Genomic DNA, 48,796 nt, shown 5'->3' with positions numbered 1-48,796 from the left:
GCCGCGCGCCTTGCCGGCGGCGGAGCCGACCGCCCGCGCGCAGCAACTGCGGGCGCAGTTGAGCGAGGACATGAACCCGCGCAAGCAGGCCTTGCTGGCGCAACTGAGCCAGGCCGGGCTGATCGTGTTCGACGCCGCCTACCGCGACGAGCCGGAGGCCGGCGGCAAACTGCGCCGCGTCAGCGTAGAACTCAGCGCCGCCGGGCGCTATCCGGAACTGATGGCGGCGCTGGTCGCGCTGAAGGCACAGCCCTTGCTGCGCCTGGAGACGCTGACGCTGGAACGCGCGCAAACCACCAATGTGATGCTGAGCATACGGATGCGGCTCAGCATGTTGGGAGCGGGGCAATGAGGCGGCGGTGCTACGGCTCGCTTCTGGCGTTTGCGCTGGCTTGCGCGGCGCCGTTGCGGGCGGAGGAGATCGTGGACTTGTTTCCCGGCCAGCTCTGGGAGTCGCTGCAACTGCAGGCTGCTTCGACGCAGGGCCAAGCGCTGCCGACCCCCGCGCTGGCCGCTCCTTTGCCGGTGCCGATGCCGGAGGCGGCCCCGGAGCCGTTCACCGCGCTGGGCGAATGGCGTCAGCAGGGACAGCGGGTGCTGGTGTTGCAAGGGCAGAGCGACAGCTATCTGCTGTGCGCGGCCTGCAAGCTGCCCAAGGCGCTGCGGCCGGGCGCGAAGCTGGAGCATTACCTGTTCAAGGCCTTGGAGCGGGACCGCGTGGTGCTGCTCGACGCCGAAGGGCGGGAACACGCGATAACACTATCCCGATTGGTTAACTGAAACGGCGGCGACGGCGCGGCGGAACCCGGCAACGGTCCGCGGCCCGACGCCGCGATTTATCTGGCGATGATGAAATGAAGCACTGCAAACCCACGCTGCTGGCGGTATCACTCAGCTTGATGCTGGGAGGATGCGCGTTGCCCGGGCCAGTCAAAAAGATGTTCGGCTCCAAGCCGCCCGCCAGCGCGGAAGAACAATTGCGCGCCGCGGAGACCGCGCTGCGCCAACAGCCCGGCGATGTGGAACGGCGCAAGAGCGTGGTCGGCAAGAGCACGGTATTGGCGGAGGAAACGCTGCAAGCGGCCAGGGCCAAGATGGAGGCCGGCGACGACGCGGCCGCGCTGGAGGAAGTGAGCCGCTTGCTGGCGCTGGTGCCGGATCATATGCGCGCGCGGCAGTTGCAGCGTCAGCTGCAACGCCGTTTGCGGCTGAAGCCGGAGCTGGACGAAGCCGCCGCCATGGGGCAGCAACGACCGCGCGAGGCCGAGGAGCGGGTCAAGCGCATTCTGCAGGAACAGCCGGGCTATCGGCAGGCGGAAGCGCTGCGCGAGGAATTGCAACACCAGGACGCCGCGCGCACCACGCTGCGCCCGCGCCTGGCCGACGCGCTGCGCCAGCCGGTGACGCTGAATTTCAAGGTCCAGCCCATCGCCAGCATCTTCGACGCGATCTCGCGGCTGGCTGGCATCGACTTCGTGTTCGACCCGGAAGTGGCCATCGCCACCCCGGCCAGCATCATCGCCAGCGACACCACCGCGGAAGACGCCATCAACCTGCTGCTGCGCACCCATCAGCTGGACAAGAAAGTGCTGAGCCAGAACAGCATGCTGATCTACCCGGCGCGCGCGGAAAAAACCAGGGAATACCAGGAACTGGTCACCCGCACCTTCTACCTGGCCCAGGCCAATGCCAGCCATGTGCTGGCGGCGATGCGCCAGATCAGCGCGCCCAAGAACGTGCATCTGGACGAACGCGCCAATGCGGTGATCGTGCGCGACACGCCGGAGGTCATCGCGGTGATCGAGCGCCTGGTGGCCAGCTTGGACATCGCCCAGTCCGAAGTGACCATGGATGTGCAAGTGCTGGAAGTGAACACCAATGATGTGCTCGACGTCGGCATCGACTATCCGCCGGATCTGCGATTTTCGGTGTTGGGCAAGGACGGCGCGGACAAGGTGACGGTGGGCGATCTGCTGCATCTGAACAGTGATCGCATCGGCGTCAGCAGCCGCGGCGACCTGGGGGTGGCGGTCAATCTGCTGCAAAAGAAGGGCAAGACCAAGGTGCTGGCCAATCCCAAGATACGGGTGCGCAATATGGAAAAAGCCAGCATCAAGATAGGCGAAAAAGTACCGGTGGTCACCACCACCAATGCCAACGGCGTGGTGACGGAATCGGTCAACTACCAGGATGTCGGCCTGATCCTGCAAGTGGAGCCGCGGATCAGCCTCAGCGATGAAGTCAGCGTCAAGGTCAGCATGGAGGTCAGCAATCTCAAGGGCGAGGTCAAGACCGCCGGCGGCGGCATTGTCTATCCGATGAGCACCCGCAACGCCGAAACCGTGATGACCGCCCGCGATGGCGAAACCCAGGTGCTGGCTGGCCTGATCAAGCAGCAGCAAGACCGCAGCAGCAACGGCCTGCCCGGCCTCAGCACGCTGGGTTGGCTGGGCAGCCTGTTCGGCGGCCAGAAGCGCAGCGACGAAAACACCGAAATCATCCTGCTGCTGACCCCGCGCATCGAGCGGGCGCTGGAACTGCCGGCCGCCGCCGACAGCTACTTCGTCTCAGGCACCGAGAGCCGTCTCGGTGTGGAGCCGCTGACCACCGCCGCGCCCAAGTCCCCCTCCAAGCCAGCAGCCAAATCCGCCGCGCCGGCGCTGGACAGCCCGCTGGCCGCGCCCTGAGGTGGATATGAAGTCTCAATCCGGCTTCACCCTGATCGAACTGATGGCCGCGCTGACCCTGCTGGCGCTGCTGCTCAGCGCCAGCCTGCCGCTGGCCGATCTGGCCAGGCGGCGCGCTCAGGAGAGCGAACTGCGGCACAGCCTGCGGCAGATCCGCGACGCCATCGACGCCTATCGGCAGGCGGTGACGGACAAGAAAATCACGGTGTCGCCGGAGCAGAGCGGCTATCCGCCCAGCCTCGCCAGCCTGGTCGAGGGGGTGGTGGATAGCAGCGATCCCAATGGCGGCAAGCTTTACTTCCTGCGCCGGCTACCGGCGGACCCGATGTGCGAGCGCTGCGAGGGGCAAAACCCGGCCGAGAGTTGGGACACGCGCAGTTACGACAGCTCGGTGGAGGCGTTTTCCGCCGGTCGCGACGTCTATGACATCCGTTCCAAGAGCGGCGGAAAGGGCATCAATGGCATTCCCTATCAACAATGGTAGGCCGGCGCGCGGCTTCACCCTGATCGAACTATTGGTGGTGATGAGCATCATCGGCGCGCTGATGGCCTTGGTCAGCCCCAGTTATTTCAAGAACAACGACCGCGCGCGCGAAACCGTGCTGCGCCACAATCTGGCGGTGCTGCGCCAGGCCATGGACGATTACCGCGCCGACCACGGCGCCAATCCTTCCGCCTTGCAGGACCTGGTGAGCAACCGCTACCTGCGCGAATTGCCGCTGGACCCTATCTTGGGCCAGCGCGACGGCTGGCAAACCCGGCCGGCGGAAGACGGCGGCATCGGCGAAGTCAGCAGCGGCGCCAAGGGCGCCGGCCTGGACGGCAGTGACTATGGCAGCTGGTAAGCAGCGCGGGCTGGCTTATCTGGGCGTGCTGATGCTGGTATTGGCCATCGGCGTCGCCCTCAGCGCGGCGGCCGGCGCCTGGGCCCGCCAGCTGCAGCGCGAGAAAGAGGCGCAGCTGCTGCATATCGGCCTGCAATTGCAGCGCGCGATCGAATCCTATCACCGCAGCGGCACGGCGCCGGCCTATCCCAAGACCCTGGAGGTCCTGCTCAAGGACGATAGAGTGTCCTTCACCCGCCGCCATCTGCGCCGGCTGTATGCCGACCCGATGAGCGGCAAGCCGGAATGGGGCCTGGTCAAGGGCGCCGATGGCGGCATCGTCGGCGTGTTCAGCTTGGTGGAGGGCAGTCCGCTGAAGCGGCGCGGCTTTGCCGCCGAATTGGGCGATTTCGCCGACAAGGCCAGTTATCAGGAGTGGGTTTTTCTGGCGAGAAGCACGCGCTGACGGGACGGCATTCATCATTTATGTCAATGATATTTGTAATTTATTGATTTAAACCAAATCACTACTAAAACTGAACATTTTCATGGAATAAATAGGACTCATCCTATATCCCCCCGGGCATCGTTACGGAAAAATCGTCCTCGTTTTCGACTCACGGCGGTTGTCCGGCGGCGCTTAACCGTCAAAGGGCAGGCGGCATAAGGGGACCGGCCTGGCCAGGATCCCGGCCGCGTAAGGCCGCCCTCAAGGGCACCCGAATACGATGATTGTTGCAATTTTAGAAGACTGTCCGCTGCAAGTGGCCCGCGTCGTCGAGCTGCTGGAACAGCATGGCCATCAAGCCATCGCCTGCGGCAATGGCGACCATTTCGTCGCCCGTTTCCAGGAACAGAACTGCAATGCGATGCTGCTGGACTGGGAGGTTCCCGGCCGCAGCGGCATAGACGTGCTCAAATGGGCGCGCGCCAAGTTGCCGTCGGGCCTGCCCATCCTGATGGTGACCCAGCGCGACGACGAAGAGGACATTGTGCAGGCCTTGGAGCGTGGCGCCGACGACTATCTGCAAAAGCCGATTCGCGAGCGCGAATTGCTGGCGCGCCTGGCCGCCCAGTTCCGCAAGCAGCAGCGGCTGGGCGAGCCGGACGCGGAGTTTGAGGCCGGCGGCTACCGCTTCAGTCCGGAGGCGCGCAGCGTCAGCTTCAACGGTGAAAAAGTGATGCTGCCGGCGCGTGAGTTCGCGCTGGCCACGCTGCTGTTCCGCAATCTGGGCCGCATCCTGACCAAGGACTTTCTCAGCCTGCGCATCTGGGGGCTGGCGGACCGTAAATACGACGCCAGCCTGGCCACCTATGTCAGCAATCTGCGCTCGGCGCTGGGCTTGCGGCCGCGCAACGGCATCGTGATCTCCACCGTATATAACTACGGCTACCGCCTGGAGCGGGTCTGATGCGGGTTCGGCCGTGCGGACCGGCGTCGACCGGAGCTTCCTCTCGGAGCATGACGCGGCAATGAGGCTGTCGTGCCTGCTTTTCCGCCGCTGGCGCACGCAAGACGCGCTGTTCTTCATCGGTTTCGCGCTGCTGGTGGCGGTGTTCGCCGTGCCCAATCAAGACGCCTTGTTCCGCTCGTTGGACCGGCTGTATTTCGAATTGCTGGCCAGCCAGCAAGCCGAAGACAACCAGCACGATGTGGTGCTGGTCAATATCGACCAGGCGACGCTGGACGTGCTGGGGCAGAAGGGCGTGCGCGCCAATGCCAGCTACGCGGCATTGCTGGAGCAACTGCGGCAGGCCGATAGCGTGGTACTCGGCCTTAATCTGACCGCGAACAGGGATCTGCAACAACTGCTGGACGCGATCAAGCGCCATGGGCGCGTGGTGGTGGCGGCGCCTGCCTATGTCGGTGGCGACGCGCCCGCGCGGATCGCCGCCGCCGCCGCCGGTGTCGGCCAGCGCGAACTGCTGATCGGCGATGGCAATGTGGCCACCGGCATCCTGCCCTATGCTCCACGCGGCAAGGCACTGTTGCCGAACATCGTGCTGGAAGCGTTGCGGGTGGCCGACTATGAGCTGCCGGCGCGCCAAGTCTGGTGCCTGGCGGCACTATGGCAGCGCTGCTCGCCGCAGGAAGACGGCTGGCTGCTGGTGCTGCCGGCCCAGCACCGCCTGCAGCAGTACTCGATGCTGGCGGTGCTGAACGGCGCCGTGCCGCCGTCCGCGTTCGAAAACAAGATCGTCGTCGTCGGCCACCTGGCGATGGACCCGTTCAAGAGCCTGCGCGCCAGTCACAAACCCATGGCGGCCGAAGGCTATACTCGCAGCCAGATCATCGCGCTGCAAATCCAGACCCTGATGGAGTACGGCCCGGTGTCCATGGTGGCCGCCCCGTACAAGCTGCTGATCAATCTGGCCATCATGCTTGGGCTGCTGCTGGTTTGCCTGCTGTCGCCGCCGGCGCGCATGCACGGCCGCGCCTGGTTGTGGCTGGGCACCTGCTTGCTGGCGTCCATCCTGCTGCTGTTGTACGCCCATACCTGGGTGCCGGTCAGCTCGCCCTTGATTGGCGGCTTGCTGATTTACGCCGGCTGCGCCTGGCGCTGGCAGGCCAAGACCCATGCGCTGCTGCGGCAGGAAAGCGCATCCATGCAGTTGAGCCTGCGCGAAGCCGGCATGGCCTTGCCGCTGCGCGGCGGCGTGGAGACCGGCGCCGACGAAATCGAGCGCCTGATGCGGCAAATGCGCGCCTGGCAAGACTCCTACGCCAGCGTGCTCAATCTGCTGCCTTACCCCATTTTCTTCGAGCAGGACGGCAAGATCGTGCTCAGCAATCAGGCCGGGCGCAAGTTGCTCGGCGAGCACGGTGAACAGCGGCGGGCCGAGGACTGGATGCTGGCGCTGACCGCGGGCGCGCGCGCCAAGGCGCAGCGCAGCGGTGGCATCTGCATCGAGCAAGTGCGCGCCGGACCGGGCGAGCACATGCTGCTGGTCACCCCCTGCCCGGAGCTGTGCGCCGGCCGCGCCAGCAATCTGATCAGCCTGGTCGATCTGCCCAGCGTCAAGGAGACAGCGTCCAGCGACCGCCATGCGCTGCGGCAAATGGTGCACGACCTGCGCAATCCGCTCACCGCCATCCTGCTGCTGATAGAGCAGCGCGGCGGCGGCGACGGCCCGCGGCAAGATCAATTCCTCGATGAACTGCGCCGGCAAGTCCATTACAGCCTGCGCGTGGCCCAGGATTTCATGCAGCTGTCGCGCGCCGAGCATCTGAATCCGGCACATTTCCTGCCGGTGTCGCTGCGGGACCTGGCTGAAGAGGCCGTCGACCAGATCCGCGCCGGCGCCGGGCAACAGCGCATCGCCGTGCATGGCCCGGACGCGGCGGAGCCGCTGTGGGTGAACGGCCATTACGACATGCTGCTGCGCGCGGTGGTCAATGTGCTGGACAACGCCATCAAATACTCGCCGCCGGGCAGCGAGGTCACGGTGCGGCTGGCGTGCTGGGGCGAGTTGGCCGGCATCTGCGTGATAGACCAAGGCATAGGCATTCCCGAACATGCGCTGCCGCGGCTGTTCGAGCTGTTCTATCAAGTGGACGAACAGCGTCGCGACGGCGTCGGCCTGGGGCTGCCCTTCGTCAAGGCCGTGCTGCAAGCGCATGGCGGCCGTGTCGAGGTTAAATCCCAGAGCGGGATGGGCAGTGAATTCCAATTGCAAGCGCCAAGGCTGAGGCACCCAGCTTGCCTTCAGCAGGACGAAGAGGATGAGGAAGGCGCTTTCCCGGGCGCTGTTTAGCTTCTTTTGAGATTGATTGGGCAGACGGAACCGGTTTGGAACAATGCGGACAGGCTAGGCGGAGTGAAAACGCCGCCTGGGCCTGATATTCCTCACCCCCTGTTTATCAAGGAATGCTATGTCCGCACCCCGCAAGGCCGGCAGGCTCGCCCTGCCCGCGCTGGCCCTGAGCCAGATCGCCGCCTCCCTGATGCTGCTGGTTCCGGCCGGCGCCGGCGCCCATGGCTCGATGGAAGAGCCTATCAGCCGCATCTATTACTGCCGGAGCTCGGATAGCCCGGAAAACCCTAGAACCGCGGGCTGCCAGGCCGTCAAACAGCTGAACGGCGGACCGCAAGCCATCTATGACTGGAATGGCGTACGGCAAGGCAATGCCGGAGGCAATCACCAGCAAGTGGTGCCCAATGGCAAGCTGTGCGCCGGCGGCGACGGCAAAACGTTTGCCGGGCTGGATGCGGTCAAGGATCAGAACGGCCGTGCTATCGCCTGGCCCGCCACCACCATCAAGCCTGGTCCGGATGGCAAGTACACCATGACCTATCATCAGACCGCCAAGCATGCGACCGCCTATTTCAAATCCTATATCAGCAAGGACTCCTACGACTTCAGCCGTCCGCTGCGCTGGGATGACTTGCAGCCTATCGGCGATTCCGGCGCGCTGCCGCCGGAATCCAAGACCAAGCTGAGCGTCACCATCCCCGCCGGCATGCAGGGCAAGCGTGTGATTTACAATGTCTGGCAGCGCAGCGACAGTCCCGAGGCCTTCTACAGCTGTTCGGACGTCAACATCGTCGCCGACAACGTCGACTTCAAGCCGCTGGGGCCGCTGCTGGCCAGCCCGCACGATGCCAAGGTCAATTCCACCATTACGCTGCGTATTTTCGACAAGGCCCGCGGCACGGATCTTGAAAAGCACACCATCACGGTAGCGGCTGATCAGACTTCGCCGCAAGCATGGGCCTATGCATTGGCTGTCGAAGCCAACGCCATATCCCGCTTGGTCAAAATCGGCCAGTTGCAGAACGGTAAAGTAGTGCCGGTGCAAGATGCCACCGCCAACACGGTATTCGGTTTGGGCAAGGAATACAGCTTTGTGCTGGAGCACGAGGATGGCGGCACCAAGCCGCCGGATGAAATCGCGCCGGGCAAGGTCACGGTCAGCGGTCCGGCCAGCGCAGACAGCGGCGCCAATGTCAGCCTGTCGGCCCAGGCCGCCGTCGGCAGTAATCTGAAATACTTGTGGACGGTGTCGCCCAGCCTCTCTGGGCTGAACTTGAACACCGCCACCCTCAACTTCAAGGCTCCCGCCTTGAAGCAGGATACCGATTACACCTTCAAAGTCACGGTCAGCAATGCCTTGGGCAGCAATAACGCCACCCATAAGCTGAAGGTCAAGGCGGGCGGCACGCCGCCGCCCGCAGAGGGCAACTGGGATGCCCAGAAAACCTATGACAAGAAGTGCACCAAGGTGAGCCACAAGGGCAAGCAATGGATGAACGGCTGGTGGATTCGAGGTCTGGAGCCTGGCTCGGACGGCGCATGGGGGGCGTGGCGTATTGTGGGGTCGAGCAATATGCATAGCGAGTGCAAGGGCAAGTAAGGCCGGCATATTCGTCCGCGCTCCGCTGACTGCTGCTGACGCGCACGGCGGCATTCCGGCCTAGCGCCTGCCTACGATGACTGCGCGATGCAAGCAGGGCGGTGTGTTCGCGCTTGAAACGCTGATGTAGCGGCTGCGCATTGCGTTTTGCTGTCGTCTTCCTCTTGTTTTGCCTAGTCCGCGTGATCGCATAACGCGTTTTTGGAACCAAGCCCGGCAAGCATGCGCTTGCCGGGCTTTTTGCGTGAATGTCTGATTTTTATGTGTAATGAATGCTTTTCAGCTTTCTTTGAGAATGATTGGGTGTCTGGCCAGGGTTTGGAACAATGCGGGCAAGTCGTTCACCAGCCGCTGCGGCTTGGGAATGAGCGGCAACTTAACCCTTAGACCGAGGTTTTTAGAACTATGACCGCATCTCGCAAAACCGGAAAAATCGTGCTGCCGGTATTGGCCCTGAGCCAGATCGCCGCTTCCCTGATGGTGCTTGCCCCGGCCACTGCTTCCGCCCATGGCTCCATGGTGAACCCGCCCAGCCGCGAATACGCCTGCGCCACCTTCGATACCCCGTGGAACAACCCGACTTATGCCAGCTGCGGCAAGATCGCATCGCAAAGCAGCAGCTGGATGTCCAATGTGCAGGGCGGCGTGAAGAGCAATCACAAAGACAAGGTCAAGGACGGCCTGCTGTGCGCTGGCGGCAAGGAAGACTGGAAAGCGCTGGACGCGGCTGATTTCAAGGGGCGCGTCACCACGGTGACCCCGGATGCTCAGGGCAAGGCGGTATTCGAATACAAGCAAACCGCCGGCCATGTCTCCAGCTACTTCAAGACCTATATCAGCAAGGACAGCTATGACCCGAAGAAGGGCCTGCGCTGGGACGACCTGGAAGAAATTGGTAATAGCGGTCCGCTGCCGCTTCCGCCCAACAACAGCATTACCAAGTTGGATGTGAAAATTCCGGCGCATCTGACCGGCAAGCGCGTGGTGTACAGCGTTTGGCAGCGTGATCCCAGCGACAATGCGGAAGCCTTTTACGCCTGCTCCGACGTGGACGTGGTGGCCAACAATATCGAATGGAAAGCCAGCGGCGCGCTGGAAGGCGGCCAGGTCAAGACCGGCGTGACGATGACTCTGCGCGTGTTTGACAAAGTGCGTGGCGGCGACCTGGAAAAGCACAGCATCGTGGTGAAGGCCGGCCAGGAAAAGCCGGAGCAATGGATGCACGCCTTGGCAAGCAAGACTAACCAAAGTTCCAGCGTGGTCAAGGTGGGCAAGCTGATCGGCTCGGACATCACACCGCAATTCAGCGCCACCGAAAACCAGGTATTCGGCCGCAACAAGCAAGTGAGCTTCGCGATTGACCAGCACGACGAAGGCGGCAAGCCGCCGGTGGACGACATCGCGCCGGGCGTGGTGAGCATCAGCGGCAAGACCGAAGCCAAGGCGGGCGAAGCCGTGAGCTTGCGTGCCAGCGCTGCCGCCGGCACCAATCTGAGCTATCTGTGGACGGTGTCGCCCAAGATCGATGGCCTGGCATTGAATACCGCCACCCTCAACTTCGCGGCGCCCAAGGTGAGCAAGAACACCGTGTACACCTTCAAGGCCACCGCCAGCAATGCGCTGGGCAGCAAGAATGCCACCCATGTGCTGACGGTCAAGGCCAATGACAACGGCGGCACGCCGCCGGTGGAAGGGGCTTGGGATGCCAAGAAGATCTATGACAAGGAATGCACCAAGGTCAGCCACAACGGTAAGGAATGGATGAATGGCTGGTGGACTCAGGGTAAGGAACCGGGTTCTGATGGCCAATGGGGTACTTGGCGCGTGCTTGGCTCCGCCGAAATGCACACCCAGTGCAAAGGCAAGTAAGCCCTTGACGGTGGCGGCTTGAGCGGCCGCCTCCGTCTCCGCCGCCCCGAGGCCGTCCAGGCCCCGGGGCGGTATTCATTCAGGCCTCAGCGCAAGCCCTCCAGCCCGTGCAAGGCCACTTCCATCTGCTGCTGAAACGGTTCCAGCAACACGCGCAGCTGTTTGCCGGCGAAGCCGTCTTCGTCATGCCGCAGCAATAGCGTCAGCACGCAACTCAAGGCCAGCTCGGCCTCGCGCAACACCGCCAAGTGGTCGATCAGCGCCTGCTCCAATTGCCGGCGCGCCTGTTGCGCCTGCGCCAGCGGCGCTTCGGCGCTCTGATCCACCGTTAGCGCGTGCAAGGCCTGCTCCAATTGCCGCAGCGCATGGCGGCCGGGGATAGGGATAGCCGTTTTCATCGTCGTCTCCTTCAATGCCGCGTCGCCAGCGCGCTCAGGCCGCTTTGCAGCCAATGCTGCGCCGGTTCCAGGGTGATGTGCAGCACATCGCAGGGGCAGGGTTGGGCACCGGCCTGGCGCAGTAGCGCCCGCACCGCGCGCAGGCTGTCATGGGCTTTGTGCAGATCGTTCAGCGCCGCGCGCAGATGGCGCTCGCGGATGTGCAACTGGCGTTCCAGCAGGTGCAGGCGTCCGGAAGTGAGGCCGGGCATGCGGCGTAATTGCTTGAGTACGAGCTTGAGTGGAAGAGAGGGAGACACTAAGGCGCGGTAGCGCCGGCTGGGTTGATGCGTCATCGGAAGGCTCCTCTGTGAAAGCCCGCCTCCGCTGCTAAACGGATATGGCAGGCGGATAACAGGGTTAGCAGACCGGTCACAGACACCCGGTAGGCGCATGCGCGCCTCCCCGCCACCGCCTGCCTTGGTAAGGCCGGTCTATGGCGAGTCCATGAAGTCGAGCTGCTAAACCCAGGCACCGCAGAATGAGGCGGCACGCGGCGATTGTTGCCGATGGATACGGCAGGGTCAAGGCAAACGGCGTCGCGGCGTGAAGGGGGTGTGGTCGCTGCGCTTGCAATAGGGGATGGCGGACGGATGACAGGGGTAGCAGACCGGCCATAGCCCCGGTAGGCGCATGCGCGCCTCCCCGCCATCCGCCCACCCCGTATGAGCCACCGGTACAAACATGAGTCCGCGATGATGCGGTGCTTGGGGCGGGCAGGCGGAGGACAGGGTTGACAGACCGGCCACAGCTCCGGCAGGCGCATGCGCCTCCCCGCCATCCGCCTGCCGTCTATTAAGCTATCGACACGGATATAGGCTTGCGGCGATGGTCGCCGCTGGCGGCGCGCGGGTCAAGGCGGCGGGCGCTTGTGGAGGCACGGGACAGGTTTGGAATCAGAAAACGATAGCGAGAGATGAATTTATATTTATTAGCAATGAAAGATTTTATTTGGGAAATATTAATTTTAAAATTAAATCCTAAATGACATAGAAGATAGTTGTAACCAAGGCCTGCGTTAGGGTATGCGTTTTGTATCTTAATGCCATGCCATTTTTAGGAATTATCCTATTTTTTGGCCGGGCGGCGAAAAATAAAATCGGCATGCCATGACCTCGGTTCATGGAAATACGCTGCGGGCCGGTGCTGGCATTGTCCCAAAATAATTAGTGAGGGGTTTTATGAAAAGAATCCTTATTGTGGCGGGCTTATGCGCTCCGGTTCTAGCGCAGGCCGGCAATACCATCAATTTCCAGGGGGAGGTGTCCACTCAAACCTGCTCGGTGGACATCAACGGGAATACCGCCAGCCCGGTGGTATTACTGCCCACGGTGCCGGCGAGCAGCTTGGACAAGAATGGCGCCGTGGCCGGGCAGACCGATTTCACCATCCGCTTGAGCGGATGTACCGCGGATGCCTCCGCCGATACCCCGATCAGCGCCGTCTTCGTCGCTAACCGCTTGACGGCCACGGGCAATATCGGCAATGCCGGCACCGCCGGCAAGGTGGCCTTGCAATTGCTGGACCCGGCGTCGCCGGGAAGCCCGTTCAATCTGACTGGTGGCTACAAGGCGCCGGGCCTGGTGTTGAAGAAAGGCCAGACCACGGCCGCGTATGATTTTGCCGTGCGCTACTATGCCGAAGACGCCGCCAGCGCCGGAACGGTATTGGGCAGCGTGCAGTATGCGGTTTCCTACCAGTAAACGCGCCACTGCGGTCGCCTGTTGGGCGGCATGGCTGTTGTTGTTCGCCGGTCAGTTGGCCTGGGGCAGCGTGGTGCTGAACAATACCCGCATCATCTACCCCGGGCAGGCTCATGAGAGCAGTGTTCAGCTGAACAACCAGGACGCCAGCCCCAGCGTGGTGCAAGTCTGGGTGGACTCCGGCGATGAGAACTCCACGCCGGAGCAGGCCGTCGCGCCCTTCGCCGTGATGCCGGCGGTGTTCCGCATTGAAGCCAAGGCCGGTCAGACCGTGCGCTTGGTGTTCGACGGCAGTCCGCTGCCGCAGGACCGAGAGTCGGTCTACTACTTCAATCTGCTGCAGATCCCGTCTATCAATCAGGCTTTCTCCGGGCAGAACCAGATGCTGGTGATGCTGCGCAACCGGCTCAAGCTGTTCTACCGCCCGTCGACGATAGCCGGCCGCGTGGAACAGGCACCCTGCCAATTGGGCTTCTCCGTGCAGCGCCAGGGCCGGGGCTGGCGTTTGAGCGCCGATAACCGCAGCGGTTATTTCCTGACGCTGAGCGGCGGTCAACTGATCAGCAACGGCAAGGCGCATGCCTTCAAAGCCGAGATGTTGACGCCGTTCTCCCGCGCCAGCTGGCCGCTGCCGGAGCTGACGCAGCCCCGGGCGCCGCTGTCGGTGCGCTTTAGGCATATCAATGACTACGGTGGGGTGAATGAGGTGGAGTCTGCCGCCGTGCTGGCGGAGTGATGCCGCCGGCGCTGGCTTCAAATGGCCGCTCGTTCTGCGCCCGACATTGGCCGCCTGCCTGTCCGCCGGCCCGGCTTGGGCCGGCGGACAGGCAGCGGACATGCCGGCCTTGCCCGTTTATCGTTTCGACAGCCGCTTGCTGCTGGGCAGCCCACTGGCGAATGGGCTTGAGCGTTTCAATCAGCCGGATCAGGTGGATCCAGGCGAATACTTGGTGGACGTTTTCGTCAATGGCGCATTTTATTCCCGCAAGACCGTGAGCTTCCGCCGTAGCGGCGAGCATCCGGTCCATGCCTGCCTGGATCGGGACTGGCTGTTCAGGGCCGGGATGCGACCGGAGAGCCTGGTGCCGGATGAGGAGGACGGCGCAGCGTGCCGACCATTGGCCTTGCGTATTCCCGGCGCCGGCAGTGTGTTCGATCTGTCGCGGCTGCGGCTGGATCTGTCCTTGCCGCAGGCGGCGATGCGGCGAACGCCACGCGGCCAGGTGGCGGAGGAGGATCTGGACGCCGGCGCGGCCATTGCCTTCGTCAATTACGACGTCAATGGCTACCGTGTCAGCAGCGGCGATGTCAGCAGCAACTACCATTATCTGGCCGCCGATGCCGGGGTGAATCTGGGGTTGTGGCGTTTGCGCCAGCAGTCCAATTACAGCGGCGGCACCGGTGGCGGGCGCTGGAATAATATTCGCAGCTATGCGCAGCGCGCGCTGCCCGGCTGGCGCAGCGAGCTGACGCTGGGCGACGGTTCCAGCGGCGGCGGCCTGTTGAGCGGCGTCGGTTTTCGCGGCCTGCAATTGCGCAGCGACGAGCGGATGCTACCGGATGGTTTGCGCGGCTATGCGCCGGTGGTGCGCGGCGTGGCTGACAGCAATGCGCGGGTGGTGGTGCGCCAGGGCCAGCAGGAGGTTTATCAGACCGTGGTCGCGCCCGGTCCCTTCGTGATCGACGATCTGTTCCCCACCAGCTATCAAGGCGACTTGGAGGTGGAGATCACCGAGGCGGACGGGCAGGTGAAACGATTCACCGTGCCGTTCGCGGCGGTGCCGACATCGATACGGCCGGGCCAGGCGCGCTACAACCTGACCTTGGGCCAATTGCGCAACACGTTGGACGACAAGCCGCTGTTCGCCGATCTCGCTTATCAGCGCGGCTTCAGCAATGCGCTGACCGCCAATATGGGCGCGAGGCTGGCGTCGGGCTACGCCGCGGCGCTGGGCGGCGTGGTGTGGGGATCGCGCTTTGGTGCGCTGGGCGCGGACGCCACGTATTCCCGCTCGCGCGACAGCGACGGCGGGCCACTTATGGGCTGGCGCGCGGCCTTGTCGTATAGCCATACCCTCCAGCCAACCTCCACGGCCATCACCTTGGCCGGTTACCGTTACTCCACCCGCGGCTACCGCGATCTGGTCGACGCGGTGGGCGCGCGCCAGGCGTTCCGGCGCGGCGAGAGCTGGCATTCCAGCAGTTTCCAGCAGCGCAATCAGTTCACCGCCAGCGTCAATCAGCGGCTGGGCGGCTACGGTAGCCTGGCGCTGTCCGCGTCGATCAGCGATTACTACAGCGGCAAGCAGCGGGACGGCCAGTTGCAGCTGAGCTATCAGCATCAGATCGGTTCTGTCGGCTACGGGGTGTCGGTCTCGCGCCAGCGCGTCGGCCAAATGGGCCGCGCCCTGCCGATGCTGGACAGCGGGCGGGTCGGCAATACCGTGTCGTTCAATCTGTCCATGCCGTTGGGCACCGCGCGGCGTGCGCCCATGCTGGCGGCGTCCAGCAGCCGCAGCGGCGGCGAGGGCAATCAGCAATTGTCGCTGAGCGGCAGCGCCGATGAGGCGCAGACACTCAGTTATGGCGTCAATGTGGCGCGCGCTGTCCCCGACGGTTCTGGCAGCTTGAGCGCTAATGCGCAGAAGCGCTTTGCGCCGGTGACGCTGGGCGGCAGCTATTCACGGGGGCGTGATTTTTCGCAGGTCGGCGTCAGCGCGCGCGGCGCGCTGGCGCTGCATCGCGGCGGCGTGACTTTGGGGCCGTACCTGAGTGAAACCTTCGGCCTGGTGGAAGCGCCCGGCGCCAGCGGCGCGGTGGTGCGCAATGGCTTGGGCGCGACGGTGGACCGCGCCGGTTATGCGCTGATTCCGGCGCTGACGCCTTACCGCTACAACGAGGTGGCGCTGGACAGCAAGGGCCTGGCGGCAGGCGTGGAGCTACTGGGAGACCAACAGCGCACCGCGCCGTACGCCGGAGCGGCGGTGCGGCTGAAGTTCGCCACCCGCAGCGGCCAGGCAGTGTTGATCAAGGGATGGCTGGCCGATGGCTCGGCCTTGCCGATGGGCGCAATGGTGTACGCGGAAGACGGCGCCAATATCGGCATGGTGGGCCAGGGGGGGCAGGCTTATGCGCGGGTCGGCGCGCGCAAGGCCAGCTTGCGAGTGAAATGGGGCGATGACGCGGATAGTCAATGCGTATTGCCGTACACGCTGGCGGACGAGACGGGTAGCCGGTCCATCGTCCGTCTGGAGGCGGCGTGCGCGCCGCTGCCCAATCCATGAGGAGCAAGATGAAATATCAATCCGATGCCTTGGGCGCTGCGATGCTGCTGGTGGGGGCCTTGTCCAGCATGTCGGCGCAGGGCGCCTGTTATCGCGTGTCGCGCTCTTCGCCGACGACCGATATCAATGCGGTGGACTATGTCGAACCCGGCAGGGGCGAGGTCAGGATTTGGGACGGTGCGACGGATACTGCCGGCCAGGGGGCGCTGGCGATGACCATCAATATCAATAACGAGGCGTTCCAGCCGGACGGCACTTTATTGGCCAGCAAGGTGCTGAGCATCTATGACTTGGGTTCCGGCCATACCGGCGGCTATGCGCCGGAGCAGGTGCTGTTTCGCTGCTCGCCGGAAGAAAAGCCGGAGACTTTTTATGAATACTATTCGACCAATGGCGACAACGATTGGGCCGGCAAGGACGAGGAGGGCAGCGCCATCGGTCTGCCGCAGGCGTATCGCACGGTACAGCGCGGCCTGATGGCGCGGGTGACCAATCTGAATACCGGCGAGTACGCGTCGCGCTATTGGAAACGGCGGCCGCTGGTGCTGGATATGGCCAATGATCGCGATGAGCGCGGCTGGTATCTGATCAAGGCCAAGCACTTCAGCAACTACAAGGTGGAGTTTTTCAAATACAGCCAGTCCAAGGGGTCGGGAGACATAGGCTGGCAGGACGGGCCGGCCGGCCAGAACTGGATGTATGCCCAACCCATCGCCTATAGCGCGTTTCAGGGCGGCGGCGGCTCGCCGTGGTTGAGCGAGGGCGCCGACCATAATCAAAACTTCAGCGGCTGGTTTTGGGATTGGCCCGGCGCGATCAATCCGTATCAGGTGGTGAAGGTGCGCCGCAGCGCCAGCTGCCGCGTGGAGACGGTGACGCCGGTGGTGGCGTTTCCGGCGATCTCGGTGGCCGAGTTGGAGCAGGGCGGGCAACGCACGCTGCCGGTGGACATCCGCCTGCAGTGCCAGACCGGCGCGCCGGCCAATGCCGGCCTGAGCGGTTTTCAAAGCGGCACGGCACAGGGGCAGACGGCGATGGGGCTGCTGGTGCAGCCGGCAAATTACCAGGCGGCGTTGACAGAAGGCCTGGGCACGAGTGGCGGCGGGGTCAGCCACCTGCTGTCCGACGGTTACGGCGTCAACCCGGCGGTGGCGACCGGGGTGGGCGTGGCGTTGCGGAGGCCAGGCGGCCAAGTGCTGAATCTGCTTAGCGACGTGCTGCTCACCGGGGGGGGCGGCGATGCCGGCTGGTATCCGGTACTGCAAGACACCGCCGAACTGGGCAGCCAGGATGGCTGGACCCGCTATCAGGCGCGGATGCAGGCGGTGCTGACCCGTTTGCCGGGCAAGAGGGTCAAGGCCGGAGGCTTGAACGCGACGGCGCAGGTGGTGATCCGTGTGCAATAAGGCCTGGCGCTGGGGCTTGCGCGGTTTGCTGTGTCTGCTGGGCGGCAGCAGTTGGGCTGGCCTGATGGCGGAGTCCACGCGGGTGGTGTTCGCCGGCGGCAGCGCCGAGCAGTCGCTGCAATTGATCAATCTGAATCGCTATCCGGTGCTGGTGCAGGCTTGGGTGGATGATGGGCGGCTGGACTCCGGCCCGGACACGCTGGGCGCGGAGGCGGCGGTGATGCCGATGCCGCCCATCTTTCGTCTGAACCCGGATGGGCAGATCAGTCTGCGCTTGATCGCGACCGGCACCCCATTGCCCGTGGACCGAGAGTCGCTGTTCTGGCTGAATCTGTATGAAATCCCGCCGGCGCGCATGGATTTGCCGGCGGCGGCCCGGACGCTGACAGTCACGCTGCGTACCCAGATGAAGGTTCTGATGCGGCCAGCCGGACTCCGTGCTGCGCTCGAGGACTTGCCGCGGTGGCTGCGCTTCGCCGTCACGCGGGAGCCCGGCGGCGCGCAGTTGCGCATAGACAATCCCAGCCCTTATTTCGCCAGCTTCCGTGCCTTGGAACTGCGCTGCGCCGGCTTGCCCGCGCTGGCGTTGGCGGCGGACATGGCGCCGCCGCTGGCGGCCCTGAGCCTGCCCTTGCCAGCGTCTTTCCATTGCGAGGACGGCGCGGCGACAGCGCGCTTCCTGCTGCTGGACGACGACGGTCAACCCTTGGCCGGCGAGACCCGCGTGGGCGAGCGTTGAACGCGCCGGCGCGCTAGGCAGAAATACAGCGCGCCGGGCGCGATCAGTCCCACCAGCCAGGAAATGTCCACCTGCCCCAGATAGGGCAGCAGCGGACCGCTGTAAAAACGGGTGGAGATGAAGGGCAGCTGCGCCAGCAGGCCAAACAGATAGCTGGCGATGCCGACCCGGTTCCAGCGTCCATAACGGCCGTCGGGATCGCTCAGGGCGGCAAGGTCGTACTGTTCCTGGTTGACCCAGTAGTAGTCCACCAGATTGATGGCGCTCCACGGGGTGAAGAAGGTCAGCAGGAACAGGATGAAGGATTTGAAATGCAGCAGGAAATCGTGCTGCGCCGCCAGCGCGATCGCGGCGGACAAGCCGACGATGGCCAGCACGAACACCAGGCGCTGGCGGCGGTCTATCTTCGCTTCGCGCTGGAAGCCGCTGAGCATGGTGGCCAGGCACATGAAGCTGCCGTAGGCGTTCAGCGTGGACACGGTTATCTTGCCAAAGGCGATGCTGAAGAACAGGAAGCCGGCCATTGCGCCGCTGGTGCCCAAGCCGACGATGTAGGCCACTTCCTGGCCGACGAAGCGCGGGCCGGCCAGCGCGGCGGCGAACACGCCCAGCGTCATCGCGATCTGCGCGCCCAATACCGAGCCGCCGCCCACGCATAGAAAGGTGCGCAGCGGCGATACGCCGCTGGGCAGGTAGCGCGAGTAGTCGGCGACGTAGGGACCGAAGGCGATCTGCCAGGAGGCGGACAACGACACCGCCAGCAGGAAGCTGTCCCAGGCGAAGCGGTGATTGCGCAGCAGCGGCGTGATGTCGTTGACGCTGAGCAGGCGCGCGAACAGATAGGCGAAGGCGATCAGGCCGAGCACGGTGGCGGCGCGGCCCAGCAGGTGGATCATCCGGTAGCCGCATGCCGCGAACAGCGCGATCACGGCGGAAAAGATCAGGATGCCGGCGCTTGGGCTGAGGCCGGTCAGCTGGGCGATGGCCTGGCCGGATAGAATGGTGCCGGTGGTGTTGAAACCGATATAGAGCACACAGACCAGCGCCAGCGGCAGGGTGGCGCCCAGCACGCCGAACTGCACGCGGCTGGAAATCATCTGCGGCAGTCCCAGCCGCGGCCCCTGCGCGCCATGCAGCGCCATCACCGCGCCGCCCAGCACCTGGCCCAGCAGCAGGCCGATCAAGGACCAGAACACATCGCCGCCCAGCACCACCGCCAGCGCGCCGGTGATGATGGCGGTGATCTGCAGATTGGCGCTGAACCATAAGGTGAATTGACTGAGCAGGCGGCCGTGGCGTTCGTTCTCCGGGATGAAGTCTATTGCCCGGGTTTCGATCAGGCTGGCTTGAGGCGGGGAATTCATCAGCGTTCTCCTGTGTGCCGGCTAAACCGGGGCAGTTTCCGGCGCGGGCGGTGGGACCTCGACTCTAAATGTCTATACAGATTGTGGTCAATTGTTATGTAATATATTAATTTTTGGCGGGAGCGGACCGGCTTGCGCCTGGTCAACAGGGGGGAAAGCCGCGCTTGGCATACTGGCCGCCATCCAGGGCCGCCACGGGCGGCCCTGGCCTATTCAAGCGGGAGTGATGAAATGATTGTGGTGATCGGCGCCGGGGTGTCCGGCCTGTCCTGTGCCTGGCAGCTGCGGCGGCGCGGCGTGGAGGCGGTGGTGTTGGAGGCGTCCGCGCGCGTTGGCGGCAAGGTGCTGAGCCTGGATCTGGAACCGGGGCTGATGGAGGCGGGGCCGAACACCTTGCTGGCGGACGAGGCGCTATGGCAGTGGCTGCTGGAGCTGGGCCTGACGCCGTTGACGCCGGCGCCTGGCCCGCAACGCCGCTATGTGTTGCTGCACGGCCAATACCGGGCCTTGCCCGCCAACCCGGCCGCGCTGCTGGCCGGTTCCTACTTCAGTTGGGGCGCCAAGTGGCGCTTGCTGAGCGAGCCCTGGCGCCGTTCCACGGCGGCGGAGGCGGAAACGGTGGCGGATTTTTTCCGGCGCCGGCTGGGCGAGGAGGTGCTGGCCAAGGCGGTGGATCCCTTTGTCGGCGGCGTGTTCGCCGGCGATCCGGAGACCTTGCTGATGGCGGAATGCCTGCCCGGACTGGCGGCGGCGGAGCGCGAGGCCGGTTCGATGGCGTTGGGCATGTGGCGGCGCTGGCGGCGCGGCGACGCGCGGCGCAAGCGGATGTGCACCTTGCCGGGGGGGCTGTCCAGCCTGGCCCAGCGGCTGGCGCGCGATCTGGACGTGAGGCTGGAGTGTCCGGCGTTGAGTCTGGAGCGCGTCGATGACGGCTGGCGGGTGCTGACGCCGCAAGGGCCGCTGCCGGCCCGCGCGGTGGTACTGGCGCTGCCGGCGCCACAGGCGGCGTCCTTGCTGAGCGTCTGCGAGCCGGAATGGGCGCGCGCTTGCGCGGCGGTGCGCTACGCGCCGCTGACCGTGGTGGCGACCATGGCGGCGGACGAGGATTTGCATCGACCGCTGGCGGGCTTCGGCGCGCTGCATCCCGCGGCGGAAGGCGCTTTGGCCCTGGGACATCTGATGTCCAGCCGGACGTATCCACACACGGCGGCGCCGGGCGCGCGGCTGGTGACCAGCTTCATCGGCGGCAGCCGCCAGGCGGAACTGGCCGCCTTGCCGGACCCGGCGCTGTTGCAGCGCTTGAACCTGGAACTGGCGCGGCTGTTCGGCCTGCGGGGCGCGCCGCTGAGCCAGCGCGTCGTGCGCTGGCCACAGGCCTTGCCGCAGGGCACGGCGGCGATGACGGCCTTGCGGCCGCTGGCCGCCGCCGCGAGCGCGCGTGGTCTGCATGCCTGCGCCAACTGGCTGGACGGGGTGTCGCTGCCGGACTGCCTGGCCAAGGGGCGGGCGTTGGCGGATAGGCTGGCGGAGCAGGCCTTGGCGCGCGGCGCATCCGTCGGCTGACGTCGTGGCGGCGGCGGGCCGCGGGCGGGAAGGGGAGATACAGGCCGGTTTCGCCGGCCTTTTTGATTTGCCGCCAACGGCTTGGCTTTGCGTGGGGGGCGCTAGGCGGTAGAATCGGCCTTTGACTTTTCACTTTGCTCACCACGTCTATGCTTACCTTCCAGGAAATCATCCTCACGCTCCAGCACTATTGGAACCGCCAGGGCTGCGCCTTGCTGCAGCCTTACGACACCGAAGTGGGCGCGGGGACCTCGCACACCGCCACCTTCCTGCGGGCGTTGGGGCCGGAGCCGTGGAACGCGGCCTATGTGCAGCCGTCGCGTCGTCCCAAGGACGGTCGTTACGGCGAAAACCCCAATCGTCTGTTCCAGCATCATCAATTCCAGGTGGTGTTGAAGCCGTCGCCGTCCAATATTCAGGAGCTGTACCTGGGCTCGCTGCAGGAGCTGGGCCTGGACCCGACGGTGCAGGACATCCGCTTTGTCGAGGACGACTGGGAAAACCCGACGCTGGGCGCCTGGGGTCTGGGCTGGGAAGTGTGGCTGAACGGCATGGAAGTGACCCAGTTCACCTATTTCCAGCAAGTGGGCGGTCTGGACTGCAAGCCGGTGCTGGGCGAGATCACTTACGGCCTGGAGCGGCTGGCCATGTATCTGCAGGGCGTGGAAAACGTCTACGATTTGATCTGGACCCATCTGCCGGACGGCCAGCCGGTCACTTACGGCAATGTGTTCTTCCAGAATGAAGTGGAACAGTCCAAGTACGCGTTCGAGCACAGCAATGTCGAGCTGCTGTTCCGCCAGTTCAACGACTACGAGGCCGAGGCCAAGTCGCTGCTGGAAGCCAGCTTGCCGCTGCCGGCCTACGAGATGATTCTCAAGGCCGGTCACACTTTCAACCTGCTGGACGCGCGCGGCGCGATCTCGGTGACCGAGCGCGCCACCTATATCGGCCGCATCCGCACCTTGTCCCGCGGCGTGGCGCAGGCGTATTACGACGCCCGCGAAGCGCTGGGCTTCCCGATGTGCCGGCAGGCCTGATCGTGGCCGCCGCCCCCTTGTCGTCTTTCGCTGAAGGAATGCGCATGAAAGCCTGTTTCGCCTGCTTTTGCGCCGCGCTGGCGCTGCCGGCGCTGGCCGAGCCCGCCGCCGACTGGGTGGCGTATCAGGACGGCAAGGCGCTGCAGCTGGCGATAGACGGCAATTCGCTGTGGCTGGGGCAGGACGGGCTGGTGCACTTCGTCAACCAGGAACGGTTCGACAAGGTCCAGTACGAGAAAAGCTATAAGCTGAAATTCAATATCCGCCGCAGCGTAGGTTACGCCGACTGCGGCAAGTACCAGTATGTGTTTGTCAGTTCCGACTACTTTGATCGCAACAACAAGCACCTGTTCTCAACCATGTTTCCAGTGCCGCGCCACGCCTGGAAATGGCAGCCCGTGTATCAGGGATCGGTCGCCGACGCCATGATGAAGGTGATCTGCGAAGCCGCCGGGGCCGCCAAGCGTTAAGTTTTAGAGTGAATATGAACCAGACATTGCTGATTGAGCTGCTCACCGAGGAGCTGCCGCCCAAAGCGCTGGAAAAGCTGGCCGCCAGTTTTGCCCAGACCATAGGCGACGAATTGAAGAAAATGCAGTTCGCGCCGGCCGACGCCGAAGCAACGGTCTACGCCTCGCCGCGCCGCCTGGCGGTGCAGCTGGCCAATGTGGCCGCCTTGCAGCCGGACCAAAAGGTCACCCGCAAGGGCCCGGCGGTGGCCGCCGGCATGAAGGACGGCCAGCCGACGCCGGCGCTGGCCGGTTTCGCCCGCTCCTGCGGCGTGGAGGTGTCCGCGCTGTCCACCATGAGCGACGGCAAGCAGGACGTGTATGCCTATGAGAGCGTCAAGCAAGGCCAGCCGCTGGCCGCGGTATTGGCCGACGTGGTGGCGCTGGCGCTGAAAAAGCTGCCGGCGCCCAAGCTGATGCGCTGGGGCAGCCTGGATGTGCAGTTCGTGCGCCCGGTACACGGTCTGATCATGTTGCACGGCGACGCGGTGGTGCCGGGCGAGGTGCTGGGCCTGCACAGCGGCCAGCGCACCCGCGGTCATCGCTTCCTGTCCCAGGGCGAGGTGACGGTGGCCAATGCCGACGCCTATGCCCGTACCCTGCATGAATCCGGCAAGGTGGTGGCCAGTTTCGACGCGCGTCGCGAGCTGATCCGCCACAAGCTGGCCGAGGCCGCCGCCCGCCTGAACGCCACCATCGCCGCGCCGGACGCCTTGTTCGACGAGGTGACCGGCCTGGTGGAGTGGCCGGTGGTGCTGGAGGCCGGCTTCGAGGCCGAATTCCTGCGCGTGCCGCAGGAGTGTCTGATCCTGACCATGCAGCAGAACCAGAAGTATTTCCCGCTGCTGGACGCGTCCGGCAAGCTGATGAACCGCTTCCTGCTGGTGTCCAATCTGGAAACCGCGGACCCGTCCTTCATCGTCGGCGGCAATGAGCGCGTGCTGCGCGCGCGCCTGTCCGACGCCAAGTTCTTCTTCGAGCAGGACCAGAAGGCGCGGCTGGACAGCCGCTTGCCGCGTCTGGCCAATGTGGTCTACCACAATAAGATCGGTTCGCAGCTGGAGCGCGTCGAGCGCCTGCAGAGCATCGCCGGCGCCATCGCCCATGAACTGGGCGCCGACGCCGCGCTGGCCGCCCGCGCCGCCTACCTGGCCAAGGCCGATCTGGTGTCCGACATGGTGGGCGAATTCCCCGAATTGCAGGGCGTGATGGGCATGTACTACGCCCAGCTCGACGGCGAGCACGCCGAAGTGGCCGCCGCCATCGAAGGCCATTACCACCCGCGCTTCGCCGGCGACACGCTGCCGGAAGGCAAGATCGCCACCGCGGTGGCGTTGGCGGACAAGCTGGAAACCATCGTCGGCATCTGGGGCATCGGCCTGATCCCCACCGGCGACAAGGATCCGTTCGCCTTGCGCCGCGCCGCGCTGGGCGTGGTGCGCATGGCGTTGGACGCGGACCTGGACCTGAAGGCGCTGCTGAACATCGTCGCCGCCGCCTTCCCGGCCGGCAAGCTGTCCGCCGCCGTGGCCGACGAGGTGTTCGGCTTCATGATGGACCGCCTGAAGAACTTCCTCGCCGCCGATTACAAGGGCGACGAGATCGACGCGGTGCTGGCGCTCTCGCCCAGCCGGCTGGCGGAAGTACGCGCGGTGTTGTCCGCCGTCGCCGCTTTCAAGGCGCTGCCGGAAGCGGCCGCGCTGGCCGCCGCCAACAAGCGGGTGAAGAACATCCTGAAAAAGGCCGAAGGCGAAGTGGGCGCGGTGAATCCGGCGCTGCTGAGCGAAGCGGCCGAGCAGGCGCTGTTCGCCGCCGTCGAGCAGTTGGCGCCGCAGGTGGACGATAAGTTCGCCGCCCGCGATTTCGCCGCCGCGCTGACCCAGCTGGCCTCGCTGCGCGCGCCGGTGGACGCTTTCTTCGACGGCGTGATGGTGATGGCGGACGACGCCGCGGTGCGCAACAACCGCATCGCCCTGCTGGCGCGGCTGGCCGGCTTGTTCAACCGCGTGGCCGACATTTCGCTGCTGGCGGAGTAATCCCACGGGGCGGCTCAGGCCGCCCCGGCATGTTCCAGACGGGGAAAAACCGTGAAACTAGTCATTCTCGACCGCGATGGCGTGATCAATCAGGACCGCGACGATTTCGTCAAATCGCCGGCGGAATGGGTGCCGATCGAGCATAGCCTGGAGGCGATCGCCAATCTGACCCAGTCCGGCTGGCGCGTGGTGGTGGCCACCAATCAATCCGGCATCGGCCGCGGCCTGTTCGACGTGCAGGCGCTCAACGCCATGCACGAGAAGATGCACCGGCTGGTGGGGCAGGCCGGCGGGCGCATCGACGCGGTGCTGTTCTGTCCGCACGGCCCCAGCGCCGGCTGCGATTGCCGCAAGCCGCTGCCGGGCATGGTGCTGGAGATCGCCGAGCGCTTCAATGTGAAGCTGGACGGCTTGCCGCTGATCGGCGACAGCCGCCGCGATCTGGAATCGGTGGCGGCGGTGGGTGGCCTGCCCATCCTGGTCAAGACCGGCAAGGGCGCCAAGACGCTGGCCGACGGCGAGCTGCCGGCCGGCACCCTGGTGTTCAACGATTTGTACGATGCCGCGGAATATTTGATCGATTCGCGCGAGCGCTGATTTTTGATAAGGATACTTTCCCAAGCATGCTGAGTTTATGGCTTCGTAATCTGCTGTACTGGCTGGTGCTGATCGTGATCACGCCGCTGTTCTTCTTCCTGCTGCTGCTGTCGGCGCCGCTGCCGCGCCGCGCGCGCCATGTGTTCGGCGTCAGTTGGGCGCAGAGCCTGCTGTGGATGCTGGAGCATGTGATCGGCCTGAAATACAAGGTGCTGGGCGCGGAGAATATTCCGGATCAGCCCTCGGTGATCTGCTCCAAGCACCAGTCCGGCTGGGAAACGCTGGCCTTGCAGAAGATCTTTCCGTGGCAGGTGTACGTGGCCAAGCGCGAGCTGACCTGGATTCCGGTGTTCGGCTGGGGCCTGGTGCTGATGAACCCCATCATCATCAACCGTTCCGACCGCGCCAACGCCAACCAGCGCCTGCTGGAGCAGGGGCTGGAGCGCAAGCGCCACCGCTTCTGGATCACGGTCTTCCCGGAAGGCACCCGCACCAAGCCGGGCGTGGTGGGCAAGTACAAGCTGGGCGCGGCGCGCATGGCCAAGCAGTTCGACATGCCGCTGGTGCCGGTGGCGCACAACGCCGGCGAGTTCTGGCCGCGCAACGCCTTCCTGAAATACCCCGGCGAGATCACCGTGGTGGTGGGCAAGCCCATCGTGCCGGATGAGGCGCTGGGGCCGGAGGCGATGATGAAGGATGCCGAGCAGTGGATCGAGGCGCGTCAGCGCGAGATCGGCGGCGTCGGCCCGTTCGCGGACGCGGATGAAAAGCGCAAGCGTCTGGCTGCGTCTGCCGCTGCCTGACGGCGAGGTGGACGTGGTGCTGACCCGGCGTCCGCGCAAGAGCGTGGGCATACGGGTCAGCGCGGGCAGGGTGGAGTTGGTCGCGCATCCGGCGGTCAGCGCCGCCCGGCTGCGCGAAGTCTTGTTCGAACGCCGCGACTGGATCGCCGGCCATGTGGCGCGGCAAAAGCTGGCGCGGCAGCAGGCGGCCGATCTCAGTCAGTTGCGCTGGCAGGGCGAGGCCATGCCCATCGTGCTGACGGCCGGCGCGCGCCGCAGCGCCCGGCTGTTGCCGGAGGGGTTGCTTGTTACCGGTATCGCCGAGGGCGACGCGGCGGGGCTGAAACAGGTGGTATGCCGATTTTTCCAGCGCGAAGCCGCCTTGCGCTTTCCATCGCGGCTGGCGGAACTGGCGCGCGCTTGCCGCCGCCAGCCCAGCGGCCTGCAATTGTCGTCGGCGCGCACGCGCTGGGGCAGTTGCACCGCGGCCGGGGTGATTCGCCTGAATTGGCGCTTGCTGCAAGCGCCGCCGGTGGTGCTGGACTACGTGATCGCCCACGAGCTGGCTCACCTGGAACACATGAACCATTCGCCGGCGTTCTGGGCGGAAACCGCGCGCCTGTACCCGGATTGGCAGACGGCGCGGCGCTGGCTGAAGCAGCACGGCGCCGAGCTGTTCCATTTTGATTGATGAATTAAGGAGAGTGATGATGCGTTTACTGCACACCATGCTGCGAGTGGGCAATCTGGAGCGCTCGCTGGCGTTTTACCAGGAAGTGCTCGATATGAAGTTGCTGCGCCGCCAGGATTACCCGGACGGCCGCTTCACCCTGGCCTTCGTCGGCTACGGCGCCGAAGAAGAACAGACGGTGCTGGAACTGACCCACAACTGGGACACCGAGTCCTATGAGCTGGGCAACGGCTACGGCCATATCGCCATCGAGGTGCCGGACGCTTACGCCGCCTGTGACATGGTGCGCGCCAAGGGCGGCAAGGTCACCCGCGAAGCCGGCCCGATGAAGCACGGCACCACGGTGATCGCCTTCGCCGAAGACCCGGATGGCTACAAGATCGAATTCATCCAGCGCTGAGGCGTTCGGTTCTGCTGACAAGGCCGGTGGCGTCACGCCGCCGGCCTTGTTTCATTAAACGCTTAATTAGCGTGGCAATCGCGCAAAAACGCCTGCTTCCGATACCGGTTTTCCTTGTCCGGGCAGCCCGAGTTATGGGACGATGTAACGCTTTGTAACTGTTCTGATCGAACCAGGCCCATACGGGCGCGCTGGCGCTGTCAGTGCCGTGATCCGGCCTTGGCGGGATGCGGAGCGTCAGCGCAACGGCATCCGGCCGCCGTTGCGCTTCAACAATATCGCCGGAATCCATTCTTTGCATAGAGCCTGTCCAAGGCTGTCTTGGCACAGGCGATGGCGCTTTTATCAATGGGCGTCATGCCCTCGGGAAGATAGATGACCAAAACACTCTTTAGCGCCGCAGCCCTGGCCTTGCTGCCGGCATTGGCGCAAGCCGCCGAGCTGGACGGCGCCACGCTGAGCTTGGCCTGGGGCTTGCCGTTCGCCGGCATTCTGCTGTCCATTGCCTTGTTTCCGATTTTCGCGCCGGGCATCTGGCACCATCATTTCGGCAAGATCACCGCGGTGTGGACCGTGCTGTTCCTGGCGCCCTTCGCCGTGGCTTACGGCCTGGGCACTTCGACGGCGCTGATCGTCCACGCGCTGTTCGCCGAATACATACCCTTCATCGTGCTGCTGTTCTCCTTGTACACCGTGTCCGGCGGCATTCTGGTATGGGGCTCCTTGCACGGCTCGCCCAAGCTCAACACCGCCATTCTGGCGATAGGCACCGCGCTGGCCTCCATCATGGGCACCACCGGCGCGGCGATGCTGCTGATCCGCCCCCTGCTGCGCGCCAATGAAAAGCGCAAGCACAATGTGCACGTGGTGGTGTTCTTCATCTTCCTGGTGGCCAATATCGGCGGCGGCCTGACCCCGCTGGGCGATCCGCCGTTGTTCCTCGGCTTCCTCAAGGGCGTCAGCTTCGGCTGGACGGTGCAGCATATGGCGCTGCCGGTGCTGGTGCTGTCGCTGGCGCTGCTGGCCATCTTCTACGCGCTGGACAGCCATTTCTTCAAGAAGGAAGCGCAGGCGGGCACGCTGCCGGAAATCGACCGTTCCAAGGACAAGCCGATCAAGCTGCACGGCAAGCGCAATCTGTTCCTGCTGGCCGGCATCATCGCCGCGGTGCTGATGTCCGGCATCTGGAAACCGGGCGTGGTGTTCGACATCATGGGCACCCATGTGGAGTTGCAGAACATTGTGCGAGACCTGGCGCTGCTGGCCTTGGCCTTCGCCTCGCTGTGGATCACCCCCAAGCAGGTGCGCGCTGGCAATGAGTTCAACTGGGATCCCATCCTGGAAGTGGGCAAGTTGTTCGCCGGCATCTTCATCACCATCGGTCCGGTGATCGCCATCCTGCGCGCCGGCGCAGACGGCCATCTGGCCAGCCTGGTGCACATGGTGTCCGACGCCAATGGCCAGCCGGTCAACACGATGTATTTCTGGATGACCGGCATCCTGTCCAGCTTCCTGGACAATGCGCCCACCTATCTGGTGTTCTTCAACCTGGCTCACGGCGACGCCCAGGTGCTGATGGGCCCGATGGCGGACACCTTGCTGGCGATCTCCATGGGCGCGGTGTTCATGGGCGCCAATACCTATATCGGCAACGCGCCCAACTTCATGGTCAAGGCCATCGCCGAGCACCGCCATGTGAAGATGCCGAGCTTCTTCGGCTATCTGGGCTGGTCCTGCGCCATCCTGCTGCCCTTGTTCGTGCTGATGACGCTGATCTTCTTCTGAGCCGCTCGTCCGCTGTGAAAAAGCCCGCTGTCGCGGGCTTTTTTCATGGCGGGCCGTTCAGTGATGGCCAAAGGCGGTGCCGCCCCTGCCGTCCGGCAGCGCGATGCGGATATTCTGCATCATGCCCTGGTCCTCGTGATCCAGGATATGGCAATGCAATACGAAGTCGCCGATATAGCGCTCATAGCGGGTGCGGATGGTGATGGTGTAACGGCCGGCCGCGGCAATCTTCGGGTCATTGCTGGCTTCGATGTTTTTCACCCATAAAGTGTCTTTCCAGACGTTTTTCAGGCCGCTGTATTGGGTGTCGCCGGGGTCCATTGAATCCGGTGCGCCTTCCGCGCTGATGTCGCGGCCCTTGGGGTCTACTATCTTGACGATCTGGAACGGGTTGACGTGGATATGGTAGGGATGGCTGACGAAGTCGGAGCGCAGCGTCCACTCGTCCACGCCACCCAGCTTCAGAGTGCGGTCTATGCGTTCGCCGGCATAAGGTTTGCCGTCCACCTGGAAGAAGGCCGACTTGGGCTGCGACACATCGATGTTGAACGTCAGCGTCTGGGTGCCGGTCACTTCCTTGGGGTCTATGTCCGGATGTGGCACAAAGCTGCTCAGCTTCATCCCGCTGCGTAGTTCCGCGCTGACCTTGTTGGCGACAGCGGGCGGAAAGTGCGCGCGGGCGGCGCCGATCAGCACCTCTTGCAACGGACGCGAGGCTTGGCCGGGCGCAACGTCGACAACGCCCAGCAAGCGCGCCGACGGCGCCGAGCGGTCTATGGTGCTGCTGACCTTGACGTCGTTGATCAGGCAGTATTTGCCGGCGCTGGGGAAGGACACCAGCGCGTCCCAGCGATAGCCGGGCTGGAACACCACGCTCTTGCGGGTTTGCACCTTGCCCATGGTCAGGCCGTCGGCGGCGATCAAGGGCAGGTCCAGCTCCGTGTCGCTGCGGCAATAGCGGGTGACGTAATCGTCCATCTGCCTGGCGAACAGGCCGGCCAGCGGCGGCGCGTTGTCGCTGAGGCGGCGCAGTTTCAGATTGATGGTGTCGCGCACGCCGGCGTGCACCATTCTCCAGCGTTCCACGTCGCCGGCCCGCGCTTGGACCATCTTGCCCAAGACCACGCCGTTGATGCTGGTGTAGCGGCCGGATTCTTGCCAGGTCTTGGGTCCGAACTGGTCGTAGCCTTCGATGCCGCCCACGTCGCCGTCGTCGCAGCGGTAGCGCTGATCCTCCTCATTGGGCGGAGTGGCGGTATTGCCGTAAGTCTTGATCATGTCCTTGTATTGTCCGGCCTTGAAGCGGCAGGCGTACTGGATCTGCTGAAACACCAGCACCCGCTCGCGGAAGCCGGCTCCGGCATAGGGTTGTAACAGGGTGTCGATGTCACCGTTCTGCTGCAGGGTGGGTTGCCGCGTGCTGCGCACGATCAGCGCGCCGGCCATGCCGCTGGACACCTGCAGCGCGGTGGAGCCATGGCGGTGGGTGTGATACCAGAATGTGCCGGCGGGGTGGTCTGGCGGAATGTTGTACTCGTACTGGAAGCTGACGCCGGGATTGATGGAGAGCAGCACATTGTCGCTATTGCCGGCCGGATTGATCCAGAGCCCGTGGGTATGCAGATTGGTGCCGTTGAAACAGTGCGGCTGGTTGGCGCTGCCGCCCTGGTCGGTGCAACTGGGGTCGCGGATGGGCTTGCCATCGACGTCGCGGTCCAGCTTGTTGTTCAGGCCGATGCGCACGGTTTGCCCAGGGTAGACCTCGATCAGCGGGGCGATGAAGGGCGTGGCGCTGGGAAGGGAGGAGCTTGGCGGCGCGGCCGAGCTGAGCACGCCGGGCAGGTAGCTGCGTAGCACGACCTTGTCGTAATGGATCTGCCCGGGTCGTTCCAGCGAGGGGTTGCGGATCCAGCCATAGCGATAGCGGATGTCCAGATCGAAGGTGACTTCGCGCGGCGCAGCCTGGGGCTGGCCAAGCTCCAGCGGCGCGTTGAGCAGGGCGGCGGTGTTGAGCGTGCCGAGCCTGGTCTTGGCGGCCTGGTCGGCGGGAGCCGCCAAGAGCCGCGGCGGGTTGTCTATCTGCGGAATATCTTCGCCGTGGCCGGGTGCCGCCAGCACTAGCGCGGCGAGGCCCAGCGGAGCGAGGCGAGCGTTGAGCATTGTCATTTTGGTCTCCGAATGGCCGGGTTTGCCCACGGATAGTTGCGGGCCGGCCAATTCAGCCTAGTTCCATCCATTCGACGGTTGAGCCGAATGTCATGTTTTGTCAGCGCATCCTGATCCGAAGGACAGGCATGGCCGGCCGCGCAGCGGCTTGCGAGCCCGGATGTCGGCGGCGGCCGCTTTCCGGTATGCTTGCCGTTTTGCCGTTTTCAATACGCTGAACCGAATTATGCACATCCATATCCTGGGCATCTGCGGCACCTTCATGGGAGGCATCGCCGCTATCGCCAAACAGGCCGGTCACAAGGTCACCGGCTGCGACGCCAATGTATACCCGCCGATGAGCACCCAGTTGGAAGCCATGGGCATCGAGCTGATCCAGGGCTTCGGCGCGGAGCAGGCCGACATCGGCGCGGACATCTTCGTGGTGGGCAATGTGGTGACGCGCGGCAAGCCGCTGATGGAGGAAATCCTCAATCGCGGGCTGCCTTATATCTCCGGCCCGCAGTGGCTGGCGGAAAACGTGCTCCAGGACCTGTGGGTACTGGCGGTGGCCGGCACCCATGGCAAGACCACCACCAGTTCGATGCTGGCCTGGATTCTGGAGGACGCCGGCCTGGCGCCGGGTTTCCTGATCGGTGGCATTCCGCAGAACTTCGGCGTGTCGGCGCGGCTGCCGGGCGCGCCGCGCCAGGACGCGGCCAGCGTCAGCCCCTTCTTCGTGATCGAGGCTGACGAATACGATACCGCCTTCTTCGACAAGCGCTCCAAGTTTGTCCATTACCGCCCGCGCACCGCGGTGCTGAACAATCTGGAGTTCGACCACGCCGACATCTTCGCCGACCTGGCGGCGATAGAAACCCAGTTCCATCATCTGGTGCGCACGGTGCCGGGCCAGGGCCTGATCGTCAGCAACGGCCGCGAGGCCAGCCTGGATCGAGTATTGGAACGCGGCTGCTGGACGCCGGTGGAGCGCTTCGGCGCGGATGCCGGCTGGCAACTGGGCGCGGCGGAGGCCAACGGCCATTTCGACGTGCTGCTCGACGGCCAGATCCAGGGCCGGGTGCGCTGGGAGCTGATGGGCGAACACAACCGCTTGAACGCGTTGGCGGCGATCGCCGCCGCCCGCCATGTCGGCGTGGCGGTGAGCAGCGCCATCGACGCGCTGTCGCGCTTCCAGAACGTCAAGCGGCGGATGGAGGTGCGCGGCGTAGCGGCCGGCGTCACGGTGTACGACGACTTCGCCCATCATCCCACCGCCATCGCCACCACTCTGGCCGGCCTGCGGCACAAGGTGGGCGGCGAGCGCATCCTGGCGGTGCTGGAGCCGCGTTCCAACACCATGAAGCTGGGCACGATGAAGGCGGCGCTGCCGGCCTCGCTGGCCGATGCCGACCTGGTGTTCTGCTCCGCCGCCAATCTGGGCTGGAATCCCGGCGAGGCCTTGGCCGAGCTGGGCGAGCGCGCGCAGACTTTCGACGATTTCGACGCGCTGCTGCAAGCTGTGGCCGCCGCGGCCCGGCCCGGAGACCATGTGCTGGTGATGAGCAACGGCGGCTTCGGCGGCATTCACCAGAAGTTGCTGGATCAATTGGCCGCACGCGGCTGAGCGCGCGCGCGGGCAAGGAAAAAGGGGGCCATATGGCCCCCTTTGTCTTGTCTAAATTAGCTTTTAGCCGTGCAACTTGCTGGCGATGCCGGCGACACGCTGGCCATAGGCCTTGGCGGTGTCCAGATCGCCTTGCGGGATTTCGTCGACGCTGGCGTCGGACGGCGATTGCACCAGCAGGCCAACCGAACCGCCCAGATTGTTGATGTCCTCGCGGCTGGCGTTCTTGGCGTTGCTGGGCAGCAGGCCCAGGCTGACCCACAGGCCGCCGTGCTGGGAAGCCAGGGTTTGCAGATAGATCAGCGAAACCTGCTTGTCGCCGTTCAGGCTGGCGCTATTGGTGAAGCCGCCGAACACCTTGTCCTGCCAGCCGCGGGTGAACCAGACCTTGGAGCTGGCGTCGGCGAATTTCTTGAATTGCCAGCTCGGGCTGCCCATATAGGTGGGCGAGCCGAAGATGATGGCGTCGGCGTCGTTCAGCAGATCCCAGGCGCCGGCGGGCAGATTGCCCTCGGCGTCGATGGCCAGCAGCTGCGCGCCGGCGCCAGCGGCGACATGCTGGGCCACTTGCTGGGTGTGACCGTAACCGGAGTGATAAACAACGACGACTTTTGCCATGGTGGGATGCCTTCCGCGAATGCGTGAAATAAACGAAGCCCGCGATTGGCGGGCTTCTGCATAGTAGTATTGATGAATTTCCGCATTGAAAAAAGCACCATAAGCTGAATTGATTATTTAGCGGAATTAAATAATCGACACCGACAGCGCAATGAAAAACGCCCACGAAACCGTGGGCGTCCGCGCCTGTATCAGCGGCGGCTCAATGGAATTGCTCTTCCTCGGTGGAGCCGGTTAGCGCGGTGACGCTGGACTGCCCGCCCTGGATCACGGTGGTGACATCGTCGAAGTAGCCGGTGCCCACTTCCTGCTGGTGAGACACGAAGGTGTAACCGCGCTCGCGAGCGGCGAATTCCGGCTCCTGTACTTTCTCGACATAGGCGGACATGCCGCGGGCAACGTAATCTTGTGCCAGATCGTACATGTTGTACCACATATTGTGGATGCCGGCCAAGGTGATGAACTGGTACTTATAGCCCATCGCGCCCAGCTCGCGCTGGAATTTGGCGATGGTGGCGTCGTCCAGGTTCTTCTTCCAGTTGAAGGACGGCGAGCAGTTGTAGGCCAGCAGCTTGCCCGGATGCTTGGCATGCACCGCATCGGCGAACTTGCGCGCGAACTCCAGATCCGGGGTGCCGGTTTCGCACCAGACCAGGTCGGCGTAGTCGGCGTAGGCAATGGCGCGGCTGATAGCCTGCTCCAGGCCCTTCTTGGTCTTGTAGAAGCCTTCGGCGGTGCGCTCGCCGGTCAGGAAGGGGCGGTCGCGCTCGTCGCAGTCGCTGGTCAAGAGATCGGCGGCTTCGGCATCGGTCCGGGCGATCACCAGGGTGGGCACGCCATAGACGTCGGCGGCCAGGCGCGCGGCGATCAGTTTCTGCACTGCTTCCTGGGTCGGTACCAGCACCTTGCCGCCCATGTGGCCGCATTTTTTCACCGAGGCCAACTGGTCCTCGAAGTGAACGCCGCCGGCGCCGGCGCGTATCATCGCCTTCATCAGCTCATAAGCGTTCAGCACGCCGCCGAAACCGGCCTCGGCATCCGCCACGATGGGGGCGAAGTAGTCGATGAAGCCGGCGTCGCCCTGGGCCACGCCCTTGGAATGCTGAATCTCGTCGGCGCGGGTGAAGGCGTTGTTGATGCGCTCTACCACCTTGGGCACCGAATCCACCGGATACAGCGACTGGTCCGGATACATCGCCGAGTATTCATTATTGTCGGCGGCCACTTGCCAGCCGGACAGATAGATGGCCTTGACGCCGGCCTTGACCTGCTGCATGGCCTGACCGCCGGTCAGCGCGCCCAGACAGTTGATGTACGGCTCGCTGTGGAGCAGGCCCCACAGCTTGTCCGCGCCGTTGCGCGCCAACGAGTACTCAATCTGCAGCGAGCCGCGCAGGCGCTCCACATCGGCGGCGCTGTAGCCGCGCTTGATGCCTTTCCAGCGGGGATTCTCGTTCCAGTCTTTCTGGATGGCTGCAATGCGTTGTTCGCGAGTCGTCATGCTAAAACCCTTCTCGATACGTTTCTGTGCGCGCCGGCAGGCGCCGGCGTCCTCATTAAGCGATCTGGCTATCCGGTTTTCCGGATTTTCTTGCGGTCGGCCCTCATGGGGCCGGCTCGGCATGTCCGCCGTGCCAGCCTTGCGGATAGGGGCTGTTCGGGCGGAGCACTTGCGGGTGTGGCTCAATTATTAGCACAAAAAAAAACGCTTGTGTGCAGTGCAGCACAAAGAAAATTGTTGATTTTCAAAAGCTAACAGCAACTTTCCTAAAACGAATATTGCGACTCGCTCAAGCGTTTGCTTTTTGAAAATAAAAGTCCGCAAACGCACATTGGCGTGTTGGCGCCCGCTTGCGGCGTTCTGAAGCCGTTCAGTCGTTTTCAGGACTTGAATTCCACGACGAAGCCCCTACCTTGAGTCGGGACTATTCGTACCGCTGAATCCAAATCCGAGGAATCGCCATGCAGGAAAACCAAAACATCGCGGCTGACGCCGTGGACAATGACAATATCGACGCGACGGTGGCGGAACAGGCTGTGGAGCAAGAACTGAGCCCGGAGCAGCAGCTTGCCGCGCTGAACGCGGAAGTGGCGGAATTGAAGGACGCGCTGCTGCGCGCCCGCGCCGACCAGGAAAACCAGCGCCGCCGCGCGCAGGAGGAACTGGCCTCCGCCCATAAATACGCGATCACCAAGTTCGCCGGCGAGTTGGTGTCGGTGAAGGACTATCTGGAAATGGCGCTGCTGGACCAGAGCGGCCAGATCGACACCCTGAAGATGGGCGTGGACATGACACTGAAGCAGTTGGTGTCCGCCTTCGAAAAGGCGCAGATCAAGGACATCGCGCCCAAGGCCGGCGACAAGCTGGACCCGCACCAGCATCAGGCGATGAGCGCGGAAGAATCCGACGCCGAGCCCAATACCATCGTGCGCGTGATGCAAAAGGGCTATCAGATCGCCGACCGCGTGCTGCGTCCGGCCATGGTCGTGGTTGCCAAGGCAAAAGCATAAAAAAGGCTGGCATGCTCCTCTTGAAATAATGGGCATAGCCAATACCTATTGAGACAACAGGCGGTTGCTATCAAGCAAATGGCCGCCGAAACGAATTGAGATAAAGGAACTTCGACATGGGTAAAATCATTGGTATCGACTTGGGCACCACCAACTCCTGCGTATCGGTAGTGGAGGGTGGCACCCCGAAAGTGATCGAGAACGCCGAAGGCGCTCGCACCACTCCGTCCATCATCGCCTACATGGATGATGGCGAGATCCTGGTCGGCGCGCCGGCCAAACGCCAGGCGGTGACCAACCCGCGCAACACCATTTACGCCGCCAAGCGCCTGATCGGCCGCCGCTTCGAAGACAAGGAAGTGCAGAAGGACATCGACCTGATGCCTTTCGAAATCCTGAAGGCCAAGAACGGCGACGCCTGGGTCAAGGTGCGCGACCAGGAACTGGCTCCGCCGCAACTGTCCGCCGAAGTGCTGCGCAAGATGAAGAAGGCAGCGGAAGACTATCTGGGCGAAGAAGTGACCGAGGCGGTGATCACCGTGCCGGCCTACTTCAACGACAGCCAGCGTCAGGCCACCAAGGACGCCGGCCGCATCGCCGGCCTGGAAGTGAAGCGCATCATCAACGAGCCGACCGCCGCGGCGCTGGCCTTCGGCCTGTCCAAGCAGGAAGGCGACCGCAAGATCGCGGTGTACGACCTGGGCGGCGGCACTTTCGACGTGTCCATCATTGAAATCGCCGACGTGGACGGCGAGCACCAGTTCGAAGTGCTGTCGACCAACGGCGACACCTTCCTGGGCGGCGAAGACTTCGACCAGCGCGTGATCGATTACATCGTGACCGAGTTCAAGCGTGAACAGGGCGTGGATCTGAAGAACGACGTGATGGCGCTGCAGCGTCTGAAGGAAGCGGCGGAAAAGGCCAAGATCGAGCTGTCCAGCGCGACCCAGACTGAAGTGAACCTGCCTTACATCACCATGGACGCGACCGGCCCGAAACACTTGGCGATGAAGATTACCCGCGCCAAGTTCGAAAGCCTGGTGGAAGATCTGGTCGAGCGCTCCATCGAGCCGTGCCGCGTGGCGCTGAAGGATGCCGGCCTGTCGGTCAACGAGATCTCCGACGTGATCCTGGTCGGCGGCCAGACCCGCATGCCGAAAGTGCAGGAAAAAGTTAAGGAGTTCTTCGGCAAGGAGCCGCGCAAGGACGTGAACCCGGACGAAGCCGTGGCCGTTGGCGCCGCGATCCAGGGTTCGGTGCTGTCCGGCGACCGCAAGGACGTGCTGCTCTTGGACGTGACCCCGCTGTCGCTGGGCATTGAAACCCTGGGCGGCGTGATGACCAAGCTGATCCAGAAGAACACCACCATCCCGACCAAGGCGTCGCAGGTGTTCTCCACCGCCGACGACAACCAGACCGCGGTGACCATCCACGTGCTGCAGGGCGAGCGCGAGAAGGCTTCCGCCAACAAGAGCTTGGGCCAGTTCAATCTGGGCGACATTCCGCCGGCGCCGCGCGGCATTCCGCAGATCGAAGTGGAATTCAATATCGACGCCAACGGCATTCTGCACGTGTCGGCCAAGGACAAGGCTTCCGGCAAGCAGGCCAATATCACCATCCAGGCTTCCTCGGGCTTGTCCGAAGCCGAGATCCAGCAAATGGTGAAGGACGCCGAGGCCAATGCCGAGGAAGACAAGAAGCTGCACGAGCTGGTGACCGCCCGCAATCAGGCGGAAGGCCTGATCCACAGCGTGAAGAAATCGCTGGCCGAGCACGGCGACAAGATCGACGCCGCTGAAAAGGCCAAGATCGAAGACGCGGTGAAGGCGGCCGAGGAAGTGGCCAAGAGCGAAGACAAGGCCGCGATCGAAGCCAAGACCGAAGAACTGGCCAAGGCCAGCCAGAAACTGGGCGAAATCATGTACGCCCAGGCTCAGCAGGCTGAAGCCGGCGCCCAGCAGGGCGGCGCGGACGCTCAGGCAGGCAAGCAGGAAGACGGCAATGTCGTCGACGCCGAGTTCGAAGAAGTGAAGAAAGACAAGGCTTAATCGCCAGCCGATGTCTTGACGCCTGATGACCGGGCCGGGCCCGCCGGAGTGTTCCGCGGCCCGGGCCGGTCATTGGCGTATGGTGGCCGGCCGCGCTAGGGGGGCTTGCTTCCCGAGCCGACTGAATTTTGAGAGAGACAGGAACATGTCCAAGAAAGATTACTACGATGTGTTGGGCGTCAATCGCGACGCCTCCGACGACGACATCAAAAAGGCTTACCGCAAGCTGGCGATGAAGTATCACCCGGACCGCAATCCGGACAGCAAGGAAGCGGAAGAGAAGTTCAAAGAGGTCAAGGAAGCCTACGAGATTCTGTCCGATAGCCAGAAGCGCGGCGCTTACGACCAGTTCGGCCACGCCGGCGTGGATCCGCAGGCCGGCGCCGGCGGCGGCGCGGGCTTTGGCGGCTTCGGCGATTTCGCCGACATCTTCAGCGACATCTTCGGCGGCGGCCGCTCCGGCGGCGGTGGCGGCGGCGGGCGTTCCAACGTCTACCGCGGCGCGGATCTGCGCTACAACATGGAAATCTCGCTGGAAGAGGCCGCGCGCGGCTGCGAGAAGCAGATCCGCATTCCCTCGCACGAGGAATGCGAAGTCTGCCACGGCAGCGGCGCCAAGCCCGGCACCCAGCCCAAGACCTGCACCACCTGCGGCGGCCATGGCCAAGTGCGCATGAGCCAGGGCTTCTTCTCCATCCAGCAGACCTGCCCGACCTGCCACGGCACCGGCAAGCAGATTTCCGATCCCTGCACCAGCTGCCACGGCGCGGGCCAGAAGAAGACCAACAAGACGCTGAACGTGAAAATCCCGCCCGGCGTGGACGAAGGCGACCGCATCCGCCTGTCCGGCGAAGGCGAGCCGGGCCAGAACGGCGGCCCGTCCGGCGATCTGTACGTGGTCACCCACATCAAGCCGCACACGGTATTCCAGCGCGACGGCATGGATCTGCATTGCGAGATGCCGATCTCCTTCTCCACCGCGGCGCTGGGCGGCGAGGTGGAAATCCCGACGCTGGACGGCATGGCCAAGGTCAAGATTTCGGCTGAAACCCAGAGCGGGCGTGTTTATCGTTTGCGCGGCAAGGGCGTGAAGGCGGTGCGCGGCACCGAGTACGGTGATCTGCATTGCCATGTGGTGGTGGAAACCCCGGTCAAGCTGACCGAGCGTCAGAAAGAGCTGCTGCGCGAATTCGACGCCATCAGCCAGGGTGATGTCGCCACCCACAATCCGCGCTCCAAGTCCTTCATGGACAAGCTGAAGGACTTCTTCGGCTAAAGCAGGACCAAGCGACGATCTCGGTCGTCGGAGCAAAAACGGCAAGCGTGCGCGCTTGCCGTTTTTTTAATTCCATAGTTTGCACTTGTGGTCAAATGTTTTTAGGTAACCTGTTGTAATGAGCGTTTTTTTAAAATGAATTATCTGGAGGGTTCCAATGTTCGGCCTTATCTTGGTGAGGCTCCGGAACTCCGCTCCGGAGCGAGAACATAAAAATTATCCGGGCCGCCCAGCGTCAGCGCGGTGAGCTTGGCTTCGCTCAAAGGAGAATGTCATGGAAGATTTGGTCAATGCCGTCAACGGCGTCATCTGGAGCCCGGCGCTGATTTACCTGTGCCTGGGCGTGGGGCTTTACCTGTCGGTGCGCACCCGGTTTCTGCAACTGCGCCACTTCAAGGAAATGCTGCGGCTGATGTTCAATACCGAGAGCACCGCCAGCGGCGTGTCCTCGTTTCAGGCGCTGGCGATGACGCTGGCCGGCCGCGTCGGCACCGGCAATATCGCCGGCGTCGCCACCGCGATCACCTTCGGCGGGCCCGGCGCCATTTTCTGGATGTGGATGGTGGCCTTCCTCGGCGCCAGCTCCGCTTTCGTTGAATCGACGCTGGGTCAGGTCTACAAGGAAAAGATCGATGGCCAGTACCGCGGCGGTCCGGCCTTCTACATCGAAAAGGGCCTGGGCCAGAAATGGTATGCCTGGCTGTTCGCCATCACCACCATCATCGCCACCGGGGTGCTGCTGCCGGGGGTGCAGGCCAATTCCATCGCCGCCTCGCTGGACAATGCCTTCGGCATCGCGCCCACCGTCACCGCGGCGGTGTTGGCCATCATCCTGGGCTTCATCATTTTCGGCGGGGTCAAGCGCATCGCGCTGTTCGCCGGCGCGGTGGTGCCGTTCATGGCGCTGGGCTACATCATCGTCGCCTGCGTGATCATCGCGCTGAATATCGAGCAACTGCCCGGCGTGATGGCGCTGGTGCTGAAAAGCGCGTTTGGCATGGAGGCCGGTTTCGGCGCCATCCTGGGCCTGGCGATTCAGTGGGGGGTGAAGCGCGGCGTGTATTCGAATGAGGCCGGCCAGGGCACCGGCCCGCACGCGTCCAGCGCCGCGGCGGTGTCGCATCCGGCCAAGCAGGGCCTGGTGCAGGCCTTCTCGGTCTATATCGACACCTTGTTCGTTTGTTCCGCCACCGCCTTCATGCTGCTGATTACCGGCCAGTACAATGTGCAGGGCCCGGCGGGCCAGGCGATGTACACCGGCATCGCCGGCGTGGCGGCGGGGCCGGGCTATGTGCAGATCGCGATGGAAAGCATCATGCCGGGCTTCGGTTCCATCTTTGTCGCGCTGGCGCTGTTCTTCTTCGCCTTCACCACCATCGTCGCCTATTACTACATCGCGGAAACCAATATCGCCTACATCAACCGCAAGGTGAATCAGCCGTGGCTGAGCTTTGTGTTGAAGATCGCCCTGATGGCGGCGACCGTGTATGGCACGGTCAAAACCGCGGACCTGGCCTGGGGCTTGGGCGATATTGGCGTCGGCCTGATGGCCTGGCTCAACATCATCGCCATCATCCTGCTGCAAAAGCCTGCGCTGGCCTGTCTGCGCGACTACGAGGCACAGCAGGCGCGGGGTCTGGATCCGGTGTTCCATCCGGAAAAGCTAGGCATCGTCAATGCCGCCTACTGGGAAGGACGGCGCGCGGAAGAAAACCTGGCGGCGGAACAGGCTGCACAGGCCGTTCCCGGCAAGCCGGATCCGCGCCAGATCTGAGTTTGGCCATGCCTGGAGGCGGGCGCGCCGGCAAGATCCGGCGCCGCCCGCCGTGCCGAATACAGAACACTCTGTTTCGGCGCAGGCTGTGCGCTGCGGGCTGGCGGCAACAGGCGTACAATGGCCGGGCTAATCCTTTCAATGGAATTGTCATGATTTTTGCCAATCGCTATTTCCCCGCCACTCGCATGCGCCGCATGCGCAAAGATGAATTCTCCCGCCGCCTGATGCGTGAAAACGTGTTGACCGCCAATGACCTGATCTATCCGGTATTCGTGATGGAAGGGCAGAACCGGGTGGTGGAAGTGCCGTCCATGCCGGGCGCGCCGCGCCAGACCCTGGACAAGCTGCTCTACACCGCCGAACAGGCGTTGGAACTGGGTATTCCGATGCTGTCGCTATTCCCGGTGATAGAGTCGGGCAAGGACAATGACGCGCAAGAGGCTTACAACCCGGAGGGGTTGGTGCCAACCGTGGTGCGAGAGCTGAAGAAGCGCTTTCCGGAACTGGGCGTGATGACCGATGGCGCGCTGGACCCCTACACCATTCACGGCCAGGACGGCGTGATCGACGACAGCGGCTATGTGCTCAACGACGAGACCACTGAAATCCTGATCAAGCAAGGCCTCTGTCATGCCGAGGCCGGCGTCGACATGTTCGGCCCGTCCGACATGATGGACGGCCGCATCGGCGCGATTCGCCAGGCCTTCGAGGAAGAAGGTTATATCCACACCAAGATCCTGGCGTATTCCGCCAAGTACTCCTCCGGTTTCTACGGCCCGTTCCGCGATGCGCTGGGCTCGTCCGGCAATCTGGGCAAGGCCGACAAGAACAACTACCAGATGGACCCCGCCAATCTGGACGAAGCGATTCAGGAAGTGGCGCAGGATCTGGAAGAGGGCGCCGATGCGGTGATGATCAAGCCGGGCATGCCGTATCTGGATGTGATTCGCCGCGTCAAGGACACGTTCCGGGTGCCGACCTTCGCCTACCAGGTGTCGGGCGAATACGCGATGCTGAAGGCGGCGTTCCAGAACGGCTGGCTGAACGAGGAAAAGTGCATGCTGGAAAGCCTGATCGCGTTCAAGCGCGCGGGCGCGGACGGCATTCTGACTTACTTCGCGCTGGACGCGGCGCGCTTGCTGCGCCAGCGTTGAGCGTCGGCGCTCAAGCTATCGCGCCCCGGCTTGGACCGGGGCGTTTTGCATTGGAGCGGACATGGATTTGATGCATTCCACGCTGTTCTGGATCCTCATCGCCGCCGCGCCGGCGGTGACGGCGCTGGGCATTCTGATCCGCTTGGCCAGGCGCGAGCCGCCGCCGGGTCTGCCGCCCGGCGTCAAGCCGCTGGGCTGGGACGATGAGAATCAGGACGACGACGCGCCGCCGGCGGCGGGCGGCTAGTCGAAGCGCCAGCAGGCCATGGACAGATTGCCCATGCGCCAGTCGTCGTGCAGCTTGCTGGCCGTGGCACCGGCACCGCCGGCGCCCAGCGCGATCCACAGCGGAGCGATGTGTTCGTCGCTGGGGTGGTTGTGGCGCGGATAAGGCGCTTGCTGCAGCCAGTCGGCCAGCGCCTGCTGTTCGCCATTCAGCAGCCGCTGGTCCAGCCAGTCGCGGAACGCCAGCGCCCACGGCGCCGGTGCCGAGCCTTCCGGCGCCAGCGCTCGCAGATTGTGGGTGTAGCTGCCGGAGGCGATGATCAGGACGCCCTCCTCGCGCAGCGGACGCAGCGCTTCGCCTATGCGCATCAGCTCAGCGGCCGATGCCTGATGCGGCAGCGACAGGTTGACGATGGGAATGTCGGCCTGCGGATACATCAGCATCAGCGGCGTCCAGGCGCCATGATCCAGTCCGTGCTGTTCGGTGCTCTGCGCCGGCAAGCCTGCGGCGGCGAATAATTCATGCAGGCGCGCGCAGAGCTGGGCATCGGTGCGCGCCGGGTAGCTCAGGCGATACAGGGCCTCGGGAAAGCCGTAGAAGTCGTGAATGGTTTCCGGGCGTGGATTGTGGTTGACCACCAGGCCGCGGGTTTCCCAGTGCGCGGAAACGATGACGATGGCGCGCGGACGCGGCAGTTCCGTTCCCAACTGGGCGATAAAGTGGCGGCTTGGGCTGTCTTCCAGCACCAGGGTGGGGGCGCCGTGCGAAATGAACAGCGCGGGCAGGCGATCGGTCATGGCTGAAGCCTTCATCATTCTAGGGATAGCTTCAGCTTAATACAGCGGTATTCCATGATAAACCGCTATTTGTTGGCTTTATTGTTTACTTATTGGAAATAGTTGGGCTGGGCTTGCTCTGGCATACTTAACCAAGTGATGGCAGGGCTAATGCAGTACTCCGAGCAGAATGAGGCAACCGGAGATGAAAATGGCGAAGCCCAAGCCGCGCCGTAGCTGGTTTTGGCTTGGCGGCGCCTGCCGTTTCAGGCGTTTCAGCTGTTGTCGATACATGGTCATCATGCTCTCCTTTATTGAATGATAATCATTACTGTTTATATGTCAAAGAATATTGCCCTTTGTCGCGCATGCTCGCCAGCGCTTTTATTGCAGCCAGGCGAAACCGGCATATAGCTCCAGCCAGAAGTCCTTCCAGTTTTCCGCTTTCATTTGGGTTTGTCCTTGGATGAGGAGCTCCCAGTATCGACGGCTGCTATCTATTTGTTAAATTGATTGTCTTTCTGGTGATGTTAGCGTGGGGCTATTTTAGAACGACTGGATGCCGCGGCGGGCGGCTAGCCCGCCCGCGCAGAACGCGCGAGCGGGGCGGAGGCATCAACCCCAGGGGACTTCGGCGCCTTCAGCTGCGGCAGGGACGGTGCCTGGCGCGGCCGTCTGCGGCGCGGCAGCGGTCGGGCTCGACGCGTCTTCCAGCCCGCCCAGCGCGGCAACCAGCGCATCCACCAGTTCACCCAATTCCTCGCTCATCAAGGTGAAGGTGGCTTCGAACAGGCTTTCGCGGTCGTCGCCGGCCTGGCTGGCCTCGTCCTGCAACAGGTCTAGGAACTGCAGCCGCTTCAACTGCAGCATATCGGTCAGCTGGAAGCGGATCTTTTCCTGCCAGATCAGGCCGACTCGGGTCACTTGCTTGCCGGTGGCGATGTGCTGGCGGATTTCATCCGCGGTCAGGTCAATGCGCGCGCAGCGCACTACCGCACCGTTTTCGCCGCTGTCCTTGAGTTCGCAATCGGAGTCCAACTCAAAGCCGGCCGGCGCTTCACCGGCCGCCAGCCAGTCCGTCATCGCGGTATGCGGCGCGATCTTGGTGCGCGGCAGCGCGGCGGGGAAGGGCGGCAGCGCTTCGCGCAGCTTGGATACCAGCGCTTCCGCCTTGCTGGCGGCGGCCGAGTCCACCATCAGCCAGCCGCGGCGGGTATCCAGAAAGGCGCTCATCCGGCTGCTGCGCACGAAGGCGCGCGGCAGCAGGTCATCGGTGATCTGTTCTTTCAGCGCCAGCTTTTCCTTGCGGCCGACCTTGCGCAGTTCCTTGTCCTCGATTTCCGCTACCTTGAGTTCGACGAAGTCGCGAATCACCGATGCCGGCAGCACTTTGTCCTCGCGGCGCAGCGACACCATCTGGCAGCCGCGCACGGCGTAGACCGGCGCGTCCAGATGGCCGGCGGCGGGCACCCAGCCCTCGCTGAACCAGTCCAGTCCCATGCAATGCTGGAATGGACGCTTTTCCAGCGCGGCGGAGAGCTGCTCGTTATTCGGAGCGTCGTCTTGATTCAAACGGTAAAAAGATAGTTGCCTAAACCACATATTTGTTCCATAATGCGCGTCCTCTGATGCCACAGATTGTACCGCAGCCAAGACAGCAGCGGGGTGGTTTTCGGATGAGCTTGCAGATGGTCGTCGGAGTGTAGCTTAGCCTGGTAGAGCGCTACGTTCGGGACGTAGAGGCCGGAGGTTCGAATCCTCTCACTCCGACCAGCTGAATAGAAAAAGCTTGTCAGAAAACATCGGATGTAGTAAATTTCTGCTCCTCGGCGCTAGGCGCTGAGTGCAGTAAAAGCGGAGTGTAGCTTAGCCTGGTAGAGCGCTACGTTCGGGACGTAGAGGCCGGAGGTTCGAATCCTCTCACTCCGACCAGATTTAAAACCCTGAATTCATTTATTTGAATTCAGGGTTTTTGCATTGGACGGCAATGAATTTAAACGCGTTGTCGGCAAATGCGTTCCAGCCCTTTTCAAAGCGCAAGAAACTGTTTATTATTACGCGCTCTGCTTCGAGGCGGAAGTGATGTGCCGGTATAGCTCAGTTGGTAGAGCAGCGCATTCGTAATGCGAAGGTCGGGGGTTCGACTCCTCTTACCGGCACCACCCTCTCCTGGCAAAGTCAAAAAGCCCGCTAAAGCGGGCTTTTTGCATGGTGTCTTAATTCTTATTCCAGATATTTTCCATTCCCGCTTGCCTCGCATCCTCCACTGTCTTCGCATTCACCAGCGTTCGCGGACTGGTTACCGCCCTCTTGATATGATATAAGCATTTTCTGGCGGCCGTATTGCGCACGGACGCTAACGGACGGCTTGAGAATACGGGCCGGCTGAAATATATTGTGAACGTCTGTTATGACGAATGGACATGGCAGTGCCGACTGTCATCTAATTGAAAGCTACAGCAATTGTAGAGAGCGAATATGCTATCCAATTCCGTCGCCACTTTCAGCCTGTATTCCGACCTGTACGCCCGGTTTCGGCCGGCCTATCCCGAAGCGCTGTATCAGTGGCTGCTGCCCTTGTGCGCCGCGCATGAGCGGGCGTGGGATTGCGCAACCGGCAATGGTCAAACGGCGGTGCGATTGGGAGACGGTTTCGCGCGCGTGGACGCCACCGATATCAGCTCGGCGCAATTAGGCCAGGCCGAAGCGCATAATCAAGTGTATTACCGCGAATGCCCGGCCGAGGTCACGCCATTCGACGATGCGAGCTTCGATCTGATCACCGTGTCGCAAGCGCTGCACTGGTTCCATTTTCCGTCGTTCTGGCCGGAGGTGGCCCGGGTGCTCAAGCCCGGGGGCGTTTTCGCCGCCTGGGGCTATCATTTGTATCGGGTGTCGCCGGAGGTGGATCGGGCCGCGGCGATTCTGACTTCCATCGTCGAGCCGTTCTGGTCCAGTCGCTGCCAAATTCTTTGGGATGGCTACACGACCGCTGGCTGTCCCTTGCCGCTACTGGACACGCCGGAACTGGCGATTGACTGCGATTGGACGCTGGAGCAATTCCTGGGCTTTCTCAATACCCTGTCCGCCAGTAAGTTGTGCAAACAAACCTTGGGCGAGCACGTACTCGACGATGCTTCCGGCCGCATCGCCCGCGCCTGGGGCGATAGCGGACTGGCGCGCCGCGTCAGCATGCCGTTGAGCCTGCTGGTGGCGCGGCGTCCCTAGCATTAGGCTCTTTCACGGCATCGCTGACGCGCAGCGGACATTGAATCGGCTTTAGCGCCGCTTGTCGTATTCCGCCTGTAGATCGGACAGCAGGATGTTGAGCGCGTCCGAAGAGCGCAGCAGTTCGATCAGCGAAACCGCCAGCGAGCAGATCATGCACAGCAGACTGATGCCGAAGGTCAGCTCTCCCCAGGCTTGCCAGCCGGTATAAACCTGAAACATCGCCACCGTGCACAGAAACAGGCTGGCGATGCCCAGGCACTGCATCCATTTGATCAGGGTGATGCGGGTGCGCAAATTGCCGATCTGGCGCAGGATCTTGGGGTCCTGGCTATCGCGGTATTCCTCGTACAGATTGCGGATGATGCTGGCGAGGCCGAGAAAGCGGTTGGTATAGGCCAGCAGCAGCAGGGAAATGGCGGGAAACAACAGCGCGGGCGTGGTCAGGTTCAGTGCGGAGTGCATCAGGCGTTCTCATCAATCAGGACATCAATGCCATTGTCGGTGGCGTCAAACAATTCGATTACGTCCGGATTCTTCATCCGCACGCAGCCGAGGGAGCTGGGGCTGCCCCAGGGCACGTGTTCCCCGGCGCCATGGATATAAATGGCTCGATTATAACTGTCAACCTCGCCGCCTTGGTTCTTGCCTGGCTCTTCGCCGCACAGCCACAGGATGCGGGTGAGGATCCAGTCCTTGTTCGGATACTGGGCATGCAGTTCCGGCGTGTATTTCCAGGGGGTGACCTTGCGGCGAAAAATAATGGTGTCGGCTTCCACGCCGGCGCCGATGCGCTCGCAAACCCGGTGCCAGCCGCGCGGCGTTTGATAGCTGCCGCTGAGTTCGCCCACGCCCTTGCGGGCGGTGGACACCACGTATTCGCGCTGTTGGCGGCCCCAGCCGTCGTAAAGCTTCAAGGTCTGGCTCTTCACGCCCACCAGAATCCATGGCGCGCCGTAGCGGCGCGCATTGGGGCGCGTCTCCAGCAAGGGCGCGGCAATCTGTTGTCCGGCGGCGAAGGCGGCCACGGCGATGGGGTCGACCTGCGGCAGGACCTGGTCGTCGTCGGCGGCAGCGCCGGCTGCAGCGCTCAACAAGCATAGCGCGAGTAAAAGGCGCGGCATGGCATCAGCCTTTCTGGCGGCGTTGTTGGAAGAAAGCCGTCAAGGGTTGCGCGCAGTCGTCCGCCATCCTGCCGCCGAATACCGCGGCGTGATGGTTGAGCCGACTATTGGCGAACGCGTCCAGCACGCTGCCCGCCGCGCCGGTCTTGGCGTCGGCCGCGCCATAGATCACCCGGGCGATGCGGGCATGCATGATGGCGCCGCTGCACATCAGGCAGGGCTCCAGCGTGACATACAGATCGCAGCCGTCCAGGCGGTAATTGCCCAATGTGGCGGCGGCGTCGCGCAAGGCCAGGATTTCGGCGTGGGCGCTGGGGTCGCGTCGGCTTATAGGTTGATTGTAGCCGCGGCCTATGATTTCACCGTTGCGAACCACGACGGCGCCCACCGGAATCTCATCCAGTGCGGCGGCCTGAGCGGCCAGGTCCAGCGCCTGGGCCAGATAGCGGGCGATATCGGCGTCCGGCGGCGGAGCGATGACCGGGGGGTGTTCCGCCAGTTCTTGCAGCAGCCGTGCCTTGTCATCGGCGCTGAGCTGGTTCCAGTGTATGCCGCGGCAGGCGGCCTCCAGCGCGAACAACAGCTTGCGGGTGGCGGTGTGGCCGCGGCTTTTCAATTGCAGGAAGGCGAGCACGACGCCGCGTCGACGCAGGCCGTCGGCGTCCGTCACGCCGATATCCTGCAGCCAGCCGATGGCGGCGGGGGGAAGCGGAGGAGAAGCTAGCGTCACGTCAGGGATTCTGCGCAAAAAAGGGTGGGAGCGGGCATATCTTGCATGATGTCGATTTTAGCGTAAAGAAAGACCGATTATGGCCGATAAATACGGATACCCATAAGAAATGCCTTATATGTCCGTGATCAAGCCCTTCTCGCCAAATTATGCCGCCGAGTTGTACCGGCGGCCCTCCTCCGCGTCGGCCAGTTCCGCCGCCACGGATCCTAGCCAGGCCGCGGTGGCAGCCGTCGCCGGCGCCAAGCCCAAGGCGGATGACAGCCTGCAGGCCAAGCAAGCCTTGCAGTCCTCGCTGCAGCAAACCCTGGGCAATTATATGCGGCAGTTGAAGGTGGCGTTGAAACCGCTGCCCAAGCGTTCGCCCGAAGTGGACGATATGCAGAAGACGCTGCTGAAGAAGAAGGTGGACATGCTGCTGCAGATGGTGCAGATGGCGGGGCGCGACAAGGCCAGCCTGAAAGCGCTGGCGGCGGAGCTGGCG

Annotated in this window: 44 protein-coding genes and 3 tRNA genes; 36 read left to right on the top strand and 11 right to left on the bottom strand. The window is 63.5% G+C overall.

The window, feature by feature from the left end:
* From LQT98_RS15465 to LQT98_RS15420, 10 genes are all read left to right on the top strand, one after another.
* A partial coding sequence (locus LQT98_RS15465) for a GspMb/PilO family protein (protein ID WP_231463348.1) occupies nt 1–352 on the top strand: 352 nt, incomplete at its 5' end.
* A 71-nt stretch (nt 353–423) separates the two neighbouring features.
* Nucleotides 424–780 (top strand): hypothetical protein, encoded by a 357-nt coding sequence (locus tag LQT98_RS15460; RefSeq protein WP_231463346.1) that lies wholly within the window; start codon nt 424–426, stop codon nt 778–780.
* 74 nt (nt 781–854) lie between these two features.
* Nucleotides 855–2,687 (top strand): secretin N-terminal domain-containing protein, encoded by a 1,833-nt coding sequence (locus LQT98_RS15455; RefSeq protein ID WP_231463344.1) that lies wholly within the window; start codon nt 855–857, stop codon nt 2,685–2,687.
* Between the two features lie 7 nt (nt 2,688–2,694).
* Entirely contained in the window at nt 2,695–3,171 is a 477-nt protein-coding gene (locus LQT98_RS15450) for a type II secretion system protein (protein ID WP_048411203.1), read from the top strand.
* Nucleotides 3,146–3,532 carry a type II secretion system protein gene (locus LQT98_RS15445; protein ID WP_231463342.1) on the top strand — a complete coding sequence of 129 codons (387 nt, stop codon included), beginning with the start codon at nt 3,146–3,148 and terminating at the stop codon, nt 3,530–3,532. The genes LQT98_RS15450 and LQT98_RS15445 overlap by 26 nt, the downstream gene beginning before the upstream one ends.
* Nucleotides 3,519–3,977 (top strand): type II secretion system protein, encoded by a 459-nt coding sequence (locus LQT98_RS15440; protein WP_231463340.1) that lies wholly within the window; start codon nt 3,519–3,521, stop codon nt 3,975–3,977. The genes LQT98_RS15445 and LQT98_RS15440 overlap by 14 nt, the downstream gene beginning before the upstream one ends.
* 262 nt (nt 3,978–4,239) lie before the next feature.
* On the top strand, nt 4,240–4,923 hold the full coding sequence (locus tag LQT98_RS15435; protein ID WP_231463338.1) for a response regulator transcription factor: 684 nt from the start codon (nt 4,240–4,242) through the stop codon (nt 4,921–4,923).
* Nucleotides 4,924–4,984: 61 nt separating this feature from the next.
* On the top strand, nt 4,985–7,267 hold the full coding sequence (locus LQT98_RS15430) for a sensor histidine kinase (RefSeq protein WP_231463336.1): 2,283 nt from the start codon (nt 4,985–4,987) through the stop codon (nt 7,265–7,267).
* 118 nt (nt 7,268–7,385) lie between these two features.
* A complete protein-coding gene (locus LQT98_RS15425; protein WP_231463334.1) occupies nt 7,386–8,867 on the top strand; it encodes a lytic polysaccharide monooxygenase in 1,482 nt (493 codons plus the stop codon).
* Nucleotides 8,868–9,272: 405 nt separating this feature from the next.
* Complete coding sequence (locus LQT98_RS15420) at nt 9,273–10,736, top strand: lytic polysaccharide monooxygenase (protein WP_231463332.1); 1,464 nt, start codon at nt 9,273–9,275, stop codon at nt 10,734–10,736.
* A gap of 86 nt (nt 10,737–10,822) precedes the next feature.
* Here the strand turns inward: LQT98_RS15420 and LQT98_RS15415 are convergent, their stop codons facing one another.
* Nucleotides 10,823–11,134, bottom strand: coding sequence for a DUF1484 family protein (locus LQT98_RS15415; RefSeq protein WP_231463330.1), 312 nt, complete (start codon nt 11,132–11,134; stop codon nt 10,823–10,825).
* 11 nt (nt 11,135–11,145) lie between these two features.
* On the bottom strand, nt 11,146–11,385 hold the full coding sequence (locus LQT98_RS15410; protein ID WP_048411196.1) for a hypothetical protein: 240 nt from the start codon (nt 11,383–11,385) through the stop codon (nt 11,146–11,148).
* A 969-nt stretch (nt 11,386–12,354) separates the two neighbouring features.
* On the opposite strand from LQT98_RS15410, the gene LQT98_RS15405 reads away from it, so the two are divergent.
* The 5 genes from LQT98_RS15405 (at nt 12,355) to LQT98_RS15385 (ending at nt 18,305) form a co-directional block, all read left to right on the top strand.
* A complete protein-coding gene (locus tag LQT98_RS15405) occupies nt 12,355–12,876 on the top strand; it encodes a fimbrial protein (protein WP_048411195.1) in 522 nt (173 codons plus the stop codon).
* A 37-nt stretch (nt 12,877–12,913) separates the two neighbouring features.
* Nucleotides 12,914–13,612, top strand: coding sequence for a fimbrial biogenesis chaperone (locus LQT98_RS15400; RefSeq protein WP_053074505.1), 699 nt, complete (start codon nt 12,914–12,916; stop codon nt 13,610–13,612).
* A gap of 100 nt (nt 13,613–13,712) precedes the next feature.
* Nucleotides 13,713–16,160 carry a fimbria/pilus outer membrane usher protein gene (locus LQT98_RS15395; RefSeq protein WP_231463328.1) on the top strand — a complete coding sequence of 816 codons (2,448 nt, stop codon included), beginning with the start codon at nt 13,713–13,715 and terminating at the stop codon, nt 16,158–16,160.
* An 8-nt stretch (nt 16,161–16,168) separates the two neighbouring features.
* A complete protein-coding gene (locus tag LQT98_RS15390) occupies nt 16,169–17,566 on the top strand; it encodes a fimbrial protein (RefSeq protein WP_231463326.1) in 1,398 nt (465 codons plus the stop codon).
* Nucleotides 17,556–18,305 (top strand): fimbrial biogenesis chaperone, encoded by a 750-nt coding sequence (locus tag LQT98_RS15385; protein WP_231463325.1) that lies wholly within the window; start codon nt 17,556–17,558, stop codon nt 18,303–18,305. Before LQT98_RS15390 ends, LQT98_RS15385 begins: the two co-directional genes overlap by 11 nt.
* Here the strand turns inward: LQT98_RS15385 and LQT98_RS15380 are convergent.
* On the bottom strand, nt 18,266–19,669 hold the full coding sequence (locus LQT98_RS15380; RefSeq protein ID WP_231463323.1) for a purine-cytosine permease family protein: 1,404 nt from the start codon (nt 19,667–19,669) through the stop codon (nt 18,266–18,268). The genes LQT98_RS15385 and LQT98_RS15380 overlap by 40 nt on opposite strands.
* A gap of 231 nt (nt 19,670–19,900) precedes the next feature.
* On the opposite strand from LQT98_RS15380, the gene hemG reads away from it, so the two are divergent.
* The 9 genes from hemG to LQT98_RS15335 all read left to right on the top strand — a co-directional run bounded on the left by hemG (nt 19,901) and on the right by LQT98_RS15335 (nt 29,072).
* Nucleotides 19,901–21,232, top strand: a complete 1,332-nt coding sequence (hemG, locus tag LQT98_RS15375) for a protoporphyrinogen oxidase (protein ID WP_231463321.1) — start codon at nt 19,901–19,903, stop codon at nt 21,230–21,232.
* A 149-nt stretch (nt 21,233–21,381) separates the two neighbouring features.
* A complete protein-coding gene (glyQ, locus tag LQT98_RS15370) occupies nt 21,382–22,272 on the top strand; it encodes a glycine--tRNA ligase subunit alpha (protein ID WP_156183952.1) in 891 nt (296 codons plus the stop codon).
* Nucleotides 22,273–22,316: 44 nt separating this feature from the next.
* Nucleotides 22,317–22,742, top strand: coding sequence for a surface-adhesin E family protein (locus LQT98_RS15365; protein ID WP_048411190.1), 426 nt, complete (start codon nt 22,317–22,319; stop codon nt 22,740–22,742).
* Between the two features lie 14 nt (nt 22,743–22,756).
* Complete coding sequence (gene glyS / locus LQT98_RS15360) at nt 22,757–24,817, top strand: glycine--tRNA ligase subunit beta (protein ID WP_231463319.1); 2,061 nt, start codon at nt 22,757–22,759, stop codon at nt 24,815–24,817.
* Between the two features lie 51 nt (nt 24,818–24,868).
* Complete coding sequence (gene gmhB / locus LQT98_RS15355; RefSeq protein ID WP_048411188.1) at nt 24,869–25,414, top strand: D-glycero-beta-D-manno-heptose 1,7-bisphosphate 7-phosphatase; 546 nt, start codon at nt 24,869–24,871, stop codon at nt 25,412–25,414.
* Between the two features lie 26 nt (nt 25,415–25,440).
* On the top strand, nt 25,441–26,217 hold the full coding sequence (locus LQT98_RS15350) for a lysophospholipid acyltransferase family protein (RefSeq protein ID WP_048411187.1): 777 nt from the start codon (nt 25,441–25,443) through the stop codon (nt 26,215–26,217).
* Nucleotides 26,177–26,887 carry a M48 family metallopeptidase gene (locus LQT98_RS15345; protein WP_231463317.1) on the top strand — a complete coding sequence of 237 codons (711 nt, stop codon included), beginning with the start codon at nt 26,177–26,179 and terminating at the stop codon, nt 26,885–26,887. Before LQT98_RS15350 ends, LQT98_RS15345 begins: the two co-directional genes overlap by 41 nt.
* Before the next feature lie 19 nt (nt 26,888–26,906).
* Nucleotides 26,907–27,287, top strand: a complete 381-nt coding sequence (gene gloA, locus LQT98_RS15340; RefSeq protein ID WP_231463350.1) for a lactoylglutathione lyase — start codon at nt 26,907–26,909, stop codon at nt 27,285–27,287.
* A gap of 375 nt (nt 27,288–27,662) precedes the next feature.
* A complete protein-coding gene (locus LQT98_RS15335; protein ID WP_231463314.1) occupies nt 27,663–29,072 on the top strand; it encodes a sodium:proton antiporter in 1,410 nt (469 codons plus the stop codon).
* Nucleotides 29,073–29,129: 57 nt separating this feature from the next.
* On the opposite strand, the gene LQT98_RS15330 is transcribed toward LQT98_RS15335, so the two are convergent.
* Nucleotides 29,130–31,238 carry a multicopper oxidase family protein gene (locus LQT98_RS15330; protein WP_231463312.1) on the bottom strand — a complete coding sequence of 703 codons (2,109 nt, stop codon included), beginning with the start codon at nt 31,236–31,238 and terminating at the stop codon, nt 29,130–29,132.
* A gap of 226 nt (nt 31,239–31,464) precedes the next feature.
* On the opposite strand from LQT98_RS15330, the gene mpl reads away from it, so the two are divergent.
* Complete coding sequence (gene mpl, locus LQT98_RS15325; protein ID WP_231463310.1) at nt 31,465–32,844, top strand: UDP-N-acetylmuramate:L-alanyl-gamma-D-glutamyl-meso-diaminopimelate ligase; 1,380 nt, start codon at nt 31,465–31,467, stop codon at nt 32,842–32,844.
* 63 nt (nt 32,845–32,907) lie between these two features.
* On the opposite strand, the gene LQT98_RS15320 is transcribed toward mpl, so the two are convergent.
* Both LQT98_RS15320 and aceA read right to left on the bottom strand, forming a co-directional pair.
* The gene (locus LQT98_RS15320) at nt 32,908–33,462 is read right to left on the bottom strand and encodes a flavodoxin family protein (protein WP_048411184.1); all 555 of its coding nucleotides are present in this window, start codon (nt 33,460–33,462) and stop codon (nt 32,908–32,910) included.
* A 202-nt stretch (nt 33,463–33,664) separates the two neighbouring features.
* Nucleotides 33,665–34,963 (bottom strand): isocitrate lyase, encoded by a 1,299-nt coding sequence (gene aceA / locus LQT98_RS15315; protein ID WP_048411183.1) that lies wholly within the window; start codon nt 34,961–34,963, stop codon nt 33,665–33,667.
* Nucleotides 34,964–35,424: 461 nt separating this feature from the next.
* Here aceA and grpE point away from each other — a divergent pair, with 461 nt between their 5' ends.
* From grpE to LQT98_RS15285, 6 genes are all read left to right on the top strand, one after another.
* Nucleotides 35,425–35,973: a nucleotide exchange factor GrpE gene (grpE, locus tag LQT98_RS15310; RefSeq protein WP_048411182.1), complete on the top strand. Its 549-nt coding sequence runs from the start codon at nt 35,425–35,427 to the stop codon at nt 35,971–35,973.
* Nucleotides 35,974–36,089: 116 nt separating this feature from the next.
* Nucleotides 36,090–38,021 carry a molecular chaperone DnaK gene (gene dnaK, locus LQT98_RS15305; RefSeq protein WP_048411181.1) on the top strand — a complete coding sequence of 644 codons (1,932 nt, stop codon included), beginning with the start codon at nt 36,090–36,092 and terminating at the stop codon, nt 38,019–38,021.
* Between the two features lie 145 nt (nt 38,022–38,166).
* Nucleotides 38,167–39,297 (top strand): molecular chaperone DnaJ, encoded by a 1,131-nt coding sequence (dnaJ, locus tag LQT98_RS15300; RefSeq protein WP_048411180.1) that lies wholly within the window; start codon nt 38,167–38,169, stop codon nt 39,295–39,297.
* A gap of 274 nt (nt 39,298–39,571) precedes the next feature.
* A complete protein-coding gene (locus LQT98_RS15295; RefSeq protein WP_231463308.1) occupies nt 39,572–41,071 on the top strand; it encodes an alanine/glycine:cation symporter family protein in 1,500 nt (499 codons plus the stop codon).
* A gap of 152 nt (nt 41,072–41,223) precedes the next feature.
* Nucleotides 41,224–42,228, top strand: coding sequence for a porphobilinogen synthase (gene hemB, locus LQT98_RS15290; RefSeq protein WP_048411178.1), 1,005 nt, complete (start codon nt 41,224–41,226; stop codon nt 42,226–42,228).
* A gap of 61 nt (nt 42,229–42,289) precedes the next feature.
* On the top strand, nt 42,290–42,475 hold the full coding sequence (locus LQT98_RS15285) for a hypothetical protein (RefSeq protein ID WP_231463306.1): 186 nt from the start codon (nt 42,290–42,292) through the stop codon (nt 42,473–42,475).
* Here LQT98_RS15285 and LQT98_RS15280 read toward each other — a convergent pair.
* Together LQT98_RS15280 and LQT98_RS15275 are read right to left on the bottom strand one after the other, a co-directional pair.
* Nucleotides 42,472–43,251: a DODA-type extradiol aromatic ring-opening family dioxygenase gene (locus tag LQT98_RS15280; protein ID WP_231463304.1), complete on the bottom strand. Its 780-nt coding sequence runs from the start codon at nt 43,249–43,251 to the stop codon at nt 42,472–42,474. The two genes, LQT98_RS15285 and LQT98_RS15280, sit on opposite strands and share 4 nt — an antisense overlap.
* A 594-nt stretch (nt 43,252–43,845) precedes the next feature.
* Nucleotides 43,846–44,832 carry a recombination-associated protein RdgC gene (locus tag LQT98_RS15275; RefSeq protein ID WP_231463302.1) on the bottom strand — a complete coding sequence of 329 codons (987 nt, stop codon included), beginning with the start codon at nt 44,830–44,832 and terminating at the stop codon, nt 43,846–43,848.
* Nucleotides 44,833–44,926: 94 nt separating this feature from the next.
* Between LQT98_RS15275 and LQT98_RS15270 the strand changes: the two genes are divergently transcribed.
* From LQT98_RS15270 to LQT98_RS15255, 4 genes are all read left to right on the top strand, one after another.
* Nucleotides 44,927–45,003, top strand: a tRNA-Pro gene (locus LQT98_RS15270).
* Between the two features lie 82 nt (nt 45,004–45,085).
* Nucleotides 45,086–45,162 (top strand) — tRNA-Pro (locus LQT98_RS15265).
* A gap of 154 nt (nt 45,163–45,316) precedes the next feature.
* Nucleotides 45,317–45,392, top strand: a tRNA-Thr gene (locus tag LQT98_RS15260).
* A gap of 316 nt (nt 45,393–45,708) precedes the next feature.
* The gene (locus LQT98_RS15255; RefSeq protein ID WP_231463300.1) at nt 45,709–46,458 is read left to right on the top strand and encodes a class I SAM-dependent methyltransferase; all 750 of its coding nucleotides are present in this window, start codon (nt 45,709–45,711) and stop codon (nt 46,456–46,458) included.
* Between the two features lie 51 nt (nt 46,459–46,509).
* Here LQT98_RS15255 and LQT98_RS15250 read toward each other — a convergent pair whose 3' ends face one another.
* From LQT98_RS15250 to tadA, 3 genes are read right to left on the bottom strand one after another with little or no spacing between them, the layout of a single operon-like run.
* Nucleotides 46,510–46,923: a DUF2721 domain-containing protein gene (locus LQT98_RS15250; protein ID WP_048411173.1), complete on the bottom strand. Its 414-nt coding sequence runs from the start codon at nt 46,921–46,923 to the stop codon at nt 46,510–46,512.
* Nucleotides 46,923–47,582 carry a L,D-transpeptidase gene (locus LQT98_RS15245; RefSeq protein WP_231463298.1) on the bottom strand — a complete coding sequence of 220 codons (660 nt, stop codon included), beginning with the start codon at nt 47,580–47,582 and terminating at the stop codon, nt 46,923–46,925. The genes LQT98_RS15250 and LQT98_RS15245 overlap by 1 nt, the downstream gene beginning before the upstream one ends.
* Before the next feature lie 4 nt (nt 47,583–47,586).
* On the bottom strand, nt 47,587–48,312 hold the full coding sequence (tadA, locus tag LQT98_RS15240) for a tRNA adenosine(34) deaminase TadA (RefSeq protein ID WP_231463296.1): 726 nt from the start codon (nt 48,310–48,312) through the stop codon (nt 47,587–47,589).
* A 109-nt stretch (nt 48,313–48,421) separates the two neighbouring features.
* Between tadA and LQT98_RS15235 the strand changes: the two genes are divergently transcribed.
* Nucleotides 48,422–48,796, top strand: a 375-nt coding sequence (locus LQT98_RS15235) for a hypothetical protein (RefSeq protein ID WP_231463294.1), incomplete at its 3' end; no start/stop codon positions are given.

It is taken from the genome of Chromobacterium aquaticum (genome assembly GCF_021129195.1).
In the GTDB taxonomy this organism is placed as follows: Bacteria; Pseudomonadota; Gammaproteobacteria; order Burkholderiales; family Chromobacteriaceae; genus Chromobacterium; species Chromobacterium aquaticum.
This window is presented reverse-complemented; position numbering and strand designations above follow the sequence as displayed.

Bases quoted from the DNA above. Each gene is read 5' to 3' on its own strand.
- hemG (WP_231463321.1), top strand. From the start codon at position 19,901: ATGATTGTGGTGATCGGCGCCGGGGTGTCCGGCCTGTCCTGTGCCTGG.
- LQT98_RS15445 (WP_231463342.1), top strand. From the start codon at position 3,146: ATGGCATTCCCTATCAACAATGGTAGGCCGGCGCGCGGCTTCACCCTG.
- LQT98_RS15410 (WP_048411196.1), bottom strand. From the start codon at position 11,385: ATGCCCGGCCTCACTTCCGGACGCCTGCACCTGCTGGAACGCCAGTTG.
- LQT98_RS15245 (WP_231463298.1), bottom strand. From the start codon at position 47,582: ATGCCGCGCCTTTTACTCGCGCTATGCTTGTTGAGCGCTGCAGCCGGC.
- grpE (WP_048411182.1), top strand. From the start codon at position 35,425: ATGCAGGAAAACCAAAACATCGCGGCTGACGCCGTGGACAATGACAAT.
- LQT98_RS15350 (WP_048411187.1), top strand. From the start codon at position 25,441: ATGCTGAGTTTATGGCTTCGTAATCTGCTGTACTGGCTGGTGCTGATC.
- LQT98_RS15455 (WP_231463344.1), top strand. From the start codon at position 855: ATGAAGCACTGCAAACCCACGCTGCTGGCGGTATCACTCAGCTTGATG.
- LQT98_RS15285 (WP_231463306.1), top strand. From the start codon at position 42,290: ATGGATTTGATGCATTCCACGCTGTTCTGGATCCTCATCGCCGCCGCG.
- LQT98_RS15435 (WP_231463338.1), top strand. From the start codon at position 4,240: ATGATTGTTGCAATTTTAGAAGACTGTCCGCTGCAAGTGGCCCGCGTC.
- LQT98_RS15420 (WP_231463332.1), top strand. From the start codon at position 9,273: ATGACCGCATCTCGCAAAACCGGAAAAATCGTGCTGCCGGTATTGGCC.
- LQT98_RS15345 (WP_231463317.1), top strand. From the start codon at position 26,177: ATGAAAAGCGCAAGCGTCTGGCTGCGTCTGCCGCTGCCTGACGGCGAG.
- LQT98_RS15405 (WP_048411195.1), top strand. From the start codon at position 12,355: ATGAAAAGAATCCTTATTGTGGCGGGCTTATGCGCTCCGGTTCTAGCG.
- LQT98_RS15440 (WP_231463340.1), top strand. From the start codon at position 3,519: ATGGCAGCTGGTAAGCAGCGCGGGCTGGCTTATCTGGGCGTGCTGATG.
- LQT98_RS15425 (WP_231463334.1), top strand. From the start codon at position 7,386: ATGTCCGCACCCCGCAAGGCCGGCAGGCTCGCCCTGCCCGCGCTGGCC.
- aceA (WP_048411183.1), bottom strand. From the start codon at position 34,963: ATGACGACTCGCGAACAACGCATTGCAGCCATCCAGAAAGACTGGAAC.
- LQT98_RS15330 (WP_231463312.1), bottom strand. From the start codon at position 31,238: ATGACAATGCTCAACGCTCGCCTCGCTCCGCTGGGCCTCGCCGCGCTA.
- mpl (WP_231463310.1), top strand. From the start codon at position 31,465: ATGCACATCCATATCCTGGGCATCTGCGGCACCTTCATGGGAGGCATC.
- gloA (WP_231463350.1), top strand. From the start codon at position 26,907: ATGCGTTTACTGCACACCATGCTGCGAGTGGGCAATCTGGAGCGCTCG.
- LQT98_RS15320 (WP_048411184.1), bottom strand. From the start codon at position 33,462: ATGGCAAAAGTCGTCGTTGTTTATCACTCCGGTTACGGTCACACCCAG.
- LQT98_RS15390 (WP_231463326.1), top strand. From the start codon at position 16,169: ATGAAATATCAATCCGATGCCTTGGGCGCTGCGATGCTGCTGGTGGGG.
- LQT98_RS15395 (WP_231463328.1), top strand. From the start codon at position 13,713: ATGCCGGCCTTGCCCGTTTATCGTTTCGACAGCCGCTTGCTGCTGGGC.
- LQT98_RS15280 (WP_231463304.1), bottom strand. From the start codon at position 43,251: ATGACCGATCGCCTGCCCGCGCTGTTCATTTCGCACGGCGCCCCCACC.
- LQT98_RS15430 (WP_231463336.1), top strand. From the start codon at position 4,985: ATGAGGCTGTCGTGCCTGCTTTTCCGCCGCTGGCGCACGCAAGACGCG.
- LQT98_RS15450 (WP_048411203.1), top strand. From the start codon at position 2,695: ATGAAGTCTCAATCCGGCTTCACCCTGATCGAACTGATGGCCGCGCTG.
- LQT98_RS15275 (WP_231463302.1), bottom strand. From the start codon at position 44,832: ATGTGGTTTAGGCAACTATCTTTTTACCGTTTGAATCAAGACGACGCT.
- LQT98_RS15415 (WP_231463330.1), bottom strand. From the start codon at position 11,134: ATGAAAACGGCTATCCCTATCCCCGGCCGCCATGCGCTGCGGCAATTG.
- LQT98_RS15295 (WP_231463308.1), top strand. From the start codon at position 39,572: ATGGAAGATTTGGTCAATGCCGTCAACGGCGTCATCTGGAGCCCGGCG.
- LQT98_RS15255 (WP_231463300.1), top strand. From the start codon at position 45,709: ATGCTATCCAATTCCGTCGCCACTTTCAGCCTGTATTCCGACCTGTAC.
- glyS (WP_231463319.1), top strand. From the start codon at position 22,757: ATGAACCAGACATTGCTGATTGAGCTGCTCACCGAGGAGCTGCCGCCC.
- LQT98_RS15365 (WP_048411190.1), top strand. From the start codon at position 22,317: ATGAAAGCCTGTTTCGCCTGCTTTTGCGCCGCGCTGGCGCTGCCGGCG.
- dnaK (WP_048411181.1), top strand. From the start codon at position 36,090: ATGGGTAAAATCATTGGTATCGACTTGGGCACCACCAACTCCTGCGTA.
- dnaJ (WP_048411180.1), top strand. From the start codon at position 38,167: ATGTCCAAGAAAGATTACTACGATGTGTTGGGCGTCAATCGCGACGCC.
- hemB (WP_048411178.1), top strand. From the start codon at position 41,224: ATGATTTTTGCCAATCGCTATTTCCCCGCCACTCGCATGCGCCGCATG.
- LQT98_RS15335 (WP_231463314.1), top strand. From the start codon at position 27,663: ATGACCAAAACACTCTTTAGCGCCGCAGCCCTGGCCTTGCTGCCGGCA.
- glyQ (WP_156183952.1), top strand. From the start codon at position 21,382: ATGCTTACCTTCCAGGAAATCATCCTCACGCTCCAGCACTATTGGAAC.
- LQT98_RS15250 (WP_048411173.1), bottom strand. From the start codon at position 46,923: ATGCACTCCGCACTGAACCTGACCACGCCCGCGCTGTTGTTTCCCGCC.
- LQT98_RS15380 (WP_231463323.1), bottom strand. From the start codon at position 19,669: ATGAATTCCCCGCCTCAAGCCAGCCTGATCGAAACCCGGGCAATAGAC.